A 57,237-nucleotide genomic window follows, 5' to 3' on the forward strand; every position below is an offset into this window, starting at 1 on the left:
GAGAAACGCCCGACATCGGCGGCGCCCAGGGCAATGTCCAGGTTGCGGGCGATTTCCTCGGCCAGCGCCGGATTGGCGTTGCCGGTGAAAACCAGGAAATCAGGATCGTGGGACGGGTGCATGGGGATGGCGGAAGATCGGGTGATCAATTGCGGCCCACGGGCTACCCGCCCGGGATGGGTTTTGGCAGGGGAGGAAGGACTCGAACCCTCGCATGCCGGAATCAAAATCCGGTGCCTTGACCAACTTGGCGACTCCCCTACGCAGGAGCCCGGTCGGCATGGCCGGCCAGGCACCAATCATTTGTCGCGCCAGGCCCAACCGACAAGCGGATGAACCTGCAAATTGCCGCACACCCGTGCTTGCCAGCCCGCAGGTGCCCAGTTGGATGCGGAAAAGGCCGGCAAGGCCTCGTGCGCAAGCTGGGCAAACACCGCGCTGCCCGAACCGGTCATTCTGCCCTGGAGGCCGCATTGCGAAAGCAACTCGACACCTTGGCGAACCGACGGACAAAGCCGCTCGGCAACCGGCTGCAGGTCATTGTGGCCAAAGCCATATGGGTTTGCAGCAAAGCCTGAGATTGTAGCAGGTTCTGAATCGCGCTTGAGGTCCGGCGCGCAAAAAATCGATCCGGTATCGAGCCCGGCCGGTGGCTTCAGCACCACGAAGCGCGCCGCCGGCAGCGCCAGCGGCTGCATGTGCTCGCCCACGCCCTCCACCCAGGCATTGCCGCCATGGATGAAGAACGGCACGTCGGCGCCCAATTGCAGGCCGATCGCCGCCAGTTGCGAGCGCGTCAGGCCAAGCCCCCACAGCCGGTTGAGCGCCAGCAGGGTGCTGGCGGCATCCGAGGAGCCGCCGCCCATGCCGGCTTGCGCGGGAATGCGCTTTTGCACGGCAATGTGCACCCCGTGCTCCGCACCGCCGGCGGCTTGCAGCGCGCGGGCCGCACGCACGATCAGATCGTCGTCCGGCAAGGGCGCGCCCAGGTCCTCGCGGCTGATGTGCCCGTCGGCGCGTCGCTCGAAATGCAGGGTGTCGCACCAGTCGATCAGCATGAAGGCCGACTGCAGCAGGTGATAGCCGTCCGCGCGCCGTCCCGTGATGTGCAAAAAGAGGTTCAGCTTGGCAGGCGCCGGGACGTCGTGGATCGCGCGCATGACGCCCTCAGGAACCGTCGAGGATGATGCGCAGATCGGCCGTGGGTGGGGGGGCGATGCGCCGCGCCTGCAAGCGCCCTTGCGCGAGCTGGTCCAGATTCACCTGCCAGCCCTCGACGGATTCCGGCTCGCCGCGCAACCAGGCGAAGAGGGCGCGCACCGGCACCGCGGTGCCGGTCACGGCTGCCGACAAGGCGTCGACGGAAGGGTATTCACGCGACTCGCCGTCCTGGCGCAGCAGTGCCTGGCCTGGGCGCCACTGCAAGACGGCCAGGATGCTGCCCAGCGGCGACGTGAGCTGCAGCTCGCCGCTTTGCTCATTGCCGGTCAACTCGAAGCCGGCGTGAAACTGCTGGGGCGGCTCGCTGGCGACGACCAGGCCCAAGCGGCCGCTCCAGCTGGATGGGCTTGCGGCCGGCGGGCGATTGCCGCGCGGGCTTGTCGCACAGCCTGTCAGGCAGGCCGCAAGCAGGGCCAAGGCGCCGCGGCGCCCCGCCAGCGCGGTGCGCTGGCTGGTCATGGCTTGACCTGAAAACGCTCCAGCGTCTTGGTCAGCGTTTCGTTGCGTGGGTCGAGCCGCTGGCCCTCGCGCCAGGTCTTCAAGGCAGCGTCGCGCTCGCCCAAGGCCCACAGCACCTCACCCAGGTGGGCGGCAATCTCGGGGTCGGGGCGCTTGTCGAACGCGGCCTGCAAGGTGCGCTGGGCCTGGCCCAGGCGGCCGAGCCGAAACTCGACCCAGCCCAGGCTGTCCTGGATGTAGGCATCGTCGGGCGAGAGTTGCACGGCTTTCTCGATCAGGGTTCTGGCCTCGGGCAGGCGCACCCCGCGATCGGCCAGCGAGTAGCCCAGCGCGTTGTAGGCCTGCGCCGAGTCGGGCTTCACCTTGATGACGCGGCGCAGCAGCCGCTCCATGTCGTCCAGCCGGCCGGATTTTTCGGCGGCCATGGCGGCGGCGTACAACAGGCCGTCATCGTCAGGGCTTTGCTTGAGGGCGTCGCCGAGCATCTGCCAGGCTTGATCGGCGCGCCCGTTGTCGCGCAGCAGCTGGGCCTGCGCCATCAGCTTCAGGCGGGCGTCATCGGCGTCATGTTCCGGCACGGTGGCAATGGCCTGCACGGCTTCGTCGATGCGCCCTTGCTGGGCCAGCATGTTGGCGCGCTCGACCTGTGCGGCCAGCAACTGCTCGGGTGCGTCGATGCGGTCCAGCCATTGCTGTGCGCCGGCGTCATCGTTGCGTCGCTGGGCAATGCGCGCCAGCGTCAAATAGGCTTGGTTGCGCCCGGCCATGCGGTCGTCGCCGTCGGCTTGTGCATCGGGATTGCCCAGCAAATCCAGGTATCGCTTCAGCGCCGTCTCGGCCGGCGTGTCCTGCCGGTCGTCGGCGTCGAGCAGGCCTTGCAGCAGCCAGCCGTCCGGGTACTGCGGCCAGCGCTGAACGAGCGAGCCCGCCTGCGCGCGGGCGTCCGCGCGGCGTCCGCGTTCGAGCAGGGCCCGCACGTAGCCGACCTGCACTTCGGGCTTGGCGTCTGCGTTGCTCAGATACCGCTTGATCAGGGGTTCGGCCTGGGTGTCGTCGGCGCCCGAAAACAGCTGCAAGGCCAGCAGGGCAGGCCATTCCGACCCTGCACCGGCATTCAGCCCCAGAGTGGCTGCCACCAGGGCGCCGCTGCGGTCCCCGTGCTGCAGGCGCATGCGGCCGATGGTGGTCCAGGCAGCGGGGGCCAGGTCCGGGTTCTTCTGGGCGTCGGCGAGCGCGCTTTCCACCGCCTGCAGGGCTTGGTCCTTGTTGGCCACGCGCTGGTAGAGGGCGGGCAGGGCCGTGATGAAGCTGATTTTCTCGGGTCCGGGCAGCGCTTCGAGGAGCGCCCGCATGGGCGCGGCCGTGTCGGCGACCCGGCCCAGCGCCAGCAGCACCTGCAGTTCGTAGCGGATGGCTTCCAGCGACTGGGGGTGGGCCTCGCGCCAGGCGCGCACGGCCTCGAGGGCGGCGGGGCCGGCGCGCGACTGGATGGCCATTTCGGTGGCGCGCTTGTACAAGGACTCGTCGCCCGTGCGCCGCGCGGCATCCAGCAGGTAGGCGGCGCCCTGTTGCGGATCGCCCATGTCAAAGGAGATTTCGCCCACCAGCAGTTCGTACATCAGCCGCGCCGTCAGCGCGGACTGGGCGGGCGGCGCAGGCTTGGGCGGTGGGGGCTTGGCGGCGGCTGCGGGGGCAGCGGTCGATGCGGTGGTGATGGCCGGGTCGGCCGCCGACGTCGCCAGTGGGGCGCAGCCGGGCAGGGCGGCCAGAGCAAGGGCCAGGCAGGCCAGGGTGGTCGCGGGGTTGGGCATCAAATCATAATAATCCATGCCCACTGCTTTACACACGCGATGCCCGAGCTGCCCGAAGTCGAAGTGACACGGCGCAGTTTTGCCGAACGCATCCGTGGCGCGCGCGTCCAGTCGGTGCGGTTGGGCAAGCCGCTGCGTTGGCCCCTGGGCGTCCAGCCTCAGGCCCTGGTGGGGCGGGTCGTCCGGTCGGTGCGCCGGCGCGGCAAGTATTTGCTGATGGACCTGGACGAAGGCGTTTTGCTGTTGCACCTGGGCATGTCGGGGCGTTTGCTGTTCGCGCCCAGCGCACCGCCCGCAGGCCCGCACGACCACTTCGATTTGACGACCAATCACGGGGTGCTGCGCCTGCACGATCCGCGCCGTTTCGGAGCGGTCGTCTGGGCGCCGCATGAAGGCGCCGAGCCGGCGCGCAAACTCTTGGCGGGTCTGGGGGCCGAGCCTTTGGACGCGGGCTTCGATGCGGCGGCTTTTCACGCCGCGCTGAAAAAGCGCCACGCGCCGATCAAGCAGGTGCTGTTGGCGGGCGACGTGGTGGTGGGGGTGGGCAACATCTACGCGTCGGAGGCCCTGTTCATGGCGCGCATTCGGCCGACCGTGCGCGCCGACCGGCTCTCGCGCGAGCGCGCCGATCGCCTGCATGCGGCCGTGCGCGCGGTGCTGGCGCGCGCGGTGGAGCGCGGCGGCACCACGCTGCGCGACTTTGCCAACGCCATGGGCGAGACAGGGCACTTTCAGCTGGACGTGGCGGTTTACGGCCGTTCCGGGCAGCCCTGTATCGTGTGCGCAACGCCGATCCGGCTGTTGCGCCAGGGGCAGCGCTCGACTTTCTTCTGTCCGGTGTGCCAGCGTTCATGAAATGGTGCGGGCGACGATGGGCAAGCGCCGCGGGTGACGATAAGATGCGCCGATCATGCAAACAAGCCCGGCGGTGACAGGATTTCACGAACAGTTCGACCAGCACGGCGCATGGCGGCGCGAGGCGGCGCTGCGCCTGAAGCTGTTGGGCGACTGGCTCGATGAGCAGCAGTTGCTGGACGGTGGCGCGCTCGAAGGACTGCAGCAGCTGATTGGCCAGTTGCGTGCCGACAAGATCATGGTGGCCTTCGTGGCCGAGTTCTCGCGCGGCAAGTCCGAGCTGATCAATGCGGTGTTCTTTGCCGGCTACGGACGGCGCATCATGCCGGCCAGCGCGGGGCGCACCACCATGTGCCCGACCGAACTGGGCTGGGACCCCAAGGTGCCGCCCTGCCTGCGCCTGCTGCCCATCGAGTCGCGTCTGGAGCCGCAGGCACTGATGGAATGGCGCATGGCGCCCGAGCGCTGGACCCGGGTGGATCTGGACGTGAACGACGCGGCGCAGCTGGCCAGTGCGATGGAGAAGGTCTCCGAGGTCAATCACGTGAGCGTCGAGCAGGCGCGCACCCTGGGTTTTTGGCACGATGACCGCCCGCAGGACAACCCACCCGTCGACGGCCAGGGCCGCGTGGAGGTGCCGCGCTGGCGCCATGCGCTGATCAACATGGCGCACCCCTTGCTCAAGCAGGGCCTGGTGGTGCTGGACACGCCAGGCCTGAACGCCATTGGCGCCGAGCCGGAGCTGACGGTGAACCTGATCGCGCAGGCCCAGGCCGTGGTCTTCGTGCTGGGTGCCGACACCGGGGTCACGCGCTCGGATTTGTCGATCTGGCAGGAGCATCTGGCGCCGGCGCGCAGCGGCATCGGCACGCAGCTGGTGGTGCTCAACAAGATCGATACGCTGTGGGACGAGTTGCGCACGCCCGCGCAGGTCCAGGCCGAGATTGCCAGCCAGTGCGAGCAGACCGCGCGCACGCTGGAGCTGGGCAGCGATCGCGTGGTGGCACTGTCGGCGCAAAAGGGCCTGCTGGCCAAGGTGCGTGGCGACGCGGCCCTGCTGCAGGGCAGTCGCCTGCCGCGTTTCGAAGCCCTGCTTGGGCAGTTGGTTCTGGGTACGCGCCAGCAGACGCTGGAGCAGGCCGTGGACCGCGGTGCGCAGCGCTTGCAGGCCGATGCGCAGCGCGCCATCGGCGTGCAGCGGCGCGAATGGACCGAGCAGTTGCAGGAGCTCAAGGGCCTGCGGGGCAAGAACCACGCGGTGGTTCGCCACATGCGTCGGCGCGTCGAGCAGGAAAAAACCGCGTTCGATCGCAGCGCCGCCGGCGTGCTGGCCGTGCGCTCGGTGCACGTCAAGCTGCTGCGCGAGGTGTTCGCGCTGCTCTCCAGTGCCTCGATCAAGAAGGAGCTGGCCTCACTGGCCGCGTCTTTGCGCGAACCGGGCCTGAAGCTGGGGGTGCGCAAGGTGTATGCCGATGGGTTCGACCGGCTGCGGGTGGTGGTGCGCCGCGTGATCGAGCTGGTGGCCGAGATCGACACCATGCTGGGCGGGGCATTTCGCCAGCTCAACACCGAGCACGGCTTTGGCTTGCAGGTACCGACCGCGCCCGAGCTGCAGCGGCTGGAGGTGGACCTGGCCGCCGTCGAGCGCAGCCACGTGCAGTATCTGGGCATGGGCAACCTGATCCAGCTCACGCGCGCCGACTTCACCGACAAGCTGATCCGCTCTCTGCATTCGCGCGTGCGCGCCATCTTCGAGACGGCGGTGGGCGAAATCGAGCTGTGGAACAAGGCCGCGTCCGGCCAGCTCGACGTCGAGCTGCGCGAGCGGCGTCGGGCCTTCACCCGCCGCATCGAGGCGATCCAGCGCATTCAGGACGCCGCGGGCGGTCTCGACGAACGCCTGCGCGAGCTCGACCAGCAACTGGATGCACTGCAAGCCACCGAGCGCGAGCTGCTAGGGCGGGTGCGCGCCTTGCGCGAGTCGATCGCCGCGCAGGCCTTGGCGCCGCTGGCCGAAGCTGCGCTGGCGTGAGCGGCGAGCAAGGCGCGCTGGCCGAGCGCGTGATCGCCTGGCAGCGCCGGCACGGGCGCCACGACCTGCCATGGCAAGGCACCCGCGACCCGTACCGGGTGTGGCTGTCCGAGATCATGCTGCAGCAAACGCAGGTCGCGACGGTGCTGGCCTACTACCCGCGCTTTTTGCAACGCTTTGGCGATGTCGCTGCTTTGGCGAGTGCCAGCGAGGACGAGGTGCTGGCCTTGTGGAGTGGCCTGGGCTACTACAGCCGTGCCCGCCTGCTGCACCGCTGTGCGCGGCAGGTGATGGCCGACTTTGGCGGGCAGTTCCCGACGCGTGCTGCCACGCTGGCCAGCTTGCCCGGCATCGGCCGCTCCACCGCTGCGGCGATTGCGGCGTTCTGCTTTGGCGAGCGCGCGGCCATCCTCGACGGCAACGTCAAGCGGGTGCTGGCGCGCGTGTTTGCCATCACCGATGACCTCGGCCAGGCGGCGCCAATGCGCGCGCTGTGGCAACGCGCCGAAGACCTGCTGCCGCGCGGCCGCTTGCGCAGCACCATGCCGGCGTATACCCAGGGTTTGATGGATTTGGGTGCCACGCTGTGCCTGCCGCGCCGCCCCGCCTGTGGGCGCTGTCCCCTGGCGGCGATCTGCCTGGCGGCGGCAAGTGGCGAGCCCGAGCGCTGGCCCGCCAAGCGGCCCCGGCCGGCGCGGCGCGAGCTGGCCTTGTGGCTGGTGCATGCGGTCGACGCACAGGGGCGCGTGTGGCTCACGCGGCGTCCGTCGCGCGGCATCTGGGCCGGCTTGCATTGCATGCCCGCTTTCGAGTCGCGCACGCTGGCCCTCGGCTCGCTGCCGTCCGGGGCGCGCGGGCGCGTGCACGAGCATGCGCCGTTCACCCACGTCCTGACCCATCGGGATTTGCACCTGCATGTGCTCACGGCACGTTTGAGTGGTGGCGAGCTGGCGGACGAGCACGGCGCGTGGGTGGCGCCCGAGCGCTGGTCAGGGTTTGGGCTGCCTGCGCCGGTGCGTCGATTTTTGCTCAGTGCGAGTCCAGTTCGCGGTGGCGCTTGAGCGCCTTCCATTCCCCGCTGAACTGCGCCGCCAGGCGTTCGACCAGATAGACCGAGCGGTGCTGCCCGCCGGTGCAGCCGATGGCCACCGTGACATAGCTGCGGTGATCGCGCGCCAGGGCGGGCAGCCAGGTGCGCAGGAAATCGGCAATCTGGTCGAGCATGCGCGCCACTTCGGCGTGCTGCTCGAGGTAGGCGATGACGGGGGCGTCGCGGCCCGTAAGGGGTCGCAGCCCGGGCTCGTAGTACGGGTTGGGCAGCATGCGCACGTCAAACACATAGTCCGCATCCAGCGTGATGCCGCGCTTGAAGGCAAAGGATTCGAACACCAGCGTGAGGTGCGAGCCAGGCGCGGCAATCAGCGTCTTGACGTAGTCCAGCAGCTGGGCCGGCCGCAGCTGGCTGGTGTCGATCACATGCGAGCGCTCGCGCAGGTCGGCCAGCAATTCGCGCTCGCGCGCAATCGCCTGAATCAGGCCCGTCAGGGCCTGGGCGTCATCGGGAAGGGACAGCGGATGACGCCGGCGGGTTTCGGAAAAGCGCCGCACCAGGGTCTGGTCGCTGGATTCGAGAAAAACCAGACGCAAATCGATCCCGCCATCCCGCAAACCATGCAACAGCAAGGGCAGTTGCGGCAGCGCGCGGCTGCTGCGCACGTCAATGGCGATGGCCAGCTTGCGCGTGTGCAGGCGATCGCGGAGTGACACGAAGGGCTTGAGCAGCTCCGGCGGCAGGTTGTCCACGCAGTAGTAGCCAGCGTCTTCCAGTGCATTCAGCGCGACCGACTTGCCGGAGCCGGACATGCCGGTGATGACGACCAGTTCGGTGTCGGTGGAGCGATCGCGCGTTTTCACTGAACGGCCCCGCGCGCAGCGCGCTTGAGGCGGGGTGGGGCGGGCGAAGCTGGAGCGGCCAGCAGTTCGCGCGCGTGCTCCAGCGTCGTGGCCGAGATGCGCTCGCCGCCCAGCATGCGCGCGACCTCGTCGATGCGCCTGTCGCCGTGGATGGCGGTCACGGTGCTTTGGATGGCGTCGCCAGCGGCCTGTTGCTTGGTCACGTGCAGATGGTGATCGGCGCAGGCGGCCACCTGGGGCAGGTGGGTGACGCACAGCACTTGCCGATCCTGCCCCAAGCGCTGCAGCAGGCGCCCGACGGTGGATGCAACCGCGCCGCCGACGCCAGCGTCCACCTCGTCGAACACCAGCGTGGCGGCCGAGCCGAGCGTGCTGGTGGTGACGGCGATGGCCAGTGCCAGGCGCGACAGCTCGCCGCCGGATGCTATCCGATCAATAGCGCGCGGGGTTGATCCGGCGTGGGCGGCGACCAGAAAATGAGCACTTTCCAGGCCGTGGGCGGCAGGTTCGGGCAGGCGCTCGAGCTCCACCTGGAACACGCCGCCAGCCATGCCCAGCGTCTGCATGGCGATGCTCACCGCGTCCGACAGGCGCGGTGCGGCGTCGGCGCGCCGGCGTGACACCTCGGCGGCGATGCGCTGGTAGCGGGCGTGTGTCTGATCGAGCGTGCGCTGCAGTTGCTCCAGGTCCGCCGCGCCGTCCAGGCGCTGCAAGTCGGCGCGCCAGCCGGCCAACAAGGCCGGCAGCTCGGCCGGCAGGCGGCGGTGGCGGCGCGCCAGGGCGTGCCACTGGCCGATGCGCGCATCCAGCGCGGCGAACTGCTCGGGGTCGAGCTCCGCGTGGCGCTGGTAGGCGTGCAGGCTGCGCACCGCGTCGCGCAGCAGTGCATCGCTGTTTTGCAAGGCCTCGAGCAGCGCGGCAAATTCGGGCTCGATGGCGCTTTGCGCCTGCAACCTGTCCTGCGCCTGGCTCAGCGCCGACAAGGCGCCGCCGCTGCCGTCCTCGCTGCCCTCCAGCGCCTGCGCGGCGCCTTGCGCGGCCTCGATCAGGGCCTGGGCATGGGACAGCCGCGTGTGTTGCTGGTTCAGCGTGTCCCACTCGCCGTCCTGCGGGCCCAGTTTGTCGAGCTCGGTGATTTGCCACAGCAGGCGCTCGCGCTCCTGCGTCAGGCTGTCCTGGGCGGCACGTGCGGTGTTCAAGGCGGCTTGCGCGTGCTGCCAGTCCTGCCACGCGGTGAGCAGGGGGGCGGTGTCCACGCCGGCGTAGGCATCGAGCAGGGCGCGCACGGCGGCGGGGCGGGTCAGGCTTTGCCAGGCGTGCTGGCCGTGAATGTCCACCAGGCCGTCGCCCAGTTCGCGCAGTTGGGCCACGGTGGCGCTGGAGCCATTGATCCAGGCGCGGCTGCGCCCGGCGGCGTCGATGGTGCGGCGCAGCAGCAGCGTGCCGGCCTCTGCACTGAAGCCGTTGGCTTCGAGCCAGGGGACGACGGCGGGTGGCGCGTCGAACTCGGCGGCGATTTCGCAGCGCGGCTGGCCTTCGCGCACCCACAGCGCGTCGCCCCGCCCGCCCAGGGCCAGTTGCAGCGCGTCGATCAGGATGGATTTGCCGGCGCCGGTCTCTCCGGTCAGCACCGTGAAGCCGGCTTCGAAGGCCAACTCCAACTGAGCCACGATGACGAAGTCGCGCAGGCTGAGGTGACGCAGGGACATATAGGTCAGTTATCCATGGCGCTGCGCGCCACCAGCAGAGCATGAATCTCCAAGGGTCGAAAGGTCGCGGAGCAGGCCAGGCGCGCGATCGCCGTGGCCGGGGCTGCCCCGGCTAGGGGCGAGCCTTGCAGGCCGCGCCGGGCCAGTGGCCCGGCCCCTCGCCAGCCAACAAAAGGTCCACCGGACCTTTTGTGCGCAGGCTCGGCCCCCTGCAAGGGGGCTGAGGTCTGCGGCTCCAGACCTGCCTGCGCAGGTCTGGACAGACCGAAGGGCCGCCGCCTCTGGCGGCGAGCACCAGGCGCAACATCGCGCAGCGAGTGGAGACTGGGGGTGTGTCATTTCATCCGCTGCCCTTGTTCCAGTGCAGCTTCTCGCGCAGCGTGTCGAAGTAGCTCCAGCCCTTGGGGTGCAGAAAGCGCGCGCGGTGTTCCGAGCGGCGCACGATGATGCGGTCGCCCCGGTGCAGCGAGGTGAGCGACTGCATGTCGAAGCTGGCGCTGGCGTCGCGCCCGGCGACGATCTCGATGGCGATCTCGCCCGGGTCGGCCAGCACGATGGGGCGATTGGACAGCGCGTGTGGCGAGATCGGCACCAGCGCCCAGCCCGGCAGTTGCGGTTGCAGCAGCGGCCCGCCGGCCGACAGCGAATAGGCCGTGGAGCCGGTGGGCGTGGCCACGATGATGCCGTCGGCGCGGTAGTTCGCGACGAAGTGGCCATCGACCTCGACGCTGAGTTCCACCATGCCCGAGGCCGCGCCCCGATTGACCACCACGTCGTTCATGGCCAGCGCATCGAACACGCAGGCGCCTTCACGCTTGACCCAGCCGTGCATCAGGGTGCGATGGTCTTCCTCGAACGCGCCCGCCAGGATGCCCGGCAGAACCTTGCGGAACTCGCCCAGCGGGATGTCGGTGATGAAGCCCAGGCGACCCTGGTTGATGCCGATCAAGGGCGTGCCGTACGGTGCCAGCTGCCGGCCCACGCCCAGCATGGTGCCGTCGCCGCCCACCACCACGCACACGTCGCAGCCGGCGCCGATGCCGGCGATGTCGAGGACTGGGAAATGCGAGAGGCCGGTGCTGGCGGCAGTGCGTTCCTCCAGGTGAACCAGGCAGCCCTGCTGCTGCATGAACGCGCCGATTTTTTCCATCAACTCGCGCGTCGCCACCACCGCCGAATCGGTGGGTGATTCGTGATATTTGCCGACCAAGGCGACGCGGGCGAACTGAAGGTTCATGGGCAAATTACATCATAATGAGCCGCGACTTCCGCACCCCGAAATGAACTGGTGAAATCCCCCGGCGCCATGCTTGATGACCGCTCCCGGCGATTGCTCAAGACCCTGGTCGAGCGCTACATCGCCGACGGCCAGCCGGTGGGCTCGCGCACGCTCTCGCGCGCCTCGGGGCTGGATCTGTCACCGGCCACCATTCGCAACGTGATGTCCGACCTGGAGGAGCTGGGCCTGATCGCCTCGCCCCACACCTCGGCCGGGCGCGTGCCCACGGCGCGCGGCTACCGCCTGTTCGTGGACACCATGCTGACGGCGCAGCGCGAGCAGTTGACGGCGCCGCAACTGCCCGCCGAGCAGCCGCAAAAGGTCATCGCCAGCGCGGCGCAGCTGCTGTCCAATCTGTCCCAGTTCGTCGGCGTGGTGGTGGCGCCGCGGCGCAGTTCGGTGTTCCATCACGTCGAATTCATGCGCCTGTCCGAGCGGCGCCTGCTGCTCATCATGGTGGCGCCCGATGGCGACGTGCAAAACCGCGTGCTGTTCACCGAGCACGACTACTCGTCTTCCGAGTTGACGCAGGCGTCCAACTACCTCAATGCGCAGTATTCCGGCATGGCCTTCGAGCAGGTGCGCGCGCGCCTGACGCAAGAAGTCGACCGCCTGCGCGGCGAGATCGCCACGCTGATGCAGGCCGCCGTGCAAGCCGGCTCCGAGGCCGCGCACCAGGCGCAGGACGAGGTGGTGATCTCCGGCGAGCGCAACCTACTGGCGGTGAGCGATTTCTCCAGCGACATGAACCAGCTGCGCCGCGCGTTCGACCTGTTCGAGCAGAAGGCCCAGTTGATGCGCCTGCTGGACGTGTCGATGCAGGCCGACGGCGTGCGCATCTTCATCGGCGGCGAAAGCCAGGCCGTGCCGGTGGAGGAGCTGTCGGTCGTCAGCGCCCCCTACGAGGTGGACGGGCAGGTCGTCGGCACGCTGGGTGTCATCGGGCCCACGCGCATGCCCTATGACCGCATGATCCAGATCGTGGACATCACCTCGCGGCTGGTGAGCAACGCCCTCAGCCAGGGCAAGCCGCACACCCCCTAGCGTCCTGACTTGGAAGCTCGATGAACAAATCACCCGACCATCGGCGCCATGCGGCGTTGCCAATCCTCGCCATCGCTACGGCGATGGCTGCGGTTTGCGCCTCGCCTGACACCGATCCCGGTCGATTTGCGGTTCAACGAGCCCCCAACTCAGGACACTAGAATCGCGCGCTGGCGGGGCGTTAGCTCAGTTGGTCAGAGCAGGGGACTCATAATCCCTTGGTCGTTGGTTCAAGTCCAACACGCCCTACCAAAATCCTGTTGTATACTCCTATGCTTTCGTGTGCGGCTGTAGCTCAGTTGGATAGAGTACTTGGCTACGAACCAAGGGGTCGTGGGTTCGAATCCTGCCAGCCGCACCATCCATTCAAAGCCCTGCAAATCGCCGATTTGCAGGGCTTTGTCCTTTGAGGGCCGTCCTCCATGTTCACAGGCATCATCACCGCCGTCGGCCGCATTGCGCAGGTGCGCGATCTGGGCGCAAGCAGCGCGCATGGCAAGCAGCTCGCGATCGAGGCGCCGGCGGGCTATCTGGATGACGTGGGCCTGGGCGACAGCATCGCCATCAACGGCGCCTGCATGACGGCCACGGCTGTCGACGCGGCGGCGGGGCGCTTTGCCATCGACGTTTCGGCCGAATCGCTGGCGCGCACCGCGGGGCTGGACCATGCCGGCCCCGTCAACCTCGAAAAAGCCTTGCGCGCCCACGACCGGTTGGGTGGCCACATCGTGTCGGGGCACGTGGACGGCATCGGCCGCGTGACGCATTTCGCGCCAGTGGGCGAGAGCTGGGACTTGCGCGTGCTGGCGCCGCGCGAGCTGGGCAAGTATCTGGCCTACAAAGGCTCGATCACCGTCAATGGCGTGAGCCTGACGGTCAACCAGGTGCAGGACGTGGACGCGGGCTGCGAGCTGCGCATCAACCTGATCCCGCACACCGTGCAGAACACGGCGCTGCACACGCTGGCGGCGGGCAGCGCGGTCAACCTCGAGATCGATTTGATCGCCCGCTATGTCGAGCGCATGCTCTCGGTTGCTGCGCTGGATGCCGGCGCCGGGCGCCGCTGAAGTGGCAGCTTGACGACCCCGGTGGCCAGCGTGGTGCCGCACAGAACCACGGCGCCGCACAGCAGCATCCAGGGTGTGACCACCTCGCCCAGCAGCGTGGCGCCGTAGAGGATGGCGAACACCGGCACCGTGAAGGTGACCGTGAGCGCGCGTGCCGGCCCCAGCCTTTCGATCAGGCGAAAGTACAGCACGTAGGCCACGCCGGTGCACAGCACGCCCAGCGCGATGACCGAGGCCCAGGCCTTGGGGCCGGGCATGTGCGCCGGCCACAGCAGCAGGGCCGGCACGGCCAAACCCAGCGTGGCACCGATCTGGCTGCCGGTGGCCGTCATCAAGGGGTTCAGGCCGCTCAGGTAGCGGTGGGTGAAGCTGGCAGCCAGCGCATAGCACAGCGTGGCGCCCAGGCAGGCCAGCACGGCCCACAGGCCCAGGCTGCCGTCGGCACCGCCGTCGCCCGCGCCGAGCTTGTCCCAGGCCAGCATGGCCACGCCGACAAAGCCGATCAGCAGCCCAGCGCTGCGCGAGGCGCCCGGGTTCTGGCCCAGCCAGGCCCAGGCGACCAGCGCCCCGAACAGCGGCACGGTGGCGTTCAGGATGGACGACAGGCCGGTGTTGATGTGCAGCAGCGCAAAGCTGAACAGCGCAAACGGAATGCCCGCGTTCAGCAGCCCGCAAAACAGCACCGGCCGCCAGTGGCGGCGCAGCGCGGGCCAGTGGCCGCGCGCGATCAGCAGGGGCAGCAGGAACAGCGACGCGACCGCGACCCGCACGGCGGCCGTGGGCAGCGGGCCGAACTCATGCACCGCCTGCTGCATGAACAGGAAGGACGCCCCCCAGCTCATGGACAGCAGCAGAAAGGGCAAGGCCTCGGCCGCGGGCGAGGGGCTGGCGGGCGGGTGATCGGACGAACTCATCCGGACGAGTATCTCCCAGTCACGCCTTCACGGCGGGGCGGCATTGATGATGAATGGAGCGCGTATTGATGCGCGGTGGTGATCAATCGGGCGCGCGGCCGATGGAGCCTGACTGCGCCGGAAAGCCCTGCCTACAATCCCGGGCCATGCAAGTCATTCCCAGCATCTTCAAGGCCTACGACATCCGCGGCACCACGCCCACCACGCTGACCGAAGCGTTCGCCGAGGGCCTGGGTCTGGCTTTCGGCACGCATGCGCTGTCCCAGGACGAGCGTGTGGTCGCCGTGGGGCGCGACGGGCGCCTGTCCGGGCCCGCGTTGGCGGCGGCGCTGGTGCGCGGGCTGGTCGCCGCGGGCGTGGAGGTGATCGACATCGGCATGGCCACCACGCCCATGCTGTACTTTGCCGCGCACACGCTGTGCGCCAGTGGCATCCAGGTCACGGGCAGCCACAACCCGCGCGACGACAACGGCTTCAAGATGGTGCTGGGCGGGCGCGCCATCCACGGCGATGAGATCCAGCAGCTGCGCCGCATCATGGAGACCGAGTCCTGGCAGCGCCGCCCCGGCGGCTCGGTGCGTGAGCAAGACGTGCTGCCGGCCTATCGCGAGCGCATCGTGGGCGACATCCGCCTGGCGCGGCCGATGAAGCTGGTGGTGGACTGCGGCAATGGCGTGGCCGGGGCGTCGGCGCCGGGCATCTTCCGCGCCATCGGCTGCGAGGTGGTGGAGCTGTTCACCGAGGTGGACGGGCGCTTTCCCAACCACCACCCCGACCCCAGCAAGCCCGACAACCTGCGCGACGTGATTGCCGCGCTGAAAAACACCGACGCCGAGCTGGGCCTGGCCTTCGACGGCGACGGCGACCGCCTGGGCATCGTCACCAAGGACGGGAAAAACATCTTCCCCGACCGCCAGATGCAGCTGTTTGCTCAGGACGTGCTGGCGCGCGTGCCCGGCGGCACCATCGTGTACGACGTGAAGTGCACGCAACGCCTGGGCCCGGCCATTGCCGCAGCCGGCGGCGTGCCGCTGATGTTCAAGACCGGCCACTCGCTGATCAAGGCGCGCATGAAGGAACTCGATGCGCCGCTGGGCGGCGAGATGAGCGGCCACATCTTCTTCAAGGAGCGCTGGTACGGCTTCGACGACGGCACCTACGCCGGCTGCCGCCTGCTGGAAATCCTCAGCCGCTCGCCCGACGCCAGCGCGGTGCTGAACGCGCTGCCCACCAGCTTCTCGACGCCCGAGCTGAACGTGCCCTGCGCCGAAGGCGAGCCGCATCGCCTGGCGGCCGAGCTGCAGGCGCTGGCCGCCCGTGCGTTTGCCAATCCTGCTCAGATCAGCACGATCGACGGCCTGCGCGTGGACTGGCCCGACGGCTTCGGCCTGATCCGCGCCAGCAACACCACGCCGGTGCTGGTGCTGCGCTTCGAGGGCCACACGCCCGAGGCGCTGGCGCGCATCCAGGCCGAGATGACGGGCCTGCTGCGGCAGCTCAAGCCCGATGCGCAGGTGGGCGGCGCGCAGCACTGATTTTCCAAGTCATTTCGTGCTGCAGCCCGCATTAGACAAGCGCAACATGCTTCATGTTCGATAGCTGACGAGTGGCGCCGCTGATCCACGCCCTTTACGACCTGGCCACCTGGGCGGCCCAGCCCTTGCTGCGGCGCAAGCTGCGCCGCCGGGGCGTGGCCGAGCCCGGTTATCTGCATGCAGTGGACGAGCGCTTTGGCCACTACGCGGCCGCACCCGTGCGCCCCGCACCGCAGGCCGGTGCACCCCTGGTATGGATCCACGCCGTCTCGCTGGGCGAGACACGCGCCGCCGCCATCCTGCTGCCCCATCTGCGCGCGCAGTGGCCCGGCATGCGCCTGCTGCTGACGCACGGCACGGCCACCGGCCGGGCCGAGGGTGCCGCGCTGCTGGCGCCCGGCGACGTGCAGCTGTGGCAACCGTGGGACACGCGAGCCGCCACGCGCCGCTTCGTGCAGGCGTATCGCCCGGACATCGGCGTGCTGATGGAAACCGAGGTCTGGCCCAACCTGACGCGGGCCTGCGTGGATGCCGACGTGCCGCTGGTGCTGGCCAACGCACGCCTGTCCGACAAGTCGCTGCGTGGCGCCATGCGCACGGGCGGCCTGCTGCCCACGGCCTACCGCGCGCTCGCCGCCGTGTACGCCCAAACCGATGCCGACGCCGCACGCTTTCGACAGCTGGGCGCGCCGGTGGCGGGCGTGCCGGGCAACCTCAAGTTCGATGCGCTGCCGCCCGAAGCCCTGCTGGCGCGAGGGCGTGCCTGGCGCGCGGCGGCGGGTGGGCGGCCCGTGCTCATGCTGGCCAGCTCGCGCGAGGGGGAAGAGCTCGAATTCTTCCAGCAAATTGGGGCTGCGGCGCTTGCCGGATCGGCGCAGGCAGCTATCAAAAATGAAGTCGATCCGCCCCAATGGCTGATCGTGCCCCGTCACCCGCAGCGCTTTGACGAGGTGGCGCGGCTGGCCGAGCAACGCGGCCTGCGCGTGAGCCGGCGCAGCACCTGGGCCGACGCGCCGGCCCCGGCCGATCTGTGGCTGGGCGACAGCCTGGGCGAGATGCCCGCCTACTACGCGCTGGCCGACGTGGCCCTGCTGGGCGGCAGCTTTGCGCCGCTGGGCGGGCAAAACCTGATCGAAGCGGCGGCATGCGGCTGCCCGGTGGTGATGGGCCCGCACACCTTCAACTTCAGCCAGGCGGCCGAGCAGGCCCTGGCGGCCGGCGCCGCGCTGCGGGTCGTCGACATGGCGCAGGGCGTGAACAGCGCGCTCGCACTGGCCGCGGACGTGCCGCGCCGCGCCACCATGGCCGAGAGTGGGCGGACCTTCGCGCGCCAGCACCAGGGGGCGGCTGCACGCACGGCCGCAGCGCTGCGCGCGTGGGTCAAACCGGCGGCGCCCGGCGCTTGATCTTGGCGAGTGGCGCCTCGCTGCCGCGGGGCAAATGCGAGGTGGTTGGCTTCGGCGCCGCACACACAAGCCATTACACTTGCCGAACGAACGCGGGGCGCCACGGCAATGGCGCGCGCATGCTGGAGCTGGCCCATGCCGAGGGTGATGACTTGAAACGCTTTTTCCTGATCTTTCTGACCGTGCAGGCGGTGCTGTTCGGCATCGAGATGCTCAACCCAGTGCAAGCCGCCGTGGTGCACCCGTGGACCGGCTGGCTGGCCAAGGCCAGCGCGGCCATCGTGCACATCATCGATCCGTCGGTGATCTCGTACGACCGGGTGCTGCAAAGCGCCAAGACGGGCTTTGGCGTGTCCATCGAGGCCGGCTGCAACGGGGTGGAGGCCAGCATCGTGCTGGTGGCCGCCATGCTGGCTTTTCCGTCCAGTTGGGCGATGAAGGCCTGGGGCATCGGCCTGGGCTTCATCGCGGTGCAGGCGGTCAACCTGCTGCGCATCGTCAGTCTGTTCTTCATCGGGCAGTGGAACTTCAAGGTGTTCGAGTTTGCCCACCTGTACATGTGGCAGGCGCTGATCATGCTGGACGTGCTGGTGGTGTGGCTGCTGTGGATGCGCTTCGTGGCCAAGCGCGATCCCCGGCCGGCGCCGCCGTCCGCACCGGCGCATTGAAGGAATCGCCGCCATGCGCACCACGCTGATCGGCCGCTTTCTGCTGCTGTCCATCCTGTGGCTGATCGTGCTGCTTCCGCTGTGGTACTGGGCGGCGCAATGGTTTGCCGCGCCGGCCATCTGGTTGGCCGGTACGGTGATGAAGACCGCCTTCTCGTGGGTGGATTCCTGGTCGCAGGAGGGCGTGACGGCCGTGCTGCACACCTTCGTGCAGGTGCGCGTGCCCGGCGCCCAGGGCGACCGCCTGGGTGAGCTGGCGCCGGAGGCAAGCTACCCCACCTACGGCTATGGCCTGGTGCTGCTGTGGGCCATGCTGCTGGCCTCGCGCACCGAGCGCTGGTGGCTCAAGGGCCTGATCGGCACGCTGCTCTTGATTCCGGCACAGGCCTGGGGCATCTGCTTTCAGTGGCTGCGCGACGTGGCGCTGACCTCGGGGCCCTATGGCGCGGCCTATCTGGGGTATTCACCGCTGACGCTCAACGCCATCGCCTATGGCTACCAGTTCGGCTTCCTGATGCTGCCACCGGTGACGCCCATTTTGCTGTGGCTGGCGTTCAACAAGCGCTTCGTGGCGGCGCTGTGGCTGGAGGCGGCGCTGGAAGAGGCGCCCGAGCAAAAGCGACAGGCGCCGACCCGGTCGGTGGAGTGACTACGGCTTGGCGCTGCTGGCCAGCAGGGCGTTGACGCCTGCGACGTCGTCGCTGGACAGCGCGCCGGCCGCCTGCTTCAGCCGCAGGCCGCCCACCAGCACGTCGTAGCGCGCACGCGCCAGGTCGCGCTGGGTCTGGTAGAGCTGGGTGAGCGAATTCAGCACGTCGATGTTGATGCGCACGCCCACGCGGTAGCCGATCTCGTTGGCTTGCAGCGCGGTCAGGCTGGACTGCTCGGCGGCTTCGAGCGCCTTGACCTGCGACAGGCCCGACTGCACGCCGAAGAAGGCCGCGCGGGTGGCTTGCGCCACGCTGCGTTGCAGCGCGTCCAGGTCCGAGCGCGCCTTGTCTTGCAGGGCCAGGGTTTCCTTGACGCGGTTTTCAATCGCGTAGCCGGCAAACAGCGGCCAGTTCAGCACCACGCCGATGCTGGCGTTGTTGACCCGCGCGCTGGTGGTCGGGGCGGCGGCGATGCCGGGGTTGCCGTCGGGGTAGCGGGTTTGCCCCAGGCTGGCTTGCAGATCGACCGTGGGCTTTTCGGCCGCGCGGGCCTTGTCGGTCTCCAGCCGGGCGATGTCCAGCGCCATGCGCGCCTGCACCACGCCGGGGTGTTGCTCGGCCGACTGGTTGACCCAGCTGCTCACGTCGGACGGCTGCGGGGCGGGCAGGGTGACGGGCTTGGCCAGCGGCAGCGGCTGCACGCCGGCCTGGCCGACCAACTGGTCGAGCGCCAGCTTCTTGACGTGCAAATCGTTCTCGGCGGCGATCTCCTGCGCGACCGCCAGATCGAAGCGCGCCTGCGCCTCGCGGCTGTCGGTGATGGTGGCGTTGCCGACTTCGAAGTTGCGCTGGGCGGCGGCCAGTTGTTGACTGACGGCGGTCTTGAGCGCCTGCACCGAGGCCAGCGCATCCTGCGCGCCCAGCACGTCGAAATAGGCCTGCGCCAGGCGCACGATCAGATCCTGCTCGGCACCTGCCAGGTTGACGCGCGCCGACTCGAAGGCCTGCTTGCCCTGGTCCCAGGCAATGCGGTTGGCGGGGCGGTACAGCGGCTGCGTGCCCACCAAGCCGGCGTTGTAGACGCTGTAGGAGCGATTGATCTGGCTGGTGGCCACGCGGGTGTCCGCCACATTGCGCTGCGCTCCGGCCTGCAGGCCCAACTGCGGCAGCAGGCCGGCACGCGCCTGGTCGGCGCGGGCCTGGGCGGCCTGCGCCTGGGCCAGCGCCGACTGCACACTGGCGTCGTAGCCGCGCGCGCTCTCGTACAGCTGCAGCAGCGATTGGGCTTGAGCGGGCACCGCCCCGGCGAGCAGGGCAGCCAGGGCGAGCGCGTGCCAGTGGCGCGGGGATGTCGGCTTCACGGAGGCTTTCAGTAGCGGGGCACGGCGGGGTCGACTTGCAGCGACCATGCGTCGATGCCACCGGCCACGTTGGCCAGGCGGACAAAGCCGTGTTGTTGCAGAAACAGCGCGACCTGCATGCTGCGCCCACCGTGGTGGCACAGTACGGCGATGGGCTGCTCGCGATCGAGTTCGGCCAGGCGCGCCGGGACGGTGTGCATCGGCCACTGGCGCAACTCGGCGCCGTCGGGCCGGACGCTGGCGACGCGGCATTCGGCGGGTTCGCGCACGTCCAGCAACAGCGGTGCCTGGCCGGCGGCCGCTTCAAGCCAGGCGGCCAGGTCGGCGGGGGTGACTTGCTCGATCATGAATCGGCTGCGGGCGGCGGTGTGATTCAGAAGCGAAAGCGCGCGGGCTCGGGGAAGTTCAGCAGGCGCGGCGCGCAGGTGTCCCAGGGCTGGGTGCTGATGAGGCTGGCGCCGGCGTGCTGCACCAGGGTGGCGCGCATCACGGGCTCGTCGCCCACGATGGCCATCAGGCGCCCGCCGGGCTTGAGCAGATCGAGCATGGATTGCGGCAGCTCGGCCACCGAGCCCGACAGCACGATGGCGTCGAAGGGGCCGTCGCTGGACAGGTCGGCATGGGCGGCGTCCAGGGCGCGCACCTCCACGTTGAGGGCCCCCGCGCGTTGCAGGTTGGCGTGGGCCGTCTGCGCCAGTTCGTTGTCGATCTCCAGGCTCAAGACGCGCTGGGCGCGGTGGCCCAGCAGGGCGGCCATGAAGCCCGAGCCCGTGCCCACCTCCAGCACCTTCTCGTGCTTGGCCAGTTGCAGGTCCTGAAGCATGCGCGCCTCGACGCGGGGCGCCAGCATGACCTGGCCGCGTGCGACGGCGTCCTCGCCGGGCTTGAGCGGCAGCTCCAGGTCGGCAAAGGCCAGCGCGCGGTGCGCGGGGGGCACGAAGTCCTCGCGGCGCACGACGGCCAGCAACTCCAGCACGCGGGCGTCCAGCACGTCCCACGGCCGAATCTGCTGCTCGATCATGTTGAAACGGGCTTGTTCGACGTTCATCTCAAAGGCTCCAAAGCGGTGTTTCAATCAACTTCACATTATCGGTCAGCCGCCGCCGGCTTTTGGCCAAAACGGCGCTTGAGCCAGCCGGCCAGGTCGTCCAGGTAGCAATACGCCACGGGCACCACCACCAGCGTGAGCAGCGAGGAGGTGATGACCCCGCCGATGACGGCCTGGCCCATGGGCGCACGCTGCTCGGAGCCTTCGGACACGGCAAAGGCCAGCGGCACCATGCCGAACACCATCGCCAGCGTGGTCATCAGGATCGGCCGCAAGCGCACGCGGGCCGCCGCCAGCAGGGCCTGATCGCGCGGCAGCGGCGCGTCGTGTCCGCCTTCGCCTGCGCGGCCTTCGCGTGCGCGGATGGCAAAGTCCACCAGCAGGATGGCGTTCTTGGTCACCAGGCCCATCAGCATGACGACGCCGATGATCGAGAACATCGACATCGCCGAGCCGAACATGAGCAACGCCAGCACCACGCCGATCAAGGTCAGCGGCAGCGAGGTCATCAGCGCCATGGGCTGCAAGAAGCTCTTGAACTGGCTGGCCAGGATCATGTAGATGAAGATGATGGCCATGGCCAGCGCCTGCACGGCGTAGGCAAAGGACTCCTGCATGTTCTTGGTGGCGCCGCCAAAGCTGTAGCTGTAGCCCGGCGGCAGGTTCATCCGCTGCAAGGCGGTGCGGATGTCGCCCGAGACCTCGCCCGTGGCGCGGCCCCAGGTGTTGGCGGTGATCTGGATCTCGCGCAGCATGGCGCGGCGGTTGATCTGGTTGGTGCCGGTGCTCTCCACCAGCGTGGCCACCTGGTTCAGGCGCACGATGCGTGGCGTGCCGTCCGCGTTCAGGCCGGCGGCCAGCGGCAGGCGCTCGATGTCGGCCAGCGTGGCGCGGGCCGACCTGGGCAGGCGCACGATGATGTCGTAGGTCTGGTCGTCTGGCGCGCGCCAGTTGCCCACCGTGGTGCCGGCCAGCAGGGTGCGCAGCGGCGTCGCGATCTGCGCGGTGGACAGGCCCAGCTCGGACGCGGCCTGGCGCTTGACATTGACGTCCAGCGTGGGCTTGTCGGGCTTGCTGCTGCTGTCCAGATCGACCAGGCCGGGGATGGCGCGCAGCTGCTCCATCAGGGGCCCGGCCAGGCGCTCCAGCTCGGCCTGGTCGGGCCCTTGCAGCGAGAACTCGATCTGCTTTTGCCCGCCCACCGGCTCCAGCAGGCCGGCCTGGGTGACGGTGATGCCGGGCACCGCGCGCAGGCGTTCGCGCAACACGGCCGAGATCTGCTCGGCGCTGCGCTGGCGCTGGCGGCGGTCCGTCAGGCGGATGTAGATGCTGGCGTTGGTCTTGCCCAGCGCCGCGCCGGTGTTGAGCGTGGCCAGGGTGTAGCGCACCTCCGGGAAGCCGCGGATGATTTCGTCCACCACCTCGACCTTGGCGGCGGTGGCCTCCAGCGAGGAGCCTTGCGGCGTATAGAAGGCGACGTTGGTCTCGGAAAAATCGGCCTTGGGCACGAACTCGGTGCCCAAAAGCGGCACCATGAAAACGCTGGCGACAAAGATGCCCGCGGCAATCACCAGCGTGAGCAGCCGGTGCACCAGCGCCCAGCCCAGGATGACCTGATAGCCCTCGGCCAGCCGGTCGGTGGCATGGTCGAACCAGCCGGTGACGCGGCCGATGGTCTTGTCGTAGAAGGTCCTGGGCCGGTCCTTGGCGCCGGCGCCGTGCATGGCCGGGTCTTCCCACACCGAGGACAGCATGGGGTCGAGCGTGAAGCTGACGAACATCGAGATCAGCACCGCCGCGACGATGGTCAGGCCGAACTCGTGAAAGAACTTGCCGATGATGCCCTGCATGAAGCCGATGGGCAGAAACACCGCCACGATCGACAGCGTGGTGGCCAGCACCGCCAGCCCGATCTCGCGCGTGCCTTCCAGCGCGGCGGTGAAGGCGTTCTTGCCCATGTGCGCGTGGCGCACGATGTTCTCGCGCACCACGATGGCGTCGTCGATCAGCAGGCCCACGCACAGGCTGAGCGCCATCAGCGTGATCATGTTGATGGTGAAGCCGAACACCTGCATGAAAAAGAAGGTGCCGATGATCGAGATCGGCAGCGTCAGGCCGGTGATGACCGTGCTGCGCCAGGAGTTGAGGAACAGAAACACGATCAGCACCGTCAGGATCGCGCCCTCGAACAGGGTCTGGCGCACGTTCTGCACCGCCACGCGGATGGGGCGCGAACTGTCCTGGATGGGCACCAGGCGCACGCCGGCGGGCAGCTCGCTCTGCAAGGCCACGGCCGCGCGCTCCAGCCCGTCCACCACCTCGATGGTGTTTTCGTCCTGAGCCTTTTGCACCGTCAGCAGCAGGGTGGGGCGGCCGTTGTACAGCGCCAGCGTGTCCTGCTCCTGCGCGGCGTCGCGCACGCTGGCGACCTGGCTCAGGTAGATGGGTGATGCGCCGCGCCGCGCGACGATGATGCGCTCGAAGTCGCCGGGCCGCTCCATGCGCCCGTCCAGCTGCACCACCAGCTCCTGCGTGGCCGTTCGCAGCGTGCCCAGCGGCACGTCCTGGTTGTCGCCGCGCACGGCGTTGATGACCTGCTCGGGCGTGACGCCCAGCGCCTCCATGGCGGGCGGGTTGAGGTCGATGTGCACCTCGCGCTTGGCGCCGCCCACCAGGTTGACCGCGCCCACGCCGCGCACGTTTTCCAGGCGCTTTTTCAAGACCTGATCGGCCCAACTGGTCAGCTCGACGGGAGAAACGGAGCTGCCTCGCTCGCCCGCTGCGCGGGGTGCGCTGCCCCCGGCAGAGGAGGGGGTCGCGGCTGCGCCGGCTCCGGGGGCGCTCGCGCCTTGGGTCGGTCCGCCAGCACTTGCGGCGGCCTTGCCTTGCTCCGCCTCGGGCAACACGGCCAGCGACCAGATGGCGCGGCTGGCGGGGTCAAAGCGCAGCACGCGCGGCTCCTTCACTTCCTCGCGCAGCAGCGGGCGCACCTGGGCGACCTTTTCGCGCACGTCATCGGCGGCCTTGCGGCCGTTGATGTGCAGCTGGAACTCGATGACGACGACCGATTGGCTCTCGTAGCTGCGCGAGTACAGCGCGTTGATGCCGGCGATGGAGTTGACCGCTTCCTCCATCTTCTTGGTCACCTCGCTCTCGACGATGCCGGGCGCGGCGCCGGGGTATTCGGTCGTCACCACGACGACCGGCAAATCGACGTTGGGAAACTGGTCCACCTGCAGCCGTGCCAGCGAAAACAGCCCCAGCACGACAAAGGCCAGCATCACCATGGTGGCGAAGACGGGGTTGCGCAGGCTGACCTGGGTGAACCACATGGTGGAGGCGCTTCGATGGATTTTTAAAGAAAATCAGCCGCCAGCGCTTGTGGACAAAGCGCAAACAGCTATCAAAAAATGAGTTGACGGGGTGCTCATCCGGCGGCTTTGCCATCCAGCCGCACGCGCGTGCCTTCGCGCAGCGCGCCGGCCGCGCCGCGCAGCACGCGGCTGCCGGCCGCCAGGCCCGTGACGGCCACCCAGGTCTCGCCGTCGATCACGGCGCGCTCGCCGGGCGTCACTGCGCGGTGCACCACGCGTGCCGCGTCGCCCGTGCCTTCGACCAGCTGGACGTAGGGCGCGGGCTTGTCGGTGCGCACGCTGGACAGCGGCACGGCCAGCGCGCGCTGCTGGCCCACAGCCAGGGTGCCCTGGGCAAACAGGCCCTGGCGCAGGCCCGGCTCGGGCTGCACGGTCAGGTACACCGTCACGCCACGGCTGCCGGCCTGGGCGCTGGGGTTGATGCGCGCCACCGTGGCCGGCACCGGCGCGCTGGCGCCTTCGATGCTCAAGCTGGCGCTCTGGCCGACGCGCACCGCCACCGAGTCGGCGGGGCTGAGCGTGGCCTCCAGCTCCAGCTGGCTCAGATCGACGATCTCGACGATGCGCGCGTCCGGCGCCACGCGCTCGCCCGGCTGTGCCAGGCGCTGGGCGATCTGGCCGCTGATGGGGGCCTTGAGCACCGTGTCGTTCACGGACTTGCGCGCCACCTCGGTGCCGGCCTGCGCGGCGCGGGCGGTGGCGCGGGCGGCGTCCAGGCTGGCGGCCGAGGCATCCAGCGCGGTGCGCGAGATGAAGCCCTCATCCACCAGCGCGCGGTTGTTGTCGTACTGGCGCTGGGCAATGGCCACCTGGGCTTGCGCGGCCTCGGCCTGGCGCTGGGCCTGGCGCATGCGTTCGTCGTATTCGGTCGATTCCACCCGCGCGATCACCTGGCCGGCCTGCACGCGATCGCCCTCGCGCACCGTGAGACCGATCAGCTCGCCCGGCACGCGCGCCTTGACGAAGGCCGAGCGCACGGCGCGCAGGCTGCCCGAGATCGGCAGGCTGATGGTGAGATCGCGCAGCTCGACCGGCGCCACGTCGAGTGCGCGCAGCTCGATCACGGGCGCGGTGGCCGACGCCGCCTGCGTTTGCTGGGCGGCCTGGCGCGCGCGCAGGCCGCGCCAGCCCAGGGCGGCCGCGGCCAGCACGGCCAGCGCCACGATGAGCCAGATGAGGTTTCGGCGGGTCATGGGGTCAGGCCGCGAATCAGCAAATCCGCGTGCAAATCGATCAGGGCCATGGGTTGGTCCTCGTGGGTGTAGGGGCAGCAGTGCCCCAGCGTCAGGCGCCAGGTCACCATCTGCACCAGCGGCGCGACGATCAGGTGCACGACGCGCGGCACGTCCACCGGGCGGAACTCGCCGCGGTCGATGCCGCGCTGCACGATGCGGCGCAGCAGCTCGTGGCTGGGCTGCACCACCTCGTCCTGAAACCACTGCGCCAGCTCGGGGAAATGCGCCGCCTCGCTCAGCATCAGCTTGGTCAGGCCCGCAGCGGGCGTGCCGCCATACAGCAGCCACCAGCGGCGCAGGAATTCGCGCAGCAAATCGGCGCTGGGGCCATTGAAGCCCTCCAACTCGCGCAGCGCCTCGGCCAGGTGGCGACTGGCGTTTTCGCGCACCACGGCCTTGAACAGCTCTTCCTTGCTGGCGAAGTACAGAAACAGCGTGCCCTTGGACACGCCGGCGCGCGCGGCCACTTCCTCGACCCGGGTGGCGGCAAAGCCCTTTTCGACGAACAGGGCCAGCGCCGCGTCCAGCAGCTCGCCCGGGCGCGCCTGCTTGCGGCGGCTGCGGCGGGCGCGCTCGGGCGCGTCGGCGAGGGCGGGGCTGGTGGGCTGCATTTAATGACCGGTAGGTTATTAAATGTACCCGAAGAAATCCGGCTGGCACCCGCATCAGAGCCTGAGAGGCCATTGGCCGCGCCCGAAAGGCGCGTCAAAACACCACCAATCGAGGCGCAAAACGCAGCCATAGCTCGGGCTATGGCGAGTATTTGCAACGAAGAGTGGCGGTGTTTTGGCGTGCAAGGCGGGCATGGACAATGGCCTCTCAGGCTCTCAGGCCACCAGCGGCGGCTCCTCGATGGCCTCGGCCTGCGCACGCAGCAGATCGATCTGGCCGCGCCAGTAGGCCACGCTGCCGAAGTCCGGAAAGGCCAGCGGAAAGGCCGGGTCGCTCCAGCGCTGCGCCAGCCAGGCGCTGTAGTGGATCAGGCGCAGCGTGCGCAGCGGCTCGATCAGCGCCAGCTCGCGCCGATCAAAAGGGCGCACCTGCTCGTATCCGTCCAGCACCATCACCAGCGCGCGCTGGCGCTCGGCGCGCTCGCCGGGCAGCAGCATCCACAAGTCCTGCACCGCCGGGCCGCTGCGGCAGTCGTCCAGGTCGACGAAGTGCGGGCCGCCGCCGGGGCGGTCGGTGGGTGTCCACAGGATGTTGCCCAGGTGGCAGTCGGCGTGCAGGCGCACGCGGGCGATGGCGCTCGATTGCCCATCCATTGTGCCGTTGGCCGGCTCTGACAAAGCGCTGCCAGCTATCAAATCGATAACATCCTGGCTGGCGTCGGCCCATGCGCGCTCCACCTCCAGCGGCAGGGCGCCGTGGGCCAGCAGCCACTGGCGCGGAGCCACGCCGTAGCTGGCCAGGTCGACCGCGGGGCGCTGCGCGAAGCGCTGGCGCGCACCCACCGTGTGCAGCCGGGCCAGAAAGCGGCCGATCCATTCCAGCGTCTCGTCGTCATCCAGCTCGGGCGCGCGCCCGCCGCGCCGGGGGCTGACCGAAAAGCGCAGCCCGCCGTGGCCGTGCAGGGTGCGGCCATCGATCATCAAAGGGGCGACCACGGGAACGTCGCCGGCCGCCAGCTCCAGCCCAAAGGCGTGTTCCTCCTCGATCTTCGCCGTGCTCCAGCGCCCAGGGCGATAGAACTTGAGCACCACGGCCGGGTGCGTGCTGGCCAGCGGCGTGCCGGGCTCCAGGGGCGCCAGGTAGACGCGGTTTTCGTAGGAGTTGAGCGGCATCAGCCGCCCGTCGCCCATCAGGCCGATGGCTGCCAGCGCGTCCTGGACGAAATCGGGGGTGACTGCGGCAAAGGTGTCTGTATCGGTCATGCAGGCATTGTCGGCGCCGCCGGTCGCGTACCCGTGGCATGATGGATTGCAGCTTGGCGGCGCATTCGGCGCGCTGGGCAGAAGAAGGGATCGAGCATGGACAAGCGTCATTTTCTGGGTGCGGCGGCGCTCGCGGGTGCGTGGCCGGCCACGGCGCGGGCGGCGCGTGCGTCGGGTGGCGCGCCGGGGCTGCTCACCGTCAGTGGCGCCGTCGCGCGCAGCAACCGCGGGCCGTTCGACCCTGCGCTCGACCAGTTCATGGGCAAGCACGGCGTGCGCTTTGACACGGCCTTTGTCTTCACCAGCGCGGCCTTGCGCCGCCTGCCGGTCCAGACCATCAAGCCCACGCTGGAGTACGACGGCAAGGTGCACACGCTCGCCGGCCCGCTGCTGACAGACGTGCTCAAGGCCGCCGGCGCGGACGGCGCGGGCGAGCTGCGCCTGGGCCTGCGCGCAGTGGATGGCTACGTGGCGCCGGTCACGCTGGCGGAGGCGCGCGCCTGGAAGATGATCGTCGCCCTGAGCCTGGACGGCGAGCCCCTGGCATTGGGCGGCCTGGGCCCGCAATGGGCGGTGTATGACGCGGATCGCTTGCAAGCGTTCAAGGACAAGCCGCTCAAGGAGCGCTTTGCCGCTTGCCCCTGGGGCGTGTACAGCATCGAAGTGACATGAACTCCCCCCTGTGCCGCTTCGCGTCTTCCCCCCTCTCTCTGCGGGAGGGGAGACAACGCCAGTGGCCGGCGCAGGTCCGGCCACGGCGTTTGCTGGCGTGGCCTGCTCCGCGGCCTTTCGAAATCGGAGTATGGTTGCCGCAGCCTGTGCGGTGTAAGGAATGAATCCGGATTGGAAAGTGACATGAGCGCCAACGAAACCATCGTGCTGGCCGGCGGGTGCTTCTGGTGCACCGAGGCGGTATTCAAGGAAGTGCGCGGCGTGCTCGACATCGAATCGGGCTACAGCAACGGCCAGGCGACGCAACCGACCTACGAGCAGGTCTGCACCGGCCGCACCGGCTGCGCCGAGGTGATCAAGCTGACGTTCGATCCCGCGCAGATCGGCCTGCGCCAGGTGCTGGAGATATTCTTCTTGGTGCATGACCCGACGCAACTCAACCGCCAGGGCAACGACGTGGGCGCGCAGTACCGCAGCGGCATCTACTGGCTGACGCCCCCGCAGCAGGCGTTGGCCGAGGACATGATCGCCGAGATGACGCGCGAGAAGTACTACGGCGCGCCCATCGTCACCGAGGTGCTGCCGCTGTCCCACTACTGGCCGGCCGAGGAATACCACCAGGACTTCTTCGAGCGCAATCCCGAGCAGGCCTATTGCATGGCCGTGGCCGCGCCCAAGGTGGCCAAGTTTCGCAAGACCTTCCGCGAGTGGGCGCGCTGAGACCACCGGCTTCGGGCGCCCCGGCCCGCTCCGCTACAGTGCGGGCCGTGCGCCGCCTTCGTCTCAACTGCTGGATCGGGTTGCTGCTCGCCTGCATGATGGGCGCGCAGTGGCTGGCGCTGGCGCACAGCGTGCTGCATGCGCGCGGCCTGGCGCAGTGGGCGCCGGTGGCGGTCGTGGACAACGGGCGTCCGGCGCATGCCGGCTGGATCGAGCGCCTGCTCGGCCGCCACGACGACCCCGGCGCCTGCAAGCTGTACGACCAATCGGCCGGCGGCGATCACGCCCCCGCGGTGGCCGTCGCCGACCTGCCGGCCTTGGGCGCACCCAGCCCGGCACCCCGCTGGGTGCAACGCGCCTGGGCGGCGCGCCTGGTGCCGCATTTCAGCGCGCGCGCGCCGCCGCTGGCCGCCTGATCTCGCCTCACTCCTGAACCCGGCGCGCCGCCCTGCGGCAGCTTGCGTCCGTCCTGGCGCTTTTGGGCGCTACCGATGGCGCCCTCGCCGTGCTCGCACAAATCCCCTGCGGTTTTGGCGCCGGCTGCACATGCGCCGCCGGATCGGCCTCCACCCGAACCTTGTCTTTTCAATCATGAAACTCAAAGCCCCTCACCCGCGCCCCCGCTGGCGCACCGCCGCCCTGTGCGGATCGTTGGCGGCCACGCTGACCGCGCTGGACGCCCGCGCCCAGGATGCGCCGCCGCGCAGCGATGCCACCGCTGCGCCCACCCTGTCCGAAGTCACGGTCACCGGCAACCCGCTGGGCGCCGAGCAAATCGTTGCCCCCGCCAGCACGCTGTCGGGCGAGAACCTGCTGCTGCAACGCGCGGCCACGCTGGGCGATACCTTGCGCGAGCTGCCGGGCGTGTCCAGCTCCTACTTCGGTCCCAACGCCGGGCGGCCGTCGATCCGCGGGCTGGACGGCGACCGCGTGCGCATCCTGCAAAACAGCGGCGCGAGCTTCGACGCCTCATCGCTCAGCTACGACCACAACACGCCGATCGATCCGCTCGCCATCGAGCGTGTCGAGGTGCTGCGCGGCCCGGCTGCGCTGCTGTACGGTGGCAGCGCCCAGGGCGGCGTGGTCAACGTGATTGACAACCGCATCCCGCGCGAGCCGGTGGCCGGTCCCGAGGGCGGCGTCACCGGGCGCGCCGATGCATCCTGGAGCAGTGGCGATGCGCAAAAGGCCGGTGCCGCCTTGATCGAGGGGGGCAACGACCGCTACGCGCTGCACGTCGATGCCTTCGCGCGAAATGCGGGCGACACGGCGGTGCCGGTGGCGCTGGAGTGCACACGGCCCGGCTCGCCCGCGCTGGCCCGGCGCATCTGCAACTCGGCCAACCGGGCATCGGGCGGTGCCGTGGGCGGCACGGCCTTTTTCGACCGCGGCTATCTGGGCGCATCGCTGGCCGGCTACCGCAGCGACTATGGCACCGTGGCCGAGGAAGACGTGACCATCGGCATGCGCTCCACCCGCGCCGCGCTGGAAGGCCTGTGGCGCAACCCCGGCGGCCTGATTGAAAGCGTGCGCGGCCAGTTCAGCCATGGCAACTATCGCCACACCGAGTACGAGGGCAGCGAGGCCGGCACGGTGTTCACCAACCGCGGCAACGAGCTGCGGCTGGAGGCGCGCCACCGCGCGCTCGGGCGCCTGCAAGGCGTGTGGGGCCTGCAGTGGGAGGGCAACGAATTTTCGGCCCTGGGCGAAGAGGCCTTTGTGCCCACCAGCCGGACGCGAACGGCGGCGCTGTTCGCCCAGGAAGAACTGGGTACCGACTGGGGCAAGTTGACGTTTGGCGCGCGTGCCGAGCAGGTGCGCGTGCGCTCGCTGGGCAGCGATGAGACGGACCGCTTCACCACCGGCACGCGGCGCTTCACGCCCGGCAGCGGTGCCGTGGGGGCGCTGGTCAACGTCGCGTCCGGTTGGCAACTCACCGGCAACCTGGCCTACACGCAGCGCGCGCCCAAGGACTCCGAGCTGTTCGCCAACGGTCCGCACCTGGCCACCGGGGCCTGGGAGCAGGGCAACCCGGGTCTGGGGCTGGAAAAATCCGCCAGCATCGATGCAGGCGTGAAGTGGAAGGACGGCGCGCACCGCTTTGCCCTGACCGCATTCGCCAGCCGCTATGGCAACTACATCGGTCTGCTGCCGACGGGCGCCACGCGCGAAGGCGATCTGCCCGAATACGTCTTTACCGGCGTCAAGGCGCGCTTTGCCGGGCTGGAAGCCAGTGGCACGGTGCGCTTGCTGGGGCAGCAGGGCGTGTGGCGCGGCGCGGGTGGCGGGGAGGGCACTTCGGTGCTGGACCTGGACCTGCGCGCTGATCTGGTGCGCGCCACCAACACCAGCACCAACCAGCCGCTGCCGCTGATCGCGCCAGCGCGCGTGGGCGCCACACTGCGTTGGGCCGACGGGCCATGGGGCGTTCGCCTTGGGTTCGATCACAGCATGGCGCAGCACCGCGTGCCCGAAGGCAACCGCGTCACCGCCGGCTACACCCTGTGGAACGCCTCCGTCACCTGGCGCCAGAAGCTGGGCCGCGCGCAGTTGCAGTGGTACGCACGGGTGGACAACCTGAGCAACCGCCTGGCCTACAGCGCCAGCTCGATCCTGACGCAAAGCGCCTTCGGGCGTGCGCCGTTGCCGGGGCGCAGCCTGCGCGTGGGGGTGCAAGCGACGTTCTGAGTGCATGGGGCATCCCCGATAATCGGATCGGCCTCATTGCCGATCCGATGCATGTACGCGGTCATTCTCTTTTTGCACGTTCTGGGCGCCACCATCTGGGTGGGCGGCCACCTGGTGCTTGCCGTGTGCTGGCTGCCGCGCATCGTGCGCGAGCGCGCGCCCGAGCAACTGCTGGCCTTCGAGCAGCGCTTCGAGCGCCTGGGCATGTCCGCGCTGGCGCTGCAGGTGGTCACGGGGGTGTGGATGGCCCACCAGCTGGTGCCCGACGTGGGCCAGTGGCTGCACCCGCAGTCGCCGCTGGCGCATGCCATCGCGCTCAAGCTGGGGTTGCTGCTGGCCACCGCCGCCGTGGCCGTGCATGCCCGCCTGCGCGTGCTGCCGCGGCTGACGCCCGCCACGCTGCCCTTGATGGCCGGACATGTGCTGGCGGTGACGGCACTGGGCGTGGCGTTTGTCGCCGCCGGTGTCGCCTTGCGTTTTGGCGGCTTCTGAGGCGATGGTGCAAGACCTGAACGCCGACGCGACCGGCCGCGGCGTGCGCTGGGCGTGCGGCGTTTTGGCGCTGGCCATCGTGCTGACGCTGGCCGCGCTGTCGATCGCGCTGTGGCGCGGCGGCGAGCGTCCGCTGCTGCTGGCGCCGGCCATCGGCGGACTGAGCGACTGCCTGGACTTGGCCGACCCCGGCGCCCCGCTGGAGGTCGCGTGCACTGGCGCCCAGGGCTCGGCCGCCGCCCGGGTGGAGGGCATCCTGTCGGCTCTGGGGCCGCGCCAAAGCCCGGACGGGCGCCTGCAGGTCGGCTACACCCTGGTGGTGCCGCTGCTCAACCTGTTTCGCCCCGACGCGCAGGCGCCCGGGGGCTGGGCGGTCGATGGCACGGCGCTGCAGCGCATCGCGCGCACCGTGCAGGGCGTGGACCGGCCGGTGGTGCTGTACCTGTTTTCGTCGCATTTCTCGGAGCGCGCGCCGATCGAGCCCGAGCTGGCGCGCGATGCGGCCAACCTGGCGCAAACGCCGCAGGGGCCGTTGCCGGTGGACCGGTACATGGGCGTGCCCATGTACCCCTGGAGCGTGGCGCGGCTGGACAACCCCATCACCGAGCGGCGCGACGAGGCCATGCGCGCGGTCAGCGGCGCGCTGTGCCAGTTGCCCGCGGCCGCGCGCCAGCGCCTGGTGGGCATCAACCTGCTGGGCGAGACGCACCAGCTTTATCCCGACTTTGAAACCGGCATGGGCACCGACCGGCCCTATGTCGTCACCGACTACTCGCCCACCTCGCGCGCCGGTTTTGCCGCCGCGCTGCGCCAGCGCTTTGGCACGGTGGCCGCGCTCAACGCCTATCTGGGTTCCAGCTTCGGCGACTTTGCTGCCGTGCAGCCGCCCTCGCGCGACATTCACCGCGAGCGGCTGGACAACTTCTGGCAGCACATTGACGACGCGGCGGCGGGCCGCGTGGCCGTGAGCGGCTGGGTGCACGACGGCGCGCGGCCCGCGGGCCAGTCGCCCTGGGTGCGCATCTACCTGGACGGCCAGTGGGTGGGCCGCGTGCAGGCGCGCTTCGTGCGGCAGGACGTCGCCCAGGAGCGCCCCGAGCTGGGCACGGCCCGGCTGGGCTGGCGTCATGACTTGCACTTTGCCGGCCTGCCGCTGGGGCGCCACCGCCTGGACGTGGCGCTGGAAGGCATGGACGGCCGCCTGCAGCACCTGGGCACGCGTCACATCAACGTCATGGGGCGCGACCAGCGTCCGCCCGCGGCGCTGCCGATGCGCATGGAGCTGCCGCCCATGGCGCCGGTGTCGCCGCAGGTGGCTTTCTGGATCGACGCGCCGGCCGACGAGCGCGCGCTGTTCTACAACCCGCTGGTGCCGCTGTGGGACGACTTTCGCGCCCGCCAGGTGGTGGCCTACCTGGAGCACTTCGACCGCCTGCTGGCCACCACCTGCCTGGCCGACGTGCCGCGCCGCACGCAGCAGATCTACCCGGCCGAGAAGGCCGGCTGGGACGCCAGCCGCTTTGCCGCCGGCCAGTCGCTGTTGCCCTTTGGCCAGGTGCATCTGGGCATCAACCTGTACGGCGAGGCCACCGACGACGCGTCCTTCTTCGACTGGCTGGCCCGCTCGCGCCAGCCGGGCTACAGCGTGACCGAGTTTCATCCGCTGCGCGGCTTGAATGCGGATGAATTGGGCCAGGTGTTTGACGATCATCGCCAGCACGGTGCCCGCACGCTGTCGTTCTTCCTGCATCCGGTCGCGCCGGGGCGCGAGCCCGCCAATCCCTTCGCGTTTGATCCGAACAATCCGCAGTTCGGCTCCGACCGGCTTTACCAGTCGGTGCGTGAGCTGATGCGGCGCTGATGCCACAAGCAGTGGCTCACCCTTCAACGGAAGTTGAAACCGGATGGGGCCGTTCGGGTGGCCATGGGTCGGCCCGTTTGGGCGCCGGGGCGCTGGCCGCCAGGCCACGTCGAGAGCAGGCATCGTGAACTGCCGATATGCTTGCCGAGTGCCCACCGCCGCCCGCAGCAACACCGCCCATGCGCTCGCATCACCCGCGGCGCCACCCGTCCGGCGCGTGCTGGTTGTCGGCATCGTCGCTCTGGCATTGATGATGATGTCGATCGACTCGACCATTGTCGCCACCGCCTTGCACGCCCTGCAAACCGGCCTGGACACCTCGATCATCTGGGCCGGCTGGACACTGACGGCCTATTCGTTCGGCTTCGTGCTCATGCTGCCGATCTCGGGACGGCTGAGCGAGCGCTTTGGGCGCCGGCGGGTGTTCATGGGGTCGGTGGCGGTGTTCACGCTGGCCTCGCTGGGCTGCGGCCTGGCCAAGGACATCCATGTGCTGATCGCCTTGCGCGTGTTGCAGGCGGGGGGTGGTGCGGGGTTCACGCCTTCGGCTACGGGCATCATCGTGGACCACTTTGGCGACGCTCGCGATCGCGCGGTCAGCCTGTTCGGCAGCATTTTCCCGATCGGCGCAATGATCGGCCCGATCTTTGGCGGGTTGTTCGTTACCTACTGGTCCTGGCGGGGCGTGTTTTTCGTCAACGTGCCGATTGGCCTGCTCATTTTCGGGCTGGCCTGGCGCTTCATCCCGCGCGATCCGCCCAAGGATCATCCGGCGGGCCAGACCATGGATGGGGTCGGGATGGGCCTGATGGGCGTGGCGGTGCTGGCGGCCATGTTTTCCACCAACGCCCTGGGCGCGCCGGCAGGCGTTGCCGGGCCCTGGGGCTTTTGGGCCCTGCTGGCTGCGGCGCTGCTGGCAACGGGGCTGTTTGTGCGCCACGTGCAGCGTGCGGCCCAGCCCTTCATCGCACCAACGCTGATCTGGGGCGCGGGCTTTGGCCCGGTCAATGGGGTCAACGCCATTTTTGGGGGCATGACGATTGGCGCGGTGGCGCTGGTTCCGCTGTATGCCGCCAACCGCTATGGCATGAACGCGCTGGCCGCCGGCACGCTGCTGATTGCGCAGGGCGTGGCCGCCATCGCGCTGTCGCTGGCGGCCACGTGGGGGCTGCGGCGCAGCGGCTACCGGCGACCGATGTGGGTGGGCGCTTGCGCCATCGTCGCCGGGCTGGGCGTGCTGGCCGTGCATCCGCCGGCGGCCATCGGGCCCTATCCGTGGCTGCTGGGCGGGGCGTTTCTGGTGGGTGCGGGCATTGGCGTGGTCAACCCGGCCAGCCGCAATGCCGGCCTGCAACTGGCGCCGCGCAGTGCGTCCACGCTGGCTGCACTGCGCACTCTGTTTTTGCAGTTGGGCACGATCGCCACGGTGGCCATCACCACGGCCGTGCTTGCCAAAGCCCATGACCCGGGGCAGATGCAGGCTTGGGTCTACGCCGGGCAGGCGGTGCTCTTGCTGCTGGCGCTGCCCTTGATCCGCCGCGTGCCCGAGCACCGCGGGGCCTGGTGATCAGCGCGCGCCGACAGCCGGCGTCTGCGGACCTTGCGGCAAAGCGCGCATCAGCAAACCACCCATCAAGGTGAACACCAGGCAGGGCAGCGCCGAACCCCACTGCGGCCAGTAGATGCCGCCCAGGTGAAAGCAGGCGATGCCGGCCAGCCACAGCAGCGCTGGCCCCCAGCGCACGCCGGCGCGCGCGGGCAGGGCGCCAAACGCCAGTTGGGACAGCACCACGCCAAACAGCGGCACGAAGACGGAACTGAGCAGCAGCAGGAAGGGCTCCAGGCTGTGAATGGGCAGCACCAGCGCCGCAGCGGTGGCCAGAGCGGCCAGAGCCACGCCCAGGCGCCGAATGGTCCAGCGCGAGCGCGACAGGAAGTGCGCCGACACTGCGCCCGAATGCACGTCGCCATAGGCGTTGTCCACCTCGTCGATCAGGATGAAGCCCAGGGCGATCAGCCCGCCTTGCGCCAGCAGCATGGTGGCCATCAAATCCGCATCGGCCGGGGCCGTGGCCAGCACCACCACGCCCAGCCCATAGCACCACAGGTTGGCCACGGCATAGCCCAGCCAGGTGCCGCCCAGGGTGCCGCGCGCGCTGCGTCCATAGCGGGCGTAGTCGGCCACCAGCGGCAGCCACGACACCGGCATGGCAATCACCAGGTCCAGCGCCTGCAGGGCCGTCATGCCGCCCGCGCCGGGCTTGTGCCACCACGCGGCAAAGCCCTGCGCGGCCAGCCGCTGGCCGAACTGCCAGCTGAGCCAGATCAAGGAGAGCACCACCAGTGGCAGCCCGAAGCGGCTGACAAAGCGCCGCACCAGACCCACCATCGAGCCGGCGGCCAGGGCAAACAGCAAGGCGCCCCACAGGAGGGTGATGGCATAGCCGGACCACGCCGAGCCCAGGCCCATGCGATGCAGCAGGGCCGCGCTGCCGTCGCGCATCACCACCAGCTCGAACGCCGTCCAGCCCAGCAGCTGCAGCACGTTCAGGCCCACCGGCAGCAGCGCAAACGAGCGCCCCAGCGCCGCGCCGATCAGTGCCGAGCTGGACAACCCGTGGCGCGCGCCCAGCGATGCCACCCACGCCAGCAGGCCCGCACCCAGCAGCGAACCTGCCACGATGGCCAGCAGCGCGTCGCGCGCCGACAGCGCCGGCATCAGGCTGGCGCCCACCTGCATCACCAGCAGTCCCACGCCCATGCTGAACCACAGCGCCGCGTGGTCCAGCACGCCAAAGCGCCGCTCGTGCGCGCCAATGGCCTGGGCCGCGCCGTGCGCGGTGTCGGATGAAGAAGGGTTTGCCATCGGTGTGCTCCGTTGCGATGGCAGGAAATGAAAGCGCGCCGGCAAGCGTATGCGGCCGATCGCCTTGGCTTCCCTGCGCGAGGATGATCTCAGTCAGGTTCGAAGGGTTTGCTCTCAGCCGCTTTGCTGCACTTGCGCGCGGCGCTGCGGCACCCCCAGCTGCGCACGCCGGGCGGGCCCGACGCGCGTCGAAAAATTATAGGCTCTCCATCCCATTGCCCGCGGGCGATGTCGCGATGACGGCTGTCCATTTTGTCGCCTTCAATCGGTTGCAGCCGGACTGCATTGCACTCAACATGCTGAATAATCTTGCATTTTTTTACAGGATGCGTGATGAACACTGCGGGACGCCTTCTTTCAATTTAGGCTCTGTTGAAAATCGAGTGGGTTACCGGGCATGAGGGTTGACGGCATGGAAGTCGAGCTTGCCGGCGATCAGGAAGACGACGACCTTGATCGTGTTGAAGGTCGCGAAGCCGCGGGCTCGGCGCTTGGCGGCTTGGAACAGGCCGTTGAGTGCTTCGAGGAAGCCATTGGTCTGGCGGGTTTGTGCCCAGGCGACGATGCCTTCGATGTGACGCCGCACGAGGGCGGCGACGTCTTTCATCGGCTCGACCTTGGAGCGCATGACGCAGGTGCACCAGTGCTCGAGCATCGAGCGCACGACGTTGATCTGCTTGCGCTCGAGGATCTCGCGCAGCCGTTCCTTGTAGACCCAGGCGCGAGCCGTGCGCACCGTGGTCATCCTGGCGACCAGCGCATCGAGATCGGCAGCGGCCTCGGGGTTGAGACTGGCGCGATCCTTCAGCAGCGACCAGCGCAGCCCCTTGAGCGACTTGTCGCTGCGCTGCTCGATGCGCCGCATCTTGTCCACGGCCGCATTGGCATGCCAGACGACGTGGAACTTGTCGAACGTGATGCGGGCGTTGGGCAACTCATCGGTGCAGCCCTTGATGAACGCCGGCGACATGTCGATGCTGACCGAGTCGATTTGCTCGGGCGGGCAGCCGTGCTTGGCCAGTTCGCCAGCGATGGTTGTGATCGTCTTGGCATCGCGTCCTTCGGTCACGGCCAGCACTCGGCGTTTTTGCGCATCGGCGGCCAGCGTGATGTAGTCGTGGCCCTTGGCGCGCGAGGTCTCGTCGATGGCCAACGCGGTGACGTCACTGAAATCGGCGGCCTCCAGCGCCAACTCGACATAGCGACGGCAGATGGCCAGCACCCGGTACGCCGAGATGCCCACGATGCGCGCCACCGCCGCAAACGGCATCTGCGGCGCCAGCATCAGCACCAGCGCCTCGAACAAGAGCGTGAAGCCCGAGAGTTTACCTGCGAACGGCGGCTTGATCAGCGCTACCCGCCCGTCGGGCAGCCTCACGCGCGGCGTGCGCACCTGCAGCACGCATTCGTGCTGGAAGAAGTTCAGGTGCCGGTAGACCTTGGTCACGGTGTCGTGCACCGGATGCTCGCCGGCCACCGCCTCGACGGCAAAGCAGCTGCCGGCGGTGAAGTCGATACCCACCGTCAAGACCTTGGAGGCCTCGTCGAAGCGGACGCCGGCAACGAACCACGGCTGCGTGATGCCGAGCGCCGCTTCGAACAACTTGTCATGCATGCGAATCGCTCCCTGTTTGTCATGGCCGATGCGTCAACGTGCCGCATCGGCCAAGACGACAGCGTACCGGTTGCTGGCCAGCGTCAAGGGTTCGCTGCGCCGGGCTTCGCCTGCCCTTGACCCCGGCCAGCAACCAAAACACCCTCGATTCCGCCCACTCAAAATTCAAGAGAGGCTCAATTTATGACCGTCTTGTGGGCAACGGACGGAGCAACGATATTTCGATGACGAAAGTGTGGGCGGAGGTCTTTGAACTGCCGCCCGACAGCCCGCATCTTGAGGACGATGTAGTGACTTGCCTTCAAGCCACACGTTCGGAAATCGAGCTGCTACGGTCAAAGTTGCAAGCCATCGGAGCACCTGAAAACCTGATGCACCCGGGCCTCACCCGCTTTCGCAATATCACGTCCACCGCATACATCAATCAAGCGTGGAACGGCCTACGTGAAGAGGCATCAAAACCCGAGAATCGACTGTCATTTGCTTGGGCGAACTGGACGCTTCGGGACGAGTCGGAAGACGATATGCCCGACGACGAACTTGCAGCGCTACGAAGCGAACTTGACTCGCTAGAGGCGAGCTTGCAAGACACCGAAATGACACCGTACCTACGCGGCTTCATCCGGCGGCAGATCGACGCGATCCGTACCGCGTTGAAGCTGTACCGCGTGCAAGGCGTGAAGTTGATTGAGGAGGCATTGCATCAAGTAGCCGGGGCGTACACCGTCGAGAAATCTCGCGTTGAAGCGGAACATGCAAATGCCTCCGAACCGGCAAAGAGCCTGCTTGCCCGCACTGGCGCAGCAATCAAGAAGACTGCTGAGATTGCAGACAGCCTAGACAAGATCAAGAAGGCTGGGGAAAGCGCCTATACGTTGGCCGCGAGTGTTGCGCCGATGGTGTTGCCCTACGTTCAAAACCTGCTTAAGTAGGCTCAAAAGGTACGGCATGTACACGATGCCATTCACGATCGAAGGCAAGTCCTACGAGGCTCAGTACCCCACAGACGGAGATGACGAGTTGACGTGCTACAAGCCAGATGGTTCTACGCGATCAACTACGCTCAAGGGCTTGAAGCCCGAGCACGCCATAGCAACGTGCTTTTGAGGGGTGTTTGGGCGGAGGGTGAATGACCAAAGAAAAAGCCAAGTGAAATCAATCACTTGGCTTTCAATCTGGCGGAGAGGGCGGGATTCGAACCCGCGGTGGGCTATTAACCCACACACGCTTTCCAGGCGTGCGACTTAAACCGCTCATCCACCTCTCCGCGAAACCATGCATTGTAGCGTCTCCGCAGGGGCGCGAACCGCCGCAGTCGCTCGATCAGCGGCGATCAGCCCTCGTTGCGCTGCTGCACCTGCACCATCTTCATGGCGGAGCTGATGAGGGTGGCCACTTCGGTCATGTTGCTGGGTACGACCAGGGTGGTGGTGGACTCCTGGGCCAGCTTGCTGTAGGCGTCCACGGCCAGTTCGGCCACCTTCAGTTGCACGGCCTCGCTGCCGCCGGGCTGGCGGATGGCGGTGCCCACGCGCGCCAGGGCCACGGCGGTGGCGTTGGCGACTTCGGTGATGGCGGCGGCCTGGCCCTGGGCGTTGTTGATGGCGGCCTGCTTTTCGCCCTCGGACTTGGCGATGGCGGCTTGCTTCTGGCCTTCGGCCAGGTTGATTTCTTCCTGGCGCTTGCCCTCGGACGTGGCGATGACGGCGCGCTTTTCGCGCTCGGCGGTGATCTGCGCCTGCATGGCGCGCAGGATTTCGGCCGGCGGCGTCAAGTCCTTGATCTCGTAGCGCAGCACCTTCACGCCCCAGTTGAGCGCGGCCTCGTCGATGGCGGCCACGACCTGGGCGTTGATCATGTCGCGCTCTTCAAAGGTCTTGTCCAGCTCCAGCTTGCCGATCACACTGCGCAGCGTGGTTTGCGCCAGCTGGGTGATGGCCACGATGTAGTTGCTGGCGCCGTAGCTGGCGCGCATGGGGTCGGTGACCTGGAAGTACAGCACGCCGTCCACCTGCAGTTGCGTGTTGTCGCGCGTGATGCAGACTTGGCTGGGCACGTCCAGCGGGATTTCCTTCAGGCCGTGCTTGTAGGCCACGCGGTCGATGAAGGGCACCAGAAAGTTCAGGCCCGGCGCCAGCGTGGCGTGGTACTTGCCCAGGCGCTCGACCACCCAGGCGTTTTGCTGGGGCACGACCTTGATGGAGCGGGTGATGAAGATGACGGCGATAACCAGCAGAATGAGGGCAACAGACATGTGGGGTGATCCTTTCAATGGATGGTTGAGTGTGATGTTCAGGGGCTGGCCCGCTGAACCACTGGCATTTCAATGATCGAGCGGGCCGGGCGCCGGCTCGACGATCAGGCGGCTGCCTTCGAGCTCGACCACGCGGTAGCGGCCAGGTGCGGGCGCGGCGCGGCCGCGAAACACCGCTGTCCACGGCGCGCCACGGTAGCGGATCTGGGCCGTGCCGTCGGCTTGCCAGTGCTCAATTTGCACCACCTCGCCCACGTCCAGGTTGACGCTGCGGTCGGCCCGCGGCGACGGATCGCCCGGGCGGCGGCGGCGCACCAGATAGCAGGCGAACACCGCCACGCCGCCCACCACGGCCGCCACGGCCATTTGCACCTGGGTGCCCAGGCCCCCGTGCGCGGCCAGCGCACCGGCGATCGAGCCGATGGCCAGCATCAGCAGATAAAAGGTGCCGGTGGCCAGCTCGAGCGCGACCAGGACGCCGGTGATGATCCACCACAGCGTTGATTCCGCCATCAAGTCCTCCTGTTTGCGTCAACCCATTGTGCGCGATTGAATTGTCGGCCAAGTGCGGGATCACAGGGTTGCCGCGCCGGTGTTTTCCGTACACTTCGCGGCTTCACTCTTTTACCCGACACCCGGCCGGAGGCCGATCGCCATGAAGTTTCGCTTCCCCATCGTCATCATCGACGAAGACTACCGCGCCGAGAACACCTCGGGGCTGGGCATTCGCGCGCTGGCCAAGGCCATCGAGGACGAGGGCTTCGAGGTGGTCGGCGCCACCAGCTACGGCGACTTGAGCCAGTTCGCCCAGCAGCAAAGCCGTGCCAGCGCCTTCATCCTGTCGATCGACGACGAGGAGCTGGGGGGCGACCCGGAGGCCGACACCGCGGTGCAAAACCTGCGCAACTTCATTGCCGAGGTGCGGCGCAAGAACGAGGACGTGCCGATCTACCTACACGGCGAGACCAAGACCAGCCAGCACCTGCCCAACGACGTGCTGCGCGAGCTGCACGGCTTCATCCACATGTTCGAGGACACGCCCGAGTTCGTGGCCAAGCACATCGTGCGCGAGGCCAAGAGTTATCTGGAGGGCATCCAGCCGCCGTTTTTCAAGGCGCTGCTGGACTACGCCGAGGACGGCTCCTACAGCTGGCACTGCCCGGGGCATTCGGGCGGCGTGGCTTTCCTCAAGTCGCCCATCGGCCAGATGTACCACCAGTTTTACGGCGAGAACATGCTGCGCGCCGACGTCTGCAACGCGGTGGAAGAGCTGGGCCAGCTGTTGGACCACAACGGCGCCATCGGCGCCAGCGAGCGCAACGCGGCGCGCATCTTCAACGCCGACCACTGCTTTTTCGTCACCAACGGCACCTCCACCAGCAACAAGATCGTGTGGCACCACACCGTGGCGCCGGGCGACGTGGTGGTGATCGACCGCAACTGCCACAAGAGCAACCTGCACGCCATCATCATGACGGGGGCGATCCCGGTGTTTCTGCGCCCCACGCGCAACCACTTCGGCATCATCGGCCCGATCCACAAGAGCGAGTTCGAGCCCGAGGCCATCAAGGCCAAGATCCGCGCCAACCCGCTGCTGCGCCACGTGGACGCCGATACCGTCAAGCCGCGCATCATGACGCTCACGCAGTCCACCTACGACGGCGTGCTCTACAACACCGAAACCATCAAGCACCAGCTGGACGGCTACGTGGAGAACCTGCACTTCGACGAGGCCTGGCTGCCGCACGCGGCCTTCCACCCGTTCTACGGCACCTACCACGCCATGGGCAAGAAGCGCGCGCGGCCCCGGCAGTCGGTGGTGTATTCGACGCAGTCGATCCACAAGCTGCTGGCCGGCATCAGCCAGGCCAGCCACGTGCTGGTGCAGGACTCGCAAAACGTCAAGCTGGACCGCTACCTGTTCAACGAGGCGTACCTGATGCACACCTCGACCAGCCCGCAGTACAGCATCATCGCCAGCTGCGACGTGGCCGCCGCCATGATGGAGCCGCCCGGCGGCACGGCCATGGTCGAGGAGAGCCTGCTGGAGGCCATGGACTTTCGCCGCGCCATGCGCAAGGTCGAGGCCGACTATGGCGAGAGCGGCTGGTGGTTCAAGGTCTGGGGCCCGGACCTGCTGGTCGGGCAGGGCATCGGCCGCGCCGACGACTGGATCATCAAGAACGGCACGGCCAAGAGCAAGAGCTGGCACGGCTTCGGCAAGCTGGCGCCGGGCTTCAACATGCTCGATCCGATCAAGGCCACCATCGTCACGCCGGGCCTGAACCTGGACGGCAAGTTCGACAAGAGCGGCATTCCGGCGGCCATCGTCACCAAGTTTTTGGCCGAACACGGCGTGGTGGTTGAAAAAACCGGCCTGTACAGTTTTTTCATCATGTTCACCATCGGCATCACCAAGGGCCGCTGGAACACGCTGCTGACCGCGCTGCAGCAGTTCAAGGACGACTACGATCGCAACCAGCCGCTGTGGCGTATCCTGCCCGAGTTCTGCGCCCAGCACCGCCGCTACGAGCGCATGGGGCTGCGCGACTTGTGCCAGCACGTGCATGAGCTGTACGCCCGCTACGACATCGCGCGGTTGACCACCGACATGTACTTGTCCGAGCTGAAGCCCGCCATGATCCCGGCCGATGCCTACGCCTGCATCGCGCGCCGGCAGGTCGAGCGCGTGCCGATCGACGAGCTGGAAGGCCGCGTGGCCACCAGCCTGATCACGCCGTATCCGCCCGGCATTCCGCTGCTCATCCCGGGCGAGGTGTTCAACCGCAAGATCGTGGACTACCTGAAGTTCGCGCGCGAGTTCGCGCTGATGTGCCCGGGCTTCGAGACCGACATCCACGGGCTGGTCGAGCTGGAGGACGAAAACGGTCGCTTGACCTACTTTGCAGACTGCGTGGCGCCGTGAATGGCGCAGGGGCTGGCAAGGGCCACACAAAGCGCTAACATATGATCGTCATCGTCAACCAACCAAGGAGAACCGATGTTTCCTGAGTACCGCGACCTGATCACCCGCCTGAAGTCCGAGGGCACGCATCAACGCTTTCTGCACCTGTTCGAGCGACACAATGAGCTCGACCACCAGATCACCGGTCTGGGCGCACAGGATGCCGGCAGCACGCATGCCGAGATTGAATCGCTGAAGAAGGAAAAGCTGCGCGTCAAGGACGAGTTGTACGCCCTGCTGCGCCAGGAAGCCGCCGCCGCTGGCTGATGCCGCGGCAGCACCCAAAAAGCCCGCTGATTGGCGGGCTTTTTTGTGGGCCTGGTGTTTGGACCGGCGTTGTTTTACTATATAAATTATAGCTGATTGCACCGAATGGACGGGCGCCAGAGGTTGATTTGACTCATGGCGCCCGCGGATCAACCCACCATGTCTGCTGACAGGCCCGCCGTCTGGCTGAAGCCGCCGTCCACATAGGTGATCTCGGCCGTCACGCCCGCGGCCAGATCGCTCAGCAGAAATGCGGCCACGTTGCCCACGTCCTCGATCGTGACGTTGCGCCGCAGCGGCGAGGCACTGGCCACGGTGCCCAGCAGCTTGCCGAAGTCCTTGATGCCGCTGGCCGCCAGCGTCTTGATGGGGCCGGCGCTGATGCCGTTGACGCGGATACCACGGCCGCCCAGCGCCTCGGCCATGTAGCGCACGCTGGCTTCCAGGCTGGCCTTGGCCAGGCCCATGGTGTTGTAGTTGGGGATGCTGCGCAGCGCGCCCAGGTAGCTGAGCGTGAGCAGGGCGGCCTTGTCGCTCAGGTAGGGCAGGGCCGCCTTGGCCAGGCCCGGAAAGCTGTAGGCGCTGATGTCGTGCGCGATGCGATAGTTCTCGCGCGTCAGGCCGTCGAAGAAGTTGCCGGCAATCGCCTCGCGCGGGGCAAAGCCGATGGCGTGCACGAAGCCGTCGAACCGCGGCCAGGTCTTGGCCAGGTCGGCAAACATGCGCTCGATCTGCTCGTCGCTGCCCACGTCGCAGTCAAACACCAGGGTTGAGTCGAACTCGGCGGCAAACTCGGTGATGCGGCCCTTGAAGCGCTCGCCCACGTAGCTGAAGGCCAGCTCGGCGCCCTGCGCGCGGCAGGCCCTGGCAATGCCGTAGGCGATGGATCGGTTGGACAACACGCCCGTGATCAGCAGTTTCTTGCCCGCCAGAAAACCGTTTGGGTTGGTCATGCGCTAGCTCCTCGAAAAATAGCGGCAGAATTGTCGCATGCGACTTGTTCTGGTGGCCCTGCTTGCGGCATGCAGTCTTCCGGCATGGGCCGCGCACGGCTACGCGCTGTGGGGCGAGCTGAAGTACCCGGCGGGCTTTGCCCATTTCGACTACGTCAACGCCGCGGCGCCCAAGGGCGGCGAGATCCGGCTCGTGGGCAATTCGCGCGCCTCCACCTTCGACAAGTACAACCCTTTCACCATCAAGGGCAACGCGCCCACCTATCTGGCGCAGCTGATGTTCGACACCCTGCTCACTGGCTCGCTGGACGAGGAGGGCGCCGCCTACGGCCTGCTGGCCGAGGATGTGCAGGTGGCGCCCGACCGGCTGTCGGCCACCTTCCGGCTGCGGCGCGCGGCGCGCTTTCATGACGGCTCGCCGGTGCTGGCCGCCGACGTGAAGCACAGCTTCGACACGCTGGTCGGCCCCTATGTCTCGCCGGCCTACAAGACGCTGTTGATCAACGTTGCCGGCGCGGACGTGCTGGATGAACGCACCGTGCGCTTTCGCTTCCGGCAGCCCAACCGCGAGCTGCCGCTCACGGTGGGTGGCCTGCCGGTGTTCAGCCGTCAGTGGGGCAAGGGCAAGCCGTTTGACCAGGTGGTGATGGACGTGCCCATCGGCAGCGGGCCCTATCGCATCGGCCCGGTCAACTTCGGCAAGGACATCACCTACGTGCGCGACGCCAACTATTGGGCGCGCGAGCTCAACGTCAAGCGCGGCACGGGCAACTTCGACCGCGTGCAGGTCAAGATCTACCGCGACAACACCGCGCGGCTGGAGGCGCTCAAGGCCGGCGAGTTCGACCTGATGGCGTTTTATTCAGCCGGCGACTGGGCGCGGCGCGTGAACGGCCCCAAGTTCAAGACCGGCGAGCTGGTCAAGGGCGAGTTTGCGCACAAGCTGCCCACGGGCTTTCAAAGCTACGTGCTCAACACCCGCCGCCCCTTCCTTCAGGACGTGCGCGTGCGCCAGGCGCTGGGCCTGGCGATCGATTTCGAGTGGATGGACCGGCAGATGTTTTACGGCTCCTACCGCCGCGTGAAGGGGCTGTTCGGCAACACCGAGTGCGCGGCCACCGGCCTGCCCGATGCGGCGCAGCAGGCGCTGATGGCGCCGTTTCGCCAGGACATTCCCGCCGCCGCCTTCGGCCCCGCCTTCGAACCGCCGCGCACCGACCAGAGTCCCAATGGCCTGCGGGAGAACCTGCGCCAAGCGCAAAAGCTGCTGGCCGATGCAGGCTGGAAGGTGGCGGGCGGCGTGCTGAAGAACGCCCAAGGCCAGGCCATGGTGCTGCACTACCTGGACAGCAACGAGGCCGGCGCCCGCGTTGTGGCGCCCTGGATTCGCAACCTGGACAAGCTGGGCATTCAGCTCAGCTACCGCGCGGTCGATTTCGCGCTCTACCAGCAGCGCTTGCAGACCTTCGACTTCGACATCACCTCCATCGCCTATCCCGGCACGCCCAACCCCGGGCAGGAATACGCCGATCTGTTCGGCAGCCAGGCCGCGGACACCGAAGACTCGGGCAATCTGGCCGGCGTGAAGAACCCGGCCGTGGACAGCCTGATCAGCCACATGGTGGGCGCGCAGACCAAGCCCGACTTTCTGGCCGCCTGCCGCGCGCTGGAGCGCGTGGTCAGCCACGAGCACTACCTGCTGCCACAGTGGTATTCGCCGGTGCATCGCCTGGCCTACAACGCCTGGCGGCTAGCCAAACCGGCCGTGGTGCCGGCGTACTTTCAGGGCGAGTCCTGGGCCATTGACACCTGGTGGTCGCGTCAGCCCTGAGTCAAGCTGATGTTTCAGTCCACCGACACCACCAACTGCGGGTTGAACCGGGCGTTCTCCACCTGACCATCCTTGACGTAGCCGCGCGGGTTGCACAGCACGCGCGTGCGGTCGATGAGGTAGTCGTAGCTGTCGTGCGTGTGGCCATGAATCCAAAGCTGCGCGCGCCCGCCCTGCAGCAGCCAGGCCGCATCCGACACGAAGGCGGCGTTGAAGGGCGAGCCGGCAAAGCGTGGGTGAATGCTGTGCAGCGTGGGCGCGTGGTGGGTGATGACCACCGTGGGGCCGGCAAAGGGCTTGGCCAGCTCGGCGTCCAGCCAGCGCGTGCTGGCGGCAAACAGGCGCGTCGTGTCCTCGGGCGTGAGCAAGGGGGCGTCGGCCGCGGCGGCGGTGCGCACGCGCTTGAAGTCGAACATGAACTCACTCGACTTGTGCATGGCCTCGGCCATCTTGTCGCCCGCACCGTTGGCCTTGAAGTCGGTCCACAGCGTGCTGCCCAGAAATCGCACGCCGCTCAGCACAACCGCACTGTCGTCCAGCAGATGCACGTGCGTGCCGTCGAACAGGCGATGAAACGCCGCCTTCACCTCCGGCAGGCTGGAGCCGTAGAACTCGTGGTTGCCGATGACATAGAGCACCGGCTTGCCGAAATCCAATGCCCAAGGCGCGGCGCGCTCCGGCCGGGCGATGTCACCGGCCAGCACCACCACGTCGGCATCGGTCTGCGGCTGCGCCATGCCCTGCACGCTCAGGTGCAGATCGGAAAGGATGTGAAGCTTCATGAGGATTCTCGCGGGCGGGCCTGGGGGCCGCTTGCACTATCCTATCGCGCACCATGTCGGCCTACATTCTCAAGCGGCTCCTGCTCATGCTGCCCACGCTGCTGGGCGTGCTGCTGCTCACCTTCGTGGTGATCCAGTTCGTGCCGGGCGGGCCGGTGGAGCAGTACCTGGCCGAGGCCAAGGCGGGCGCCGGCGGGGTGGCTGAAGGCGGGGGCCTGAGCTATCGCGGCGCGCAAGGGGTGGACGAGAAGCGCCTGGCCGAGATCAGGAAGCTGTACGGCTTTGACAAGCCCGCGCCCGAGCGCTTCTGGATCATGGTGAAAAACTACGCGCGCCTGGACCTGGGGCGCAGCTTTTTCCAGAACAAGGACGTGTGGCAGCTGATTCGCGAGAAGATGCCGGTGTCGATCAGCCTGGGGCTGTGGACGTTTTTCATCAGCTATGGCATCAGCGTGCCGCTGGGCGTGGCCAAGGCGGTGCGCGCGGGCAGCCGGTTCGACCTGGTGACCACGCTGCTGGTGCTGGCGGGCTACGCCATTCCGGGCTTCGTGCTGGGCGTGGCGCTGCTGGTCATCTTTGGCGGGCAATTGGGCTGGTTTCCGCTGCGCGGCCTGACGTCGGCCAACTGGGACGAGCTGAGCTGGCCGGCGCGCATCACCGACTATCTGTGGCACATCACGCTGCCGGTGACGGCGATGGTGATGGGCAGCTTTGCCGTCACCGCCATGCTGACCAAGAACAGCTTTCTGGAAGAAATCCGCAAGCAATACGTGCTGACGGCGCGCGCCAAGGGCCTGACCGACCAGCAGGTGTTGTGGCGGCACGTGTTTCGCAATGCGCTGATTCCCATCGTCACGGGGTTTCCGGCGGCCTTCATCGGGGCGTTCTTCACCGGCGCGCTGCTGATCGAGACGCTGTTCTCGCTCGACGGGCTGGGCCTGCTCAGCTACGAGAGCGTGATCCGGCGCGACTACCCGGTGGTGCTGGGCACGCTGTTTTTGTTCACGCTGATCGGCCTGGTGACCAAGCTGGTCAGCGACCTCTGCTATGTGTGGGTGGATCCGCGGGTGAAGTTCGATTGACAAGCCACGATTGGTTTCACTTGTCATACAATGGATGACGAGCGATGAATCAAGGAGAGCCCATGCGCGTGAATGCCCGTTTTGAAGGCGATGCCGAGGCGCAGATCGCCTATCTGGCCCAGGCCACCGGCATGGGCGTCAGCGACGTGCTGCGCACCAGCGTGCAGCACTACTACGACGCGGTGCGCGCGCGCCGCGCCGGCCTGAAGCACTTGTCGGCTTTCATCGGACAGGGCGACAGCGGCCGCGGCGACATCGCCGGCAGCTACAAGGCGCGGCTGGCCGATGGATGGTCGGCCAAGCACGGCAGCCGGGCCGATGCCCCACACGCGGTGCATGAACCCGCACCCCGCAGCCGTGCCGGCAAGCGCCAGGGCGGCGGCGCGTGATCATTGCCGACGCCGGCTTCTTCTACGCGCTGGTGGACCGCAGCGACGCCTGGCACAGCCGCGCCGTCGGCGCGCTGGACAGCCAGACCGAGGGCTGGGTCACCACCTGGCCCGTGCTGACCGAGGCCACGCACCTGCTCACGCGCTGGATCGGCACCGATGCGGCGCAGGCGCTGCTGCGCGAGGTGGCCGATGGCGCCATCGCCGTGTGGACCTGGCCCTTGGCACAGACCGAGCGGATGGTGCAACTGATGGCGCGCTACGCCAGCCTGCCGATGGATTTGGCGGATGCCTCGCTGGTGTTGCTGGCCGAAGAGCTGGGCCATGGCCGCATCCTGACCACCGATGCGCGCGACTTTGGCGCTTACCGCTTCAAGAGCCGCCATCCCTTTCAGAATCTGCTGGAGACGTCATTGTGAGCGACGCGGCCACCGGCGCACGCAGCCTGTCGCCCGCGCGCCGCGCCTGGCTGCGCTTCAAGCGCAACCGGCTGGGACTGTGGAGTCTGGTGTTGTTCGCCACGCTGGTCGTGCTCAGCCTGCTGGCCGAGGTGATTTCCAACGACAAGCCGCTGGTGGTGCGCTATGACGGGCAGTTCTACTTTCCGCTCGTCAAGACCTACCCCGAGAAGGTGTTCGGCGGCGACTTCGACACCGAGACCGACTATCTCGACCCCTTCATCCGCGCGCAGTTCGCCAAGCCCGGCAACTGGGCCGTGTTTCCGCCCAACCCCTACGGCGCCAGGACCATCAACTACTTTGCCAAGTCGCCCAACCCCAGCGCGCCCAGCCGCGACAACTGGCTGGGCACCGACGACCGCGGGCGTGATTTGCTGGCGCAGCTCATCTACGGCTTTCGCGTCAGCGTGCTGTTCGGGCTGGCACTGACGGCGGTGGGCACGCTGCTGGGCGTGGCAGCGGGCGCGGTGCAGGGGTTTTTCGGCGGCAAGACCGACCTGGCCTTTCAGCGCTTCATCGAGGTCTGGGGCTCCATGCCCGAGCTGTATCTGCTCATCATCTTCTCGGCCATCTTGTCGCCCAGCCTGGCCTTGCTGCTGGTGCTGCTGAGCCTGTTCGGCTGGATGGGCCTGTCCGACTACGTGCGCGCCGAATTTTTGCGCAACCGCCAGCTCGACTACGTCAAGAGTGCCCGCGCGCTGGGCGTGCCCAACATGCAGATCATCCGGCGCCACATCCTGCCCAACAGCATGGTGCCGGTGGTCACCTTTTTGCCGTTTCGCATGAGCGGCGCGATCCTGGCGCTGACCTCGCTGGACTTCCTCGGTCTGGGCGTGCCGCCGGGCACGCCCAGCCTGGGCGAGCTGCTCAGCCAGGGCAAGAACAACATCGACGCGTGGTGGATCTCGATCAGCACCTTCGGCGTGCTGGTGCTCACGCTGCTCTTGCTCACCTTCATGGGCGACGCGCTGCGCGACGCGCTCGATCCGCGCAGGGCCGAGCAATGATTTCACAAGCAAATCCGACTCCAGCGATTGTCTGCTTCGCGCAAGCAGCTATTGTTTTGATAGAAAACTGGGTATGACCGCGCCCCTGCTCGAGGTGCAGGACCTGCACGTCGCCTTCGGCCCCAAGACGGTGGTGGACGGGGTCGGCCTGTCCATCGCGCCGGGCGAGAAGCTGGCCCTGGTGGGCGAATCGGGATCGGGCAAGACGGTGACCGCGCTGACGCTGCTGCGCTTGCTGCATGGCGCGCGCATCACCGGGCGCGCGGTGTTCGACGACGGCCGCCAGCCGCGCGAGCTGCTGGCCTTGCCCGAGCGCGAATTGCGCGCGCTGCGCGGCGACCGGATCGCGATGATCTTTCAGGAGCCAATGACGGCGCTGAACCCGCTGATGACCGTGGGCGAGCAGATTGTCGAGGTTTTGAGGCTGAAACGAGCCCTGACGCCGGCCCAGTCGGCGCAGGCAGCTATCGATTTGTTAGCAAAGACCGGTATCCCCGAGCCCGCGCGGCGGGCCGGCGCGTACCCGCACCAGCTCTCGGGCGGGCAGCGCCAGCGCGCCATGATTGCCATGGCGCTGGCCTGCAAGCCGAAGCTGCTGCTGGCCGACGAGCCCACCACCGCACTGGACGTCAGCCTGCGCGGCCAGATCCTGGACTTGCTGCGCGAGCTTCAGCGCGAAAACGGCATGGCCGTGCTGCTGATCACGCACGATCTGCAACTGGTGCGCCGCTTTGCCGACCGCGTGGCCGTGATGCAACACGGTCGCCTGGTGGAGCAGGGCGCCACGGGCGCGGTGTTCGCCGCGCCGCGCCATGAATACACGCGCCAGCTCATGGCCAGCCAGCCCGAGCGCGATGTGGACGAGAGCCCGCACGCTGGCGGCGCCGCCCCGGTGCTGGCGGCCCGGGGCTTGCGGGTGTCCTATCCCACGCCCTTGCCCGGCGTGCGGGGCTGGTTTGCCAAGGGGCAGTTCGTGGCCCTGCAAGGCGCCGACTTCGCCATCGGCCCCGGCCGCACGCTGGGCGTGATCGGCGAGTCGGGCTCAGGCAAGTCCACGCTGGCGCAGGCCGCGCTGGGCCTGCTGCCGCGCCGCCAGGTCGGCGGCGACGTGCAGGTGGCCGGCGTGCGTTGGCAGCACCGCGCCGGCGCCGACAAGCCGCTGCGCCGCCGGGTGCAGGTGGTATTCCAGGACCCGTTTTCATCGCTGTCGCCGCGCCTGACCGTTGAAGATATCGTGGGCGAGGGCCTGCGCGTGCACGCACCGCACCTAGGCGCCGCCCAGCGCGCCGAGCAGGTGCGCCGGTCCCTGCATGAGGTGGGCCTCGGTGAAGCGCGCTTTCCCGGCCTGCTGGCGCGCTACCCGCACGAATTTTCCGGCGGCCAGCGCCAGCGCATCGCCCTGGCGCGCGCGCTCATCGTGGGGCCCGAACTGCTGGTGCTGGATGAGCCCACCAGCGCGCTGGACGTGACGATCCAGAAGCAGGTCTTGCGGCTGCTGCAGCAGTTGCAACGCCAGCGCGCCTTGAGCTACCTTTTGATCACGCACGACGTGGCCGTGGTGCGCGCCATGGCGCACGATGTGCTGGTGCTCAAGGACGGCAGGGTGGTCGAGGCGGGAGCCGCCGCGCAGGTTCTGGGTGCGCCGCAGCACCCCTACACGCGCAAGCTGCTTGCGGCGGCCTGAGGGGCCTGCCTGGGGCGGTGCAATGCCTGCAGGTCGTTGTCGCGCGGGCACTATCGTGCTAAAATGAACCGGATTGACGACCACTTGGGCGGCCTTGCACCCGCCCATTTTTTATGCCTGAACGCCTTTTGAAGACTTGAAGGGGCGCCGGGCTCCTTGATACACCCGTGGCACTGCAACAGACGATCGACGACACCGTGCGCTCATTGGGATATGAGCTGGTTGAGCTGGAACGCTCGGCCGGGGGGTTGCTGCGCGTGACGATCGACTGGCCGTGGACGGCGGAGCAGCCCGAACTGGCCGAGCGGTGGGTGACGGTGGAGGACTGCGAGCGCGTCACGCGCCAGCTGCAGTACGTGCTGGAGGTCGAGGGCGTGGAGTACCAGCGCCTGGAGGTGTCCTCGCCCGGCATCGACCGGCCGCTGCGCCACGCGCAGGACTTCGAGCGCTTCGAGGGTGCGGTGGTGGACCTGGTGCTGAAGGCGCCGATCGGCGCCGCCGCGGCCGGGCAGGTGGCCGCCAATCGCAAGAAGTTTCGCGGCACGCTGCACCGCGCGGATGGGGCCGGCGAAGGCTGGCGCATCGTCTGGCGCGACGAGCCGCCGGTCAAGCCCGGCCAGCGCGTGAGCAAGAAGCGCGAGGCTGCGCCCGAGCAGGCGCTGGACTTCACGCTGGACGAGCTGGCGTCGGCGCGGCTGGCGGCGGTGGTGGATTTCAAGGGCCGCAAGCCCAAGTCGAATTTGATTGAAACGAAGCAGGGATAAGCGCAGACTGCTATCCATTTGAAAGCATTGGAACGAGTGACATCATGAATCGCGAACTGTTGATGCTGGTCGAGGCGATCTCGCGCGAGAAAAACGTCGAGCGCGACGTCGTGTTCGGCGCGGTCGAGGCGGCGCTGGCGCAAGCGGCCAAGAAGCTCTACGAGGGTGAAGTGGACCTGCGCGTGGCGATCGATCGCGAGTCGGGCGACTACGAGACCTTCCGCCGCTGGCACGTGGTGCCCGACGAGGCCGGCCTGCAACTGCCCGACCAGGAAATCCTGCTGTTCGAGGCCAAGGAGCAGATCCCCGATATCGAGGTGGACGAGTACATCGAGGAGCCGGTCGAATCGGTGCCCATCGGGCGCATCGGCGCCATGGCGGCCAAGCAGGTCATCCTGCAGAAAATCCGCGACGCCGAGCGCGAGATGCTGCTCAACGACTTCATGAGCCGGGGCGAAAAAATCTTCACCGGCACCGTCAAGCGCATGGACAAGGGCGACATCATCGTCGAGAGCGGCCGCGTCGAAGGGCGCCTGCGCCGCAGCGAGATGATCCCCAAGGAAAACCTGCGCAGCGGCGACCGCGTGCGCGCCATGATCATGGAGGTGGACCTGACGCTGCGCGGCGCGCCGATCCTGCTGTCGCGCTCGGCGCCCGCGTTCATGATCGAGCTGTTCCGCAACGAGGTGCCCGAGATCGAGCAGGGGCTGCTCGAGATCAAGAGCTGTGCCCGTGACCCCGGCAGCCGCGCCAAGATCGCGGTGCTGAGCCACGACAAGCGCGTCGATCCGATCGGCACCTGCGTGGGCGTGCGCGGCACGCGCGTGAACGCCGTCACCAACGAGCTGGCGGGCGAGCGCGTGGACATCGTGCTGTGGTCGGACGACCCGGCGCAGTTCGTGATCGGCGCGCTGGCGCCGGCCAACGTGTCGTCCATCGTGGTCGATGAAGAAAAGCACGCCATGGACGTGGTGGTGGACGAGGAAAACCTCGCCATCGCCATCGGCCGCGGCGGGCAGAACGTGCGCCTGGCGTCCGACCTGACGGGCTGGAAGATCAACATCATGGACGCGGCCGAATCGGCACAGAAGCAGGCCGATGAAACCAGCTCGCTGCGCAAGCTGTTCATGGAAAAACTCGACGTCGACGAGGAAATCGCCGACATGCTGATTGCCGAGGGTTTCACCAACCTCGAGGAAGTCGCCTACGTGCCGATCCAGGAAATGCTGGACATCGAAGGCTTCGACGAGGAAACCGTCGAGGAGCTGCGCGCGCGCGCCAAGGACGCCCTGTTGACGCAGGCCATCGCCCGCGAGGAAAGCATGGAATCCGTCTCGCAGGATTTGCGTGACCTGCCGGGCCTGTCGCCCGATCTGATCGCCAAGCTGGACGGCGCCGGCGTGCACACGCGCGACGACCTGGCCGACCTGGCCGTGGACGAACTCACCGACATCACCGGGCAGTCCGAGGACGATGCCCGCGCCCTGATCCTGAAGGCACGCGAGCACTGGTTCGCCGGCCAAGAGTAAGGACATGGAGACGAGCACCCTTTATGACGAACACCACTGTTGCCGAATTCGCGAACGAACTCAAACGCCCCGCTGACGCCCTGCTGGAGCAGTTGCAGGCTGCCGGCGTGGGCAAGACCGCGGCCAGCGATGTGCTGACCGACACCGACAAGCAGCGCCTGCTGACCTTTCTGGAGGCCAGCCACGGCACGGGCGCGGCGCGCAAGAAGATCACGCTGACCAAGAAGACCACCAGCGAGATCAAGCAGGCCGACGCCTCGGGCAAGGCGCGCACCATCCAGGTCGAGGTGCGCAAGAAGCGCACCTTCGTCAAGCGCGAGGACGAAGTGCAGCCGGCCGCTGCCGCACCCGAGCCGCCTGCAGCGGCGCCGGTCGCGCCCATCATCGACGCGGCCGAGCAGGCGCGCCGCGACGAAGAAGCCCGCCGCCAGGCCGAGCTGATGCGCCGCCAGGCCGAAGAGCAAGCCGAAAAACGCCGCCTGCGCGAAGAGCAGGAGCGCCTGGCCGCCGAGCAGGCCCGCCAGGCTGCCGAACAGGCCGCCGCGGCCCAGGCAGCGCCGGAGCCCGCCGTCAGCCAACCCGAGGCCCAGGTTGCTGAGCCGGTCAGCGCCGCGCAGCCCGAGCCCGTGGCGGAGCCCGCGGCCACCGTCGCACCCGCCGCGCCCAGCCCCGAAGACGAGGCGGCCTTGGCACGCGAGCAAGAGGCCAAGCGCCGCAAGGCCCTGGCCGAGGCCGAGGCCATCCGCGCGATGATGAACGCGCCGCGCAAGGTGCTGGTGGCCAAGAAGCCCGACGAAGCCAAGGCGGCCGCCGCCAAGACGCCGGGTGCCAAACCCGGCCAGGCAACGCCCGCCAAGACGGCGGCGCCGTCGGCCAACAAGGAAGTCAAGTCGGCCAAGCTGTCGTCCAGCTGGGCGGGCGATCCGGCCAAGAAGAAAGGCATCCCCACCCGCGGCGACAGCAGTGGCGGCGTGGGCCGCAACAACTGGCGTGGCGGGCCCCGCGGCCGTCGCGGCGAGCGCGGTCGCGAGGAACACGCGGCGGTTGAAGCGCCCGTGGAGCAGCGCGTGTTGGAAGTGCACGTGCCCGAAACCATCACCGTGGCCGAGCTGGCGCACAAGATGGCCGTCAAGGCCTCCGAGGTCATCAAGGTGCTGATGAAGATGGGCCAGATGGTCACCATCAACCAGCCGCTGGACCAGGACACGGCCATGATCGTCGTCGAGGAAATGGGCCACACCGCCATCGTCGCGGCGCTGGACGACCCCGAGGCCTTCACCGACCAGGAAGTGCAGGCGCAGGACGCCGAGGCGCTGCCGCGCCCGCCGGTGGTCACCGTCATGGGCCACGTCGACCACGGCAAGACGTCGCTCTTGGACTACATCCGCCGCGCCAAGGTGGCGGCGGGCGAGGCCGGCGGCATCACCCAGCACATTGGCGCCTACCATGTGCAGACGCCGCGCGGCGTGGTGTCCTTCCTGGACACCCCCGGCCACGAGGCCTTCACCGCCATGCGGGCCCGCGGCGCGCAGGCCACTGACATCGTCATCCTGGTGGTGGCCGCCGACGACGGCGTGATGCCGCAGACGCGCGAGGCCATCAAGCACGCCAAGGCGGCGCACGTGCCCATCGTGGTGGCCATCACCAAGTCCGACAAGCCCGAGGCCAACCCCGAGCGCGTCAAGGCCGAACTGGTGGCCGAGGAGGTCGTGCCCGAGGAGTTTGGCGGCGACTCGCCCTTCATCTCGGTGTCCAGCAAGACCGGGCAGGGCATCGACGAGTTGCTCGAGCAGGTGCTGCTGCAGGCCGAGGTGCTGGAGCTCAAGGCGCCGATCGACGCTGCCGCCAAGGGTCTGGTGATCGAAGCCAGCCTGGACAAGGGCCGCGGCCCGGTGGCCACCGTGCTGGTGCAGTCCGGCACCCTGAACGTGGGCGACGTGGTGCTGGCCGGCCAGACCTTCGGCCGCGTGCGCGCCATGCTCGATGAAGACGGCAAGCCCTCCAAGTCGGCCGGCCCCTCGATTCCGGTCGAGATCCAGGGCCTGGCTGAGGTGCCGCAGGCCGGCGACGACTTCATGGTGCTGACCGACGAGCGCCGCGCGCGCGAGATCGCCACCTACCGCGCCGGCAAGTTCCGCAACACCAAGCTGGCCAAGCAACAGGCCGCCAAGCTGGAGAACGTGTTCTCCGACATGGGCACGGGCGAGGTCAAGCAGCTGCCCATCATCATCAAGGCCGACGTGCAGGGCTCGCAGGAGGCGCTGGCGGCCACGCTGCTCAAGCTGTCCACCGACGAGGTCAAGGTGCAGATGGTCTACACCGGCGTGGGCGGCATCAGCGAGAGCGACATCAACCTGGCGATCGCCTCCAAGGCGATCGTGATCGGCTTCAACGTGCGCGCCGACGCCGGTGCGCGCAAGCTGGCCGAAGGCAACGACGTCGAGATCCGCTACTACAACGTCATCTACGACGCGGTGGACGAGCTGAAGGCGGCGATGTCCGGCATGCTGGCGCCCGAGCACAAGGAAGAGGTCATCGGCACGGCCGAGATCCGCACCGTGTTCGTGGCCTCCAAGATTGGCACCGTGGCCGGCTGCATGGTCACGCACGGCCTGGTGCGCCGCGACGCGCACTTCCGCCTGCTGCGCGACAACGTGGTCATCTACACCGGCGAGCTGGAGTCGCTCAAGCGCGTCAAGGACGACGTGCGCGAGGTCAAGGAAGGCTTCGAGTGTGGCATCAAGCTGAAGAACTACAACGACATCAAGGAAGGCGATCAGCTGGAGTTCTTCGAGATCAAGGAAATCGCGCGGACGCTGTAAATCGAACAGCCGAACAGCCGGACGCAGAGGACGCAAAAAGTACGCAGAGGACGCAAAAAAGGAAAACTCACAATGGTTCT

49 protein-coding genes, 4 tRNA genes and 1 riboswitch (1 of these 54 cut by a window edge) are annotated in these 57,237 nt (G+C 68.1%); of the genes, 30 read left to right on the plus strand and 23 right to left on the minus strand.

Going from position 1 to position 57,237, the window contains the following annotated elements; genetic code table 11:
• The 5 genes from U1F38_RS11060 to U1F38_RS11080 all read right to left on the minus strand — a co-directional run.
• Positions 1-122, minus strand: the 5' end (the start) of a protein-coding gene (locus U1F38_RS11060) for a ribose-phosphate pyrophosphokinase (RefSeq protein ID WP_409987118.1). 856 nt of this gene lie to the left of the window's left edge; 122 of the gene's 978 nt are visible here — the first part of the coding sequence; it begins with the start codon at positions 120-122; its stop codon lies beyond the left edge, outside the window.
• 62 nt (positions 123-184) lie between these two features.
• A tRNA-Gln gene (locus U1F38_RS11065) sits at positions 185-261 on the minus strand.
• A gap of 38 nt (positions 262-299) precedes the next feature.
• Complete coding sequence (gene ispE, locus U1F38_RS11070) at positions 300-1,160, minus strand: 4-(cytidine 5'-diphospho)-2-C-methyl-D-erythritol kinase (RefSeq protein ID WP_409987119.1); 861 nt, start codon at positions 1,158-1,160, stop codon at positions 300-302.
• Positions 1,161-1,167: 7 nt separating this feature from the next.
• Entirely contained in the window at positions 1,168-1,545 is a 378-nt protein-coding gene (locus U1F38_RS11075) for a lipoprotein insertase outer membrane protein LolB (RefSeq protein ID WP_409987120.1), read from the minus strand.
• A 131-nt stretch (positions 1,546-1,676) separates the two neighbouring features.
• Entirely contained in the window at positions 1,677-3,509 is a 1,833-nt protein-coding gene (locus U1F38_RS11080; protein ID WP_409987121.1) for a tetratricopeptide repeat protein, read from the minus strand.
• 21 nt (positions 3,510-3,530) lie between these two features.
• Here U1F38_RS11080 and mutM point away from each other — a divergent pair, with 21 nt between their 5' ends.
• From mutM to mutY, 3 genes are read left to right on the plus strand one after another with little or no spacing between them, the layout of a single operon-like run.
• Entirely contained in the window at positions 3,531-4,346 is an 816-nt protein-coding gene (mutM, locus tag U1F38_RS11085; RefSeq protein WP_409987122.1) for a bifunctional DNA-formamidopyrimidine glycosylase/DNA-(apurinic or apyrimidinic site) lyase, read from the plus strand.
• Between the two features lie 55 nt (positions 4,347-4,401).
• A complete protein-coding gene (locus U1F38_RS11090; protein WP_409987123.1) occupies positions 4,402-6,378 on the plus strand; it encodes a dynamin family protein in 1,977 nt (658 codons plus the stop codon).
• Positions 6,375-7,439 (plus strand): A/G-specific adenine glycosylase, encoded by a 1,065-nt coding sequence (gene mutY, locus U1F38_RS11095; protein ID WP_409987124.1) that lies wholly within the window; start codon positions 6,375-6,377, stop codon positions 7,437-7,439. The genes U1F38_RS11090 and mutY overlap by 4 nt, the downstream gene beginning before the upstream one ends.
• Here mutY and rapZ read toward each other — a convergent pair.
• The 3 genes from rapZ to U1F38_RS11110 all read right to left on the minus strand — a co-directional run bounded on the left by rapZ (position 7,408) and on the right by U1F38_RS11110 (position 11,238).
• Positions 7,408-8,292, minus strand: a complete 885-nt coding sequence (gene rapZ, locus U1F38_RS11100) for an RNase adapter RapZ (protein ID WP_409987125.1) — start codon at positions 8,290-8,292, stop codon at positions 7,408-7,410. The two genes, mutY and rapZ, sit on opposite strands and share 32 nt — an antisense overlap.
• A complete protein-coding gene (recN, locus tag U1F38_RS11105) occupies positions 8,289-10,001 on the minus strand; it encodes a DNA repair protein RecN (protein WP_409987126.1) in 1,713 nt (570 codons plus the stop codon). Before recN ends, rapZ begins: the two co-directional genes overlap by 4 nt.
• Positions 10,002-10,341: 340 nt before the next feature.
• Positions 10,342-11,238 (minus strand): NAD kinase, encoded by an 897-nt coding sequence (locus U1F38_RS11110; protein ID WP_409987127.1) that lies wholly within the window; start codon positions 11,236-11,238, stop codon positions 10,342-10,344.
• A 69-nt stretch (positions 11,239-11,307) separates the two neighbouring features.
• Here U1F38_RS11110 and hrcA point away from each other — a divergent pair, with 69 nt between their 5' ends.
• The 4 genes from hrcA (at position 11,308) to U1F38_RS11130 (ending at position 13,391) form a co-directional block, all read left to right on the plus strand.
• Positions 11,308-12,324, plus strand: coding sequence for a heat-inducible transcriptional repressor HrcA (gene hrcA / locus U1F38_RS11115; protein WP_409987128.1), 1,017 nt, complete (start codon positions 11,308-11,310; stop codon positions 12,322-12,324).
• A 175-nt stretch (positions 12,325-12,499) separates the two neighbouring features.
• Positions 12,500-12,576: transfer RNA gene (locus U1F38_RS11120), tRNA-Ile, on the plus strand.
• Between the two features lie 32 nt (positions 12,577-12,608).
• A tRNA-Arg gene (locus U1F38_RS11125) sits at positions 12,609-12,685 on the plus strand.
• A gap of 61 nt (positions 12,686-12,746) precedes the next feature.
• Positions 12,747-13,391, plus strand: a complete 645-nt coding sequence (locus U1F38_RS11130) for a riboflavin synthase (protein WP_409987129.1) — start codon at positions 12,747-12,749, stop codon at positions 13,389-13,391.
• On the opposite strand, the gene U1F38_RS11135 is transcribed toward U1F38_RS11130, so the two are convergent.
• Positions 13,334-14,305: a DMT family transporter gene (locus U1F38_RS11135; protein ID WP_409987130.1), complete on the minus strand. Its 972-nt coding sequence runs from the start codon at positions 14,303-14,305 to the stop codon at positions 13,334-13,336. The genes U1F38_RS11130 and U1F38_RS11135 overlap by 58 nt on opposite strands.
• A 146-nt stretch (positions 14,306-14,451) precedes the next feature.
• Here U1F38_RS11135 and U1F38_RS11140 point away from each other — a divergent pair, with 146 nt between their 5' ends.
• From U1F38_RS11140 to U1F38_RS11155, 4 genes are all read left to right on the plus strand, one after another.
• Positions 14,452-15,840, plus strand: a complete 1,389-nt coding sequence (locus U1F38_RS11140) for a phosphomannomutase/phosphoglucomutase (RefSeq protein ID WP_409987131.1) — start codon at positions 14,452-14,454, stop codon at positions 15,838-15,840.
• A 71-nt stretch (positions 15,841-15,911) separates the two neighbouring features.
• Positions 15,912-17,246, plus strand: a complete 1,335-nt coding sequence (locus tag U1F38_RS11145; RefSeq protein WP_409987132.1) for a 3-deoxy-D-manno-octulosonic acid transferase — start codon at positions 15,912-15,914, stop codon at positions 17,244-17,246.
• Positions 17,247-17,398: 152 nt separating this feature from the next.
• A complete protein-coding gene (gene xrtH, locus U1F38_RS11150; RefSeq protein ID WP_409987133.1) occupies positions 17,399-17,914 on the plus strand; it encodes an exosortase H in 516 nt (171 codons plus the stop codon).
• 13 nt (positions 17,915-17,927) lie between these two features.
• Positions 17,928-18,563, plus strand: coding sequence for an exosortase H-associated membrane protein (locus U1F38_RS11155; protein WP_409987134.1), 636 nt, complete (start codon positions 17,928-17,930; stop codon positions 18,561-18,563).
• Here U1F38_RS11155 and U1F38_RS11160 read toward each other — a convergent pair whose 3' ends face one another.
• From U1F38_RS11160 to U1F38_RS11190, 7 genes are all read right to left on the minus strand, one after another.
• On the minus strand, positions 18,564-19,925 hold the full coding sequence (locus U1F38_RS11160; protein ID WP_409987135.1) for a TolC family outer membrane protein: 1,362 nt from the start codon (positions 19,923-19,925) through the stop codon (positions 18,564-18,566).
• A gap of 8 nt (positions 19,926-19,933) precedes the next feature.
• On the minus strand, positions 19,934-20,272 hold the full coding sequence (locus tag U1F38_RS11165; protein WP_409987136.1) for a rhodanese-like domain-containing protein: 339 nt from the start codon (positions 20,270-20,272) through the stop codon (positions 19,934-19,936).
• 26 nt (positions 20,273-20,298) lie between these two features.
• Positions 20,299-20,973 carry a protein-L-isoaspartate O-methyltransferase family protein gene (locus tag U1F38_RS11170; protein ID WP_409987137.1) on the minus strand — a complete coding sequence of 225 codons (675 nt, stop codon included), beginning with the start codon at positions 20,971-20,973 and terminating at the stop codon, positions 20,299-20,301.
• Positions 20,974-21,011: 38 nt separating this feature from the next.
• Positions 21,012-24,305 (minus strand): efflux RND transporter permease subunit, encoded by a 3,294-nt coding sequence (locus tag U1F38_RS11175; RefSeq protein WP_409987138.1) that lies wholly within the window; start codon positions 24,303-24,305, stop codon positions 21,012-21,014.
• A gap of 95 nt (positions 24,306-24,400) precedes the next feature.
• Complete coding sequence (locus U1F38_RS11180) at positions 24,401-25,540, minus strand: efflux RND transporter periplasmic adaptor subunit (protein ID WP_409987139.1); 1,140 nt, start codon at positions 25,538-25,540, stop codon at positions 24,401-24,403.
• Positions 25,537-26,193, minus strand: a complete 657-nt coding sequence (locus U1F38_RS11185; RefSeq protein ID WP_409987140.1) for a TetR family transcriptional regulator — start codon at positions 26,191-26,193, stop codon at positions 25,537-25,539. Before U1F38_RS11185 ends, U1F38_RS11180 begins: the two co-directional genes overlap by 4 nt.
• A gap of 216 nt (positions 26,194-26,409) precedes the next feature.
• On the minus strand, positions 26,410-27,456 hold the full coding sequence (locus tag U1F38_RS11190; RefSeq protein WP_409987141.1) for a serine/threonine protein kinase: 1,047 nt from the start codon (positions 27,454-27,456) through the stop codon (positions 26,410-26,412).
• Between the two features lie 96 nt (positions 27,457-27,552).
• On the opposite strand from U1F38_RS11190, the gene U1F38_RS11195 reads away from it, so the two are divergent.
• The 7 genes from U1F38_RS11195 (at position 27,553) to U1F38_RS11225 (ending at position 35,456) form a co-directional block, all read left to right on the plus strand.
• The gene (locus U1F38_RS11195) at positions 27,553-28,128 is read left to right on the plus strand and encodes a molybdopterin-dependent oxidoreductase (protein WP_409987142.1); all 576 of its coding nucleotides are present in this window, start codon (positions 27,553-27,555) and stop codon (positions 28,126-28,128) included.
• Positions 28,129-28,311: 183 nt separating this feature from the next.
• Positions 28,312-28,848: a peptide-methionine (S)-S-oxide reductase MsrA gene (gene msrA / locus U1F38_RS11200; protein ID WP_409987143.1), complete on the plus strand. Its 537-nt coding sequence runs from the start codon at positions 28,312-28,314 to the stop codon at positions 28,846-28,848.
• Between the two features lie 47 nt (positions 28,849-28,895).
• Positions 28,896-29,264 carry a hypothetical protein gene (locus tag U1F38_RS11205; protein ID WP_409987144.1) on the plus strand — a complete coding sequence of 123 codons (369 nt, stop codon included), beginning with the start codon at positions 28,896-28,898 and terminating at the stop codon, positions 29,262-29,264.
• Positions 29,265-29,439: 175 nt separating this feature from the next.
• Positions 29,440-31,536, plus strand: coding sequence for a TonB-dependent receptor (locus tag U1F38_RS11210; RefSeq protein ID WP_409987145.1), 2,097 nt, complete (start codon positions 29,440-29,442; stop codon positions 31,534-31,536).
• A 51-nt stretch (positions 31,537-31,587) separates the two neighbouring features.
• Complete coding sequence (locus U1F38_RS11215; RefSeq protein ID WP_409987146.1) at positions 31,588-32,028, plus strand: CopD family protein; 441 nt, start codon at positions 31,588-31,590, stop codon at positions 32,026-32,028.
• A gap of 4 nt (positions 32,029-32,032) precedes the next feature.
• Positions 32,033-33,889 (plus strand): hypothetical protein, encoded by a 1,857-nt coding sequence (locus U1F38_RS11220; RefSeq protein ID WP_409987147.1) that lies wholly within the window; start codon positions 32,033-32,035, stop codon positions 33,887-33,889.
• Positions 33,890-34,037: 148 nt separating this feature from the next.
• On the plus strand, positions 34,038-35,456 hold the full coding sequence (locus tag U1F38_RS11225) for an MFS transporter (protein ID WP_409987148.1): 1,419 nt from the start codon (positions 34,038-34,040) through the stop codon (positions 35,454-35,456).
• Here U1F38_RS11225 and U1F38_RS11230 read toward each other — a convergent pair whose 3' ends face one another.
• Together U1F38_RS11230 and U1F38_RS11235 are read right to left on the minus strand one after the other, a co-directional pair.
• Entirely contained in the window at positions 35,457-36,755 is a 1,299-nt protein-coding gene (locus U1F38_RS11230) for a purine-cytosine permease family protein (RefSeq protein ID WP_409987149.1), read from the minus strand. It lies immediately after the preceding gene.
• 53 nt (positions 36,756-36,808) lie between these two features.
• Positions 36,809-36,922: riboswitch (TPP riboswitch) on the minus strand.
• 221 nt (positions 36,923-37,143) lie between these two features.
• A complete protein-coding gene (locus U1F38_RS11235) occupies positions 37,144-38,370 on the minus strand; it encodes an ISL3 family transposase (protein ID WP_409985275.1) in 1,227 nt (408 codons plus the stop codon).
• 116 nt (positions 38,371-38,486) lie between these two features.
• Between U1F38_RS11235 and U1F38_RS11240 the strand changes: the two genes are divergently transcribed.
• The gene (locus U1F38_RS11240; protein ID WP_409987150.1) at positions 38,487-39,302 is read left to right on the plus strand and encodes a hypothetical protein; all 816 of its coding nucleotides are present in this window, start codon (positions 38,487-38,489) and stop codon (positions 39,300-39,302) included.
• A 244-nt stretch (positions 39,303-39,546) separates the two neighbouring features.
• Here the strand turns inward: U1F38_RS11240 and U1F38_RS11245 are convergent.
• From U1F38_RS11245 to U1F38_RS11255, 3 genes are all read right to left on the minus strand, one after another.
• Positions 39,547-39,637 (minus strand) — tRNA-Ser (locus tag U1F38_RS11245).
• Between the two features lie 66 nt (positions 39,638-39,703).
• Positions 39,704-40,624, minus strand: coding sequence for an SPFH domain-containing protein (locus tag U1F38_RS11250; RefSeq protein WP_409987151.1), 921 nt, complete (start codon positions 40,622-40,624; stop codon positions 39,704-39,706).
• Between the two features lie 69 nt (positions 40,625-40,693).
• Entirely contained in the window at positions 40,694-41,137 is a 444-nt protein-coding gene (locus U1F38_RS11255) for an NfeD family protein (RefSeq protein WP_409987152.1), read from the minus strand.
• Between the two features lie 142 nt (positions 41,138-41,279).
• Here U1F38_RS11255 and U1F38_RS11260 point away from each other — a divergent pair, with 142 nt between their 5' ends.
• Positions 41,280-43,550: an Orn/Lys/Arg decarboxylase N-terminal domain-containing protein gene (locus U1F38_RS11260; RefSeq protein ID WP_409987153.1), complete on the plus strand. Its 2,271-nt coding sequence runs from the start codon at positions 41,280-41,282 to the stop codon at positions 43,548-43,550.
• 75 nt (positions 43,551-43,625) lie between these two features.
• Positions 43,626-43,856 carry a YdcH family protein gene (locus U1F38_RS11265; protein ID WP_409987154.1) on the plus strand — a complete coding sequence of 77 codons (231 nt, stop codon included), beginning with the start codon at positions 43,626-43,628 and terminating at the stop codon, positions 43,854-43,856.
• 149 nt (positions 43,857-44,005) lie between these two features.
• Here U1F38_RS11265 and fabI read toward each other — a convergent pair whose 3' ends face one another.
• Positions 44,006-44,809 carry an enoyl-ACP reductase FabI gene (gene fabI, locus U1F38_RS11270; RefSeq protein ID WP_409987155.1) on the minus strand — a complete coding sequence of 268 codons (804 nt, stop codon included), beginning with the start codon at positions 44,807-44,809 and terminating at the stop codon, positions 44,006-44,008.
• A 37-nt stretch (positions 44,810-44,846) separates the two neighbouring features.
• Between fabI and U1F38_RS11275 the strand changes: the two genes are divergently transcribed.
• Entirely contained in the window at positions 44,847-46,640 is a 1,794-nt protein-coding gene (locus U1F38_RS11275) for an extracellular solute-binding protein (protein WP_409987156.1), read from the plus strand.
• A gap of 14 nt (positions 46,641-46,654) precedes the next feature.
• Here U1F38_RS11275 and U1F38_RS11280 read toward each other — a convergent pair whose 3' ends face one another.
• A complete protein-coding gene (locus U1F38_RS11280; protein ID WP_409987157.1) occupies positions 46,655-47,422 on the minus strand; it encodes a metallophosphoesterase in 768 nt (255 codons plus the stop codon).
• A gap of 53 nt (positions 47,423-47,475) precedes the next feature.
• Here U1F38_RS11280 and U1F38_RS11285 point away from each other — a divergent pair, with 53 nt between their 5' ends.
• The 8 genes from U1F38_RS11285 to infB all read left to right on the plus strand — a co-directional run bounded on the left by U1F38_RS11285 (position 47,476) and on the right by infB (position 57,157).
• Positions 47,476-48,504, plus strand: a complete 1,029-nt coding sequence (locus tag U1F38_RS11285) for an ABC transporter permease subunit (RefSeq protein WP_409987158.1) — start codon at positions 47,476-47,478, stop codon at positions 48,502-48,504.
• A 62-nt stretch (positions 48,505-48,566) separates the two neighbouring features.
• Positions 48,567-48,893, plus strand: a complete 327-nt coding sequence (locus U1F38_RS11290) for a hypothetical protein (RefSeq protein WP_409987159.1) — start codon at positions 48,567-48,569, stop codon at positions 48,891-48,893.
• Positions 48,890-49,312 carry a type II toxin-antitoxin system VapC family toxin gene (locus tag U1F38_RS11295; protein ID WP_409987160.1) on the plus strand — a complete coding sequence of 141 codons (423 nt, stop codon included), beginning with the start codon at positions 48,890-48,892 and terminating at the stop codon, positions 49,310-49,312. The genes U1F38_RS11290 and U1F38_RS11295 overlap by 4 nt, the downstream gene beginning before the upstream one ends.
• The gene (locus tag U1F38_RS11300; protein WP_409987161.1) at positions 49,309-50,358 is read left to right on the plus strand and encodes an ABC transporter permease; all 1,050 of its coding nucleotides are present in this window, start codon (positions 49,309-49,311) and stop codon (positions 50,356-50,358) included. The genes U1F38_RS11295 and U1F38_RS11300 overlap by 4 nt, the downstream gene beginning before the upstream one ends.
• 73 nt (positions 50,359-50,431) lie before the next feature.
• Entirely contained in the window at positions 50,432-52,042 is a 1,611-nt protein-coding gene (locus U1F38_RS11305) for an ABC transporter ATP-binding protein (protein ID WP_409987162.1), read from the plus strand.
• Positions 52,043-52,209: 167 nt separating this feature from the next.
• Entirely contained in the window at positions 52,210-52,806 is a 597-nt protein-coding gene (rimP, locus tag U1F38_RS11310) for a ribosome maturation factor RimP (RefSeq protein ID WP_409987163.1), read from the plus strand.
• A gap of 44 nt (positions 52,807-52,850) precedes the next feature.
• Positions 52,851-54,335, plus strand: a complete 1,485-nt coding sequence (gene nusA, locus U1F38_RS11315; RefSeq protein WP_409987164.1) for a transcription termination factor NusA — start codon at positions 52,851-52,853, stop codon at positions 54,333-54,335.
• 23 nt (positions 54,336-54,358) lie between these two features.
• Complete coding sequence (infB, locus tag U1F38_RS11320) at positions 54,359-57,157, plus strand: translation initiation factor IF-2 (RefSeq protein ID WP_409987165.1); 2,799 nt, start codon at positions 54,359-54,361, stop codon at positions 57,155-57,157.
• Positions 57,158-57,237 lie beyond the last annotated feature (80 nt).

The organism is Ottowia sp., from assembly GCF_046348305.1.
In the GTDB taxonomy this organism is placed as follows: domain Bacteria; phylum Pseudomonadota; class Gammaproteobacteria; order Burkholderiales; family Burkholderiaceae_C; genus Ottowia.

Coding starts and splice junctions, on each gene's coding strand:
- U1F38_RS11260 (WP_409987153.1), top strand. CDS start 41,280: ATGAAGTTTCGCTTCCCCATCGTCATCATCGACGAAGACTACCGCGCC.
- U1F38_RS11305 (WP_409987162.1), top strand. CDS start 50,432: ATGACCGCGCCCCTGCTCGAGGTGCAGGACCTGCACGTCGCCTTCGGC.
- ispE (WP_409987119.1), bottom strand. CDS start 1,160: ATGCGCGCGATCCACGACGTCCCGGCGCCTGCCAAGCTGAACCTCTTT.
- U1F38_RS11155 (WP_409987134.1), top strand. CDS start 17,928: ATGCGCACCACGCTGATCGGCCGCTTTCTGCTGCTGTCCATCCTGTGG.
- U1F38_RS11175 (WP_409987138.1), bottom strand. CDS start 24,305: ATGTGGTTCACCCAGGTCAGCCTGCGCAACCCCGTCTTCGCCACCATG.
- recN (WP_409987126.1), bottom strand. CDS start 10,001: ATGTCCCTGCGTCACCTCAGCCTGCGCGACTTCGTCATCGTGGCTCAG.
- msrA (WP_409987143.1), top strand. CDS start 28,312: ATGAGCGCCAACGAAACCATCGTGCTGGCCGGCGGGTGCTTCTGGTGC.
- fabI (WP_409987155.1), bottom strand. CDS start 44,809: ATGACCAACCCAAACGGTTTTCTGGCGGGCAAGAAACTGCTGATCACG.
- U1F38_RS11195 (WP_409987142.1), top strand. CDS start 27,553: ATGGACAAGCGTCATTTTCTGGGTGCGGCGGCGCTCGCGGGTGCGTGG.
- U1F38_RS11285 (WP_409987158.1), top strand. CDS start 47,476: ATGTCGGCCTACATTCTCAAGCGGCTCCTGCTCATGCTGCCCACGCTG.
- U1F38_RS11165 (WP_409987136.1), bottom strand. CDS start 20,272: ATGATCGAGCAAGTCACCCCCGCCGACCTGGCCGCCTGGCTTGAAGCG.
- U1F38_RS11190 (WP_409987141.1), bottom strand. CDS start 27,456: ATGACCGATACAGACACCTTTGCCGCAGTCACCCCCGATTTCGTCCAG.
- nusA (WP_409987164.1), top strand. CDS start 52,851: ATGAATCGCGAACTGTTGATGCTGGTCGAGGCGATCTCGCGCGAGAAA.
- U1F38_RS11220 (WP_409987147.1), top strand. CDS start 32,033: ATGGTGCAAGACCTGAACGCCGACGCGACCGGCCGCGGCGTGCGCTGG.
- U1F38_RS11180 (WP_409987139.1), bottom strand. CDS start 25,540: ATGACCCGCCGAAACCTCATCTGGCTCATCGTGGCGCTGGCCGTGCTG.
- U1F38_RS11275 (WP_409987156.1), top strand. CDS start 44,847: ATGCGACTTGTTCTGGTGGCCCTGCTTGCGGCATGCAGTCTTCCGGCA.
- mutM (WP_409987122.1), top strand. CDS start 3,531: ATGCCCGAGCTGCCCGAAGTCGAAGTGACACGGCGCAGTTTTGCCGAA.
- U1F38_RS11170 (WP_409987137.1), bottom strand. CDS start 20,973: ATGAACGTCGAACAAGCCCGTTTCAACATGATCGAGCAGCAGATTCGG.
- U1F38_RS11235 (WP_409985275.1), bottom strand. CDS start 38,370: ATGCATGACAAGTTGTTCGAAGCGGCGCTCGGCATCACGCAGCCGTGG.
- U1F38_RS11210 (WP_409987145.1), top strand. CDS start 29,440: ATGAAACTCAAAGCCCCTCACCCGCGCCCCCGCTGGCGCACCGCCGCC.
- U1F38_RS11140 (WP_409987131.1), top strand. CDS start 14,452: ATGCAAGTCATTCCCAGCATCTTCAAGGCCTACGACATCCGCGGCACC.
- U1F38_RS11290 (WP_409987159.1), top strand. CDS start 48,567: ATGCGCGTGAATGCCCGTTTTGAAGGCGATGCCGAGGCGCAGATCGCC.
- U1F38_RS11230 (WP_409987149.1), bottom strand. CDS start 36,755: ATGGCAAACCCTTCTTCATCCGACACCGCGCACGGCGCGGCCCAGGCC.
- U1F38_RS11080 (WP_409987121.1), bottom strand. CDS start 3,509: ATGGATTATTATGATTTGATGCCCAACCCCGCGACCACCCTGGCCTGC.
- U1F38_RS11265 (WP_409987154.1), top strand. CDS start 43,626: ATGTTTCCTGAGTACCGCGACCTGATCACCCGCCTGAAGTCCGAGGGC.
- U1F38_RS11135 (WP_409987130.1), bottom strand. CDS start 14,305: ATGAGTTCGTCCGATCACCCGCCCGCCAGCCCCTCGCCCGCGGCCGAG.
- U1F38_RS11090 (WP_409987123.1), top strand. CDS start 4,402: ATGCAAACAAGCCCGGCGGTGACAGGATTTCACGAACAGTTCGACCAG.
- U1F38_RS11215 (WP_409987146.1), top strand. CDS start 31,588: ATGTACGCGGTCATTCTCTTTTTGCACGTTCTGGGCGCCACCATCTGG.
- U1F38_RS11250 (WP_409987151.1), bottom strand. CDS start 40,624: ATGTCTGTTGCCCTCATTCTGCTGGTTATCGCCGTCATCTTCATCACC.
- U1F38_RS11280 (WP_409987157.1), bottom strand. CDS start 47,422: ATGAAGCTTCACATCCTTTCCGATCTGCACCTGAGCGTGCAGGGCATG.
- hrcA (WP_409987128.1), top strand. CDS start 11,308: ATGCTTGATGACCGCTCCCGGCGATTGCTCAAGACCCTGGTCGAGCGC.
- infB (WP_409987165.1), top strand. CDS start 54,359: ATGACGAACACCACTGTTGCCGAATTCGCGAACGAACTCAAACGCCCC.
- U1F38_RS11255 (WP_409987152.1), bottom strand. CDS start 41,137: ATGGCGGAATCAACGCTGTGGTGGATCATCACCGGCGTCCTGGTCGCG.
- U1F38_RS11110 (WP_409987127.1), bottom strand. CDS start 11,238: ATGAACCTTCAGTTCGCCCGCGTCGCCTTGGTCGGCAAATATCACGAA.
- U1F38_RS11130 (WP_409987129.1), top strand. CDS start 12,747: ATGTTCACAGGCATCATCACCGCCGTCGGCCGCATTGCGCAGGTGCGC.
- U1F38_RS11185 (WP_409987140.1), bottom strand. CDS start 26,193: ATGCAGCCCACCAGCCCCGCCCTCGCCGACGCGCCCGAGCGCGCCCGC.